Origin of the sequence: Alcaligenes sp. EGD-AK7 (assembly GCF_000465875.3) — a bacterium.
Lineage (GTDB): Bacteria > Pseudomonadota > Gammaproteobacteria > Burkholderiales > Burkholderiaceae_B > Alcaligenes > Alcaligenes phenolicus.
The window spans coordinates 57,672-115,004 of sequence record NZ_AVOG02000001.1; the positions used below are offsets into that span (position 1 = coordinate 57,672).

Genomic DNA, 57,333 nt, shown 5'->3' on the forward strand with positions numbered 1-57,333 from the left:
CCGGTGTTTCGCCATGAGCGCCCGCAGCGTGGCCGCTACCGTCAGTTCCATCAGATCGACGTGGAAGCGTTGGGTCTGCCAGGGCCGGACGTCGATGCCGAGCTGATCGTCATGCTGGCTCGTTTGTGGAAGAAGCTGGGTCTGACGGACATCCGTCTGGAACTGAACTCCCTGGGTCAGGCTGAAGAGCGTGCCGCCCACCGTGCGGCCTTGATCGAGCACCTGGAAGCGCACAAGGATGTGCTGGACGAAGAAGCCCAGCGTCGCATGTATACCAACCCCTTGCGCGTGCTGGATACCAAAAATCCGGCCATGCAGGAAATGGCCAATGCGGCCCCACGTTTGTTCGACTTCCTGGGTGAAGAGTCTCGTGCTCACTTCCAGGGCGTCTGCGATCGTCTGGATGATGCCGGTATTGCCTACACATTGAACCCGCGCTTGGTGCGTGGTCTGGATTATTACAATCTGACCGTGTTCGAGTGGGTAACGGATCGCCTGGGTGCTCAAGGGACGGTGTGCGGCGGTGGCCGTTACGACGGCCTGATCGAATTGATGGGTGGCAAGCCTTCGCCCGCCGTGGGTTTTGCTATTGGTGTGGAGCGCTTGCTGGACCTGTGCTCGCAAGATGGCGAGCAGCCAGCCATTCCCGAATGTCAGGTGTATATGATTCACCAGGGTGAGGCAGCCCAGCGCAAGGCCTCGCTGTTGGCCGAGCAATTGCGTGATGCCGGTTTGCAGGTGATAGTCCATGCAGGCTCCAGCGGCTTCAAGTCCCAGTTCAAACGGGCTGATGCCAGTGGTGCGCAGGCCGCCGTTATTTTGGGTGACGACGAACTCCAAAAAGAACAGGCCAGTGTGAAATGGTTGCGTGCTGCGGATGGCGCCGAGCAGCAACAGTCTGTTGAATTTTCTGAACTCGCCAGTGTTTTGTCAGCAAGGATTTGAGCATGGCCTACGATCTTGAAGAACAGGAAAAACTAGATGCCATGCGAGCATGGTGGGACCGCTGGGGCACCTTGTGCATCGTGCTGGCTTTTGCTGCCTTGGCGGCGGTGGCCGGCTGGCGCGGTTGGCAGTGGTACCAGGGGCATCAGGCCGGTCAGGCCATGGGTTACTTTGAGGCGCTGGAAAGTGCGGCTGCCCAGACCGGCGAAGAGGCCGATGCCCGCGTGCTGGCTGCCAGCACAACCTTGCGTAACGATTTCCCCAAGTCTGGCTACACCTCCCGCGGTGTCTTGCTGGCTGCCCAGGCTTTGCAGCAACGCGGCAATCTGACGCCTGCTCGTGAGCAATTGGAGTGGATGGTTAAAACCAATCACGACCCGGCGCTGACTCCGCTGGCGCGTTTGCGTCTGGCTGGTATCTTGCTGGAACAGAAGAATTACGATGATGCCCTGGCTCAGCTGACAAATCCTCCTGCCAGCTTTGCCGGTCTGTTTGCGGATCGCAAAGGCGATATTCTGGCCGCTCAAGGGCAGAACGATGCAGCACGCGAAGCCTGGACGCAGGCCGTGGAGTTGCTCAAGCAAGACCCTATTTCGCAGTTGGTACAGATCAAACTTGATGCCTTGGCAGGAGCTTAATTCATGTCTCTTCCTACTATTCGCAAATCCCCATCCTCTGCCATGCGTGTCCTGCGCTTGAGCGCGTTGGCCCTGAGCCTGACCGCTTTGGCCGGTTGCTCCATGTTCTCCAGCAAGGATCCTCGTTTCGAGCCTACGCCCCTGACGGAATACACCCCTGGTGTGGCCGCCAAGATCAGCTGGAGTACCTCGATTGGTAGCGGCGCAGACTCCGGCTTTGCACCGCAAGTCAGTGGCTCCTCGGTCTACGCCGCGACGGTCTCGGGTCAGGTCAGCAAGGTGGATCTGGATACGGGTCGCGTGCAGTGGTCGGCCAATACCGGCAAGAAGTTGACCGCCGGTGCAGGTTCGGACGGTGTGGTGACTGCGGTCGCTTCGGTGGACGGGAACGTCATTGCGTTTGACGACTCGGGCAAGGAGTTGTGGCGCAGTCGTAGCAGCAGCGCTGTGAATGTGCCGCCTGCTGTGGGTGCCGGTGTGGTTGTGGTGCGTACCAGCGACTACCGCTTGCAGGCATTTGATGCCAGCACAGGCGATCTGCGCTGGAGTCTGCAGCGTCCTGGCCCCGCCTTGTCGCTGAAAACCAGCATGCAAATGCGCATTATTGATGGTTTGTTGTTGGCAGGAATGCCCAACGGCCGTTTGATGGCCATTGACGCGGCTCAAGGTCATCTGGTGTGGGAAGGCAGTATTTCTGTCTCCCTTGGCGCGACGGACCTGGAGCGCATTAATGACGTCGTGGGTGCTCCCCAGGTCGTCGATCCCCTGCTGTGCGGTGCAACCTACCAAGGTCGTGTTGCCTGCTTTGACGTCTCCCAAGGTGGACGACTGGTGTGGGATAGGGAATTTTCGGCCGGTACCGGTATCGCAGCGGACAACCATATGTTGTATGCCGCCAATAGCCGCGACCAGATTGAAGCGTTTGCCATGACAGACGGGCAAACCATCTGGAAGCAGAATGCTTTGCGTAACCGTGGTCTGGCTCCTTTGGCCGTCATGCCCCAGGCGCTCGCCGCCGGTGACATGGAAGGCTATGTTCACTTTCTATCGCGACTGGACGGCACCTTGTTGGGCCGGGTCAGTGTCGGCGGTGGTGCCATTGTGTCGCCTTTGATCGGAACCCCGCGTGGGGTCCTGGTCCAGACCGGCAATGGTAATTTGGTCTTGGTTGGAATCAATTGAAAAGCGTTTCTTTTAAGCCCGTAGTGGCTTTGGTCGGTCGGGCCAACGTCGGCAAGTCCACTTTGTTCAACCGCCTGACGCGCTCGCGCGCGGCTCTGGTGGCGAACTTCCCTGGTCTGACCCGCGACCGTCATTACGGCGAAGGCCGGGTTGGCAGCCGCCCCTATATCGTGGTCGATACGGGTGGTTTCGAGCCTGTGGCCAAAACCGGCATGTTGCTGGAGATGGCTCGTCAGACCCAGCAGGCGATTGCCGAAGCTGACGTGGTCGTCTTTCTGGTCGATGCCCGTGAGGGCGTCAACGCACTGGATCTGGAAATTGCGCAGTTGCTGCGCAAGCTGGGGCAGAAAGTGCTGCTGGCCGTCAACAAGGCCGAAGGCATGCGTTACGAGGCCGGTGGCGTGGAATTCCACGAACTGGGCCTGGGTCAGCCTTACCTGATCTCCGCTTCCCACGGCGATGGCGTGGAAGAGCTGATCAACCTGGCACTGGAGCAAGTGCCCAATCCTGAGCCTGAAGAGGATGGCCAGGATGACGATGAATTTCAGCACCGTATCAAGCTGGCGATTGTGGGCCGCCCCAATGTGGGTAAATCCACCTTGATCAATACCCTGGTGGGTGAAGATCGCGTGATTGCGTTTGACCAGCCCGGTACGACGCGTGATGCCATTGAGATCGAGTTCGAGCGCAATGGGGTGGAATACACCCTGATCGACACGGCCGGTTTGCGCAAGCGCGGCAAGGTATTTGAAGCGGTTGAAAAGTTCTCCGTTATCAAGACCTTGCAGGCGATTGAAGCGTGTAACGTGGTCTTGCTGATGATTGACGCTCACACCGAAATTTCCGACCAGGACGCCAGCATTGCGGGCTTCGTGGTGGAAACCGGTCGTGCACTGGTGGTGGGCATCAACAAGTGGGATGGCCTGGACGAGTACCAGCGCGAGTGGATCAAGCGCGAGTTCGATCGCAAATTGCGCTTCCTGAACTTTGCCAAGATGCACACCTTGTCGGCCTTGAAAGGGCAGGGGATCAATCCCTTGCTCAAGTCGGTCAATGCCGCGCATGCGGCTGCCTTCTCCAAGCTGTCCACGCCCAAGCTCACTCGCGTCATGCAAGAAGCGGTGGAACAGCAACAGCCACCGCGCAAGGGCATTTTCCGTCCCAAGTTGCGGTATGCTCACCAAGGTGGCATGAACCCGCCGATCGTGGTGATTCACGGCAACGCCCTGGATGCCATTTCGGACAGTTACCGCCGTTATCTGGAGACGCGTTTTCGCGAGGCCTTCAAGCTGGAAGGCACGCCTTTGCGCATCGAATTCAAATCATCTAAAAACCCTTATCTGAAGGATGCGTAATGAGCCGTTTGTGGAGTGATCATGTAGCGGGGCTTTCACCCTATGTACCGGGTGAGCAGGTCAAGCTGGATAACCTCTTGAAGCTGAACACAAACGAACATCCTTTCGGTCCGTCGCCTAAAGCGCTGGAAGCGATCCGCCAGGCGGCGACCGATGATTTGCGTCTTTACCCTTCCTATAGCGCGCAGGAACTGCGTGATGCTGTGGCGCACAACCACGGTGTGAAAGCCAATAATGTCTTTTTGGGCAATGGCTCGGACGAAGTGCTGGCCCATGTGTTCAGCGCCTTGTTCCTGCGTGGCGTGCGCCCGGTCCTGCTGCCCGATATCACTTACAGCTTCTACACCACTTACTGTTCGTACTTCGGTGTGCCTGCTGATATCGTGCCGCTGCGCGAGGACTTCACGTTGAATGTGCAGGACTATGTGCGCAAGCGCAGTCTGCCACCTGCCGGCATCATTTTTGCCAACCCCAATGCGCCTACTGGCATTCCTTTGTCCTTGACGGATATTGAAGCCATTCTGGCTGCCAACCCGGACACCACGGTGGTGGTGGACGAGGCGTACGTCGATTTCGGCGGTACATCTTCGGTTGGTTTGCTGGAAAAATACGACAATCTGGTGGTCATCCAGACCATGTCCAAGTCGCGCGCTCTGGCTGGCTTGCGTGTGGGTTATGCCCTGGCCAGCGCCGATATCATCCAGGCTCTGGAGCGGGTGAAAGACAGTTTCAACTCCTACCCCATGGACACGATTGCCCAGGTGGGTGCCGTGGCTTCCTTGAAGGATACGGAGTATTTTGCCCGCCAATGCCAGGCTGTGATTGATGCACGCGAGCAGTTGCGCGCTGATCTGGAGCAGCTGGGTTTCGAGATTTTGCCTTCGAAAGCGAACTTTTTGATGGCAACTCACCCTAAGCATTCGGCAGCTGGTATTCAGCAGGCCTTGCGTGAACAGGGGATTTTGGTTCGCCATTTCCGTCAGCCACGCATTGAGCAGTATTTACGTATTACGGTAGGATCGCCCGAGCAATGTGCCCGACTGTGCAACAGTTTGCGGCAGATTTTAGGGCAAGGCGCCTGATATACACCTATTAGATAAAAATCTCCAGTTTGGAACGTGCGAATTCAGGGAAAACCCGGTAAAGTAGTGGGATTCGCTTCCATTTCTGGAAAAACAACATAACCGGAGCCTCACCAATGAGCAATAAAGGGCAAATTCTACAAGACCCGTTTTTGAACGCGCTGCGCAAGGAGCATATCCCTGTGTCGATCTACCTGGTAAACGGCATCAAGCTGCAAGGTCAGATCGAGTCCTTCGATCAGTATGTCGTACTGCTGCGCAATACAGTCACTCAAATGGTGTATAAGCACGCGATCTCTACCGTCGTTCCTGCACGCCCCGTTACTTTGGCTGCGGATGAGCAGGCTGAATAAATCCTCACCCAGTTCTTTGTACTCTGAAAGACCCGTCTCGCGGTGCCCGCGGGCGGGTCTTTGTTTCTGGAGCAAACGTTGAAGGCACTGGTAATTAGTGTGGATATGGGCGAGCTGGACTACAAGGCCCATGCTGAAGAATTCGTCATGCTGGCTGAAGGGGCGGGCGCCCAGATTATGGAATTGATGGTCGTGCGTCGGTCCCGTCCAGATTCTGCCTACTACATCGGTACGGGCAAGCTGGAAGAGGCGGTCGCCCTGGCCAAGGCAACTGGCGCCGAAGTCGTGCTGTTTGATCATGCCTTGAGCCCGGCCCAGCAGCGTAATCTGGAGCGCAAGCTGGAGCTGCGTGTGGTTGACCGGGTGGCCCTGATTCTGGATATTTTTGCCCTGCGTGCGCAAAGTCACGAAGGTAAATTGCAGGTGGAACTGGCCCAGCTGCAACACCTGACTTCCCGATTGACCCGGATGTGGACGCACTTGGAGCGCCAAAAGGGTGGTATCGGTATGCGTGGTCCAGGTGAATCGCAGCTGGAAATGGACCGCCGGATGATTGGCGACAAAGTCCGTACCTTGCGTGAGCGTCTGGCCAAGGTGCAACGCCAGCGCAGCACCCAACGTCGTGCCCGTTCTCGTAGCGGCACCTTGTCGGTGTCTCTGGTGGGCTACACCAACACGGGAAAATCCACGCTATTTAACGCCTTGACCCGTGCGGACGCCTACGCAGCTGACCAGTTATTTGCTACCTTGGATACCACCACGCGTCGTATCTGGATTGAAGGGGCAGGGCAGGTCGTAATTTCGGATACGGTGGGCTTCATTCGTGAATTGCCACCGACCTTGATTGCCGCTTTCCGGGCCACTTTGGAAGAGACCGTCCATGCAGACGTATTGCTGCATGTGGTCGATGCGGCCAACCCTCAACGCGATGAACAAATCGCTGAAGTTCATAAGGTTCTGGAGGACATCGGGGCCCATGAAATACCTCGCATTCTGGTCTATAACAAAATTGACCAAGCCGGCTATGAGCCACGGGTAGAGCGGGATGAACATGGTACTATTGCCCGAGTCTTTGTTAGCGCTTTAGAGCGCATCGGATTGGATGGCTTGCGTACAGCAATCGTCGAATCAGGTCATTTCGCGGAAAACAATGCGTCTGAACAATAAAATATTCAATCTCAATGATCCCGGTTGGGGACGAGACAGTGGCAAAAACGGTTCCGAGCCACCTCGCCGCCCCGAGAAACAAGATGGCCCGCCTGACCTCGACGAGGTATGGCGTGACTTCAACAGTCGCTTGGGATCTTTATTCGGCAAAAAGGGACGTCGCTCCCCTCCCGGTGGCATGCCTCCGGGTAGCGGTAATGGCCCATCCATCCCCAAAGGCTCGCCCAAGCTGCTGATCATCGGCAGTGTGGTCGCGGTCGGTCTGTGGATGGCCAGTGGCTTTACCATCGTGCAGGAAGGTCAGGTTGCCGTGGTTACCCGTTTTGGCGCGTACACGAAAACTCTGAATCCCGGTTTGCAGTGGCGTTGGCCCGCTCCCATCGAAGATCACCAGACTGTGAATATTTCGCAGTTGCGTACCTTTGAAGTGGGCTACCGCGGCAGTGCACGCAATAAAGTCCTGCCTGAATCGTTGATGCTGACAACCGACGAGAACATCGTCGACATGCAGTATGTGGTTCAGTACCGTTTGCTGCCTACAGGCGCACCGGACTACCTGTTCAACACCAATAATCCGGACGAGTCGGTACGTCAGGCGGCTGAAACCGCCATGCGTGAAGTCGTGGGCAAGCAGCCCATGGACTCCGTGCTGTACTCCGGCCGCACCCAGATTGCATCGGACGTGCAGCAGCTGGCCCAGTCCATTCTGGACCGCTACCGTACCGGCATTCAGATCAGCACCGTAGCTATCCAGAACGTGCAGCCGCCCGAGCAGGTTCAGGCCGCCTTTGACGATGCCGTCAAGGCCGGTCAGGACCGCGAGCGTCAGATCAACGAAGGTCAGGCCTATGCCAACAAGGTGTTGCCCGAAGCCGCTGGTCAAGTGGCTCGCATGATGCAGGAGTCTGAGGGTTACAAGGCTCGTGTGATCGGTGATGCCAAGGGTGATACTGCCCGTTTTGGTAGCGTCGAGGCCGAGTACGTGAAGGCTCCGGGTGTAACGCGGGATCGTCTGTACCTGTCCACAATTCAGGAAATCCTGGAGAGCACCAGCAAGGTACTGGTTGATACCCGTAGTGATAACAACATGATCTATCTGCCTTTGGACAAGATCGTGCGTCAGGTGGGTAGCCGTACGGATATGGAGCCGTCCGCTCCTGTCGCTTCGGCCGCTTCGCAAGGACAGGTCAGCCGTCCAGCTCCCGCTGCGGCACCCAAAGCGCCTGCGCCAGCCAATCCAGCCGGTCTGGATACCTCGCTGGGCTCTTTGGTCAGTCCTTATTCCCCATACGCACGCTAGGAGAGCTTGATGCAACGTTTATTTCCTGCTCTGGTGGCCCTGGCGGTAATTGTCGGTCTGCTGCTGTCTTCCGTTTTCATCGTGCGTGAGCGCGATGCGGCTCTGGTTTTTGCCCTGGGTGAGGTGCGCGGCACCATCACGACTCCCGGTCTGTATTTCAAGTTGCCGCCACCGTTTGAAAACGTGGTGTTTCTGGACAAGCGTCTGCAGACGATTGAAACCAAGGATCCTGAGCGTATTCAGACGGCTGAAAAGAAAAACCTGCTGATCGACTCGTACGTCAAATGGCGCATTTCCGATCCACGCCTGTTTTACGTGACCTTTGGCGCAACGGATCGTGGTGCTGTCGAGCGTTTGCAAGCCCAGATTCGTGACGCCCTGAACGCTTCGGTGAACGTGCGCACGGTGAAAGAAGTGGTTTCCACCGAGCGTGATGCCATCATGCGTGAAGTGCTGACGGCCGTTGAGGCCCGTGCCCGTCCTTTGGGTGTGGAAGTGATTGACGTGCGTTTGCGTCGTATTGACTTCGCTCCCGAGATTTCGGAATCGGTATACCGTCGTATGGAAGCCGAGCGTACACAAGAAGCCAACCGTTTGCGTGCAACTGGTGCGGCTGAAAGTGAGCGTATCCGTGCCGAGGCCGAACGTCAGCGTGAAGAGTTGCTGGCCGACGCGTATGCCCAAGCTCAGGCCATCCGTGGTCAGGGTGATGGTGAAGCCGCTGCCATTTACTCCGATAGTTATGGCAAGAACCCCGAGTTCTATCGTTTCTACCGCAGCCTGGAAGCCTACCGCAGTGCTTTCAGCAAACAGACCGACACACTGGTCATCAGCCCTGACTCTGATTTCTTCAAGTATTGGGGCAAGCAAGGATCACCCGCAGCACCTGCGAACTGATCCCCGCTAGAGAACTTAGGGCCGCTGGGTGTTCCACCCGCGGCCCTGATCGTTTATACTAGCGTGTAAGTTACTAACACCACTTCGCATGCGACTTGGGCGGCTTACAGGCCCCAAGTCGCTTTTTGTTTGGCTGGAACTTTCGTTTATAAGTAGTCCGAGGCACGAGTATGTCCAATTGGTTGTTGCCAGAGAGCCTGGCTGATATCTTGCCTGCAGAGGCGCGCCGCATCGAAGAACTGCGCCGCGATTTGCTAGACTTGTATCGTACTTACGGGTTCGAACTGGTAGCTCCACCTCTGGTGGAGTATCTGGAATCCCTGCAAGCGGTTTCTGGCACAGATCTGAATCTGCGTACCAGCAAAGTCGTCGATCAAATCTCGGGTCGCACCATGGGCGTACGCGCCGACATGACCCCCCAGGTGGCACGTATCGACGCTCACTTGCTTAACCGCGAAGGCGTCACTCGGCTTTGCTACTGTGGTTCGGTCTTGCATGCCCGTCCGGCTGGTTTGTTGTCGGACCGTGAATTGCTGCAGATTGGCGCGGAAATTTTCGGCCATGCCGGTATTGAGTCCGATCTGGAAGTGGTGCAACTGGCGCTGGAAAGCGTGGGTCGGGCAGGGGTGCATCATCCTCGCCTGGACTTGAACTACCCCGATCTGGGACGCTTCCTGATCGAGCGCGATCCTATTTTGAAAACCCGCGTGGCAGAAGTGTGTGAGCTTCTGAACGCCAAAGATGTGTCGGGCCTGCGCGCCCTGGGTCGTGAGTCGGGCTGTCTGCCTGAAACCACCCGCTATCTGCTGGCTTTGACCTCGCTGTATGGCGATGGCAGCGTACTGGAGCGTGCCCGCAGTGTTCTGCCGGACGAACCGGAAGTGCGCGAAGCTCTGGGTAGCCTGCGCAGCTTCATTGATGCTTTGCCTGGCCACGAAATTACGGTGGACCTGGCCGACATCGGCAGCGGTTATGCCTACCATTCGGGCCTGATCTTTTCGGTTTACGCCGAAGGCTGGCACGATGCCTTGGTCAAGGGCGGACGCTTTGACGGTATTGGCCGCATGTATGGTCGTGCTCGTCCTGCAACCGGCTTCAGCCTGGATTTGCGCAAGCTCTCGGCTGGCTTGGCACCGGCTCAGGCAGCCCGTGCAGTACGCGCTCCCTGGGGGAGTGATGCGGCCCTGACTGCAGCGGTCAAGCAGCTGCGTCAAAACGGTGAAATTGTGATTCAGATGCTGCCCGGTCAGGAGCTGAATCTGGATGAATTCGTGATCGATCGCGAGCTGGTCTCGCTGGACGGTCAGTGGCAAGTTAGGGCGCTGTAAGCCAGGCGGTTTGTAGCGTTGGTGATTGTTATTGGTCCGGCACCGTGCCGGCCTCCTTTATTCTGATACTAGACATGAGCAAAAACCTTGTGGTGATTGGCACCCAGTGGGGTGACGAAGGCAAAGGCAAGATCGTCGACTGGCTGGCCGAGTCCGCGCATGGCGTGGTTCGTTTCCAGGGTGGGCATAACGCTGGCCATACATTGTGGATTAATGGCAAGAAGACCATTCTGCGCTTGATTCCGTCGGGCATCATGCACGAGCACGTCACTTGCTACATTGGCAATGGCGTGGTGCTGTCGCCTGAGGCCCTCTTGACTGAAATCGCCGAGCTGGAAGCTGCCGGTCTGGACGTGCGTTCGCGCCTGCAGATCTCGCCCGCTTGCCCGCTGATTTTGCCCTACCACATCGCCGTGGACCAGGCTCGTGAAAAGCGTAAAGGCGACGGCAAGATCGGTACGACCGGTCGCGGTATCGGCCCTGCCTACGAAGACAAGGTGGCACGCCGTGCCCTGCGTGTTCAGGACCTGTACGATCCCGAAATCTTTGACGAAAAATTGTCCGAAGCGCTGGATTACCACAACTTCGTGCTGACCCAGTACCTGGGCGCTGAAGCTGTTTCCGCTGAACAGGTTCGCGACCTGGCCATGAAGCACGCTGAACAGCTGGCTCCTATGGTTGCTGATGTATCCAACAACCTGTACCAAGCCAAGAAAGCAGGGCAGAAACTCCTGTTTGAAGGTGCCCAGGGTGCATTGTTGGATATTGACCACGGTACATACCCCTTCGTGACCAGCAGCAACTGCTTGTCCGGTGCCGCTTCCGCAGGTTCGGGCGTGGGTCCTCAGGAATTGAGCTACGTGCTCGGTATCGCCAAGTCCTACACCACTCGCGTGGGTTCGGGTCCATTCCCGACCGAGTTGCTGGATGACACCGGCATGCGTCTGGCTACGGTTGGCAAGGAATTCGGTTCCGTTACCGGTCGTCCACGTCGTTGCGGCTGGTTTGATGCGGCGGCCATGAAGCGTTCGGTCATGATTAACGGTATTTCCGGTCTGTGCATTACCAAGCTGGACGTGCTGGACGGCGTTGAGCAAATCAAGATTGGTGTGGGTTACCGCTACAAGGGCGAATTCCTGGACGTCCTGCCCTACGGCGCACACGCGGTTGCCGAAGCCGAGCCCGTTCTGGAAGAAATGCCCGGCTGGACCGAGTCCACCGTGGGCGTGACTGACTACGACAAGTTGCCTATCAACGCTCGTCGTTATCTGGAGCGTATTGCTGAACTGTGCGATGTACCTATCGACATGGTTTCCACGGGGCCAGATCGCAACGAAACCATCGTATTGCGCGATCCGTTTACCAAATAAGCGATTTATCGCGGTATAATGCCTTGCACCGTTGTGCGGTGCGTACAGAGCGGCCTGAAGGGCCGCTTTGTCGTTCTGGACGCTGCGTTGGCCTACCAGACTCTTGTTTTGCAGGTACCAAAGCGCAGCTAGTGCATTTATATCTGGAATACATATGAGTCTGCCCCCAAATAGCGATACTGATGAATGGGTTTCCTGGGAACAATACAATCGCCTGATTGAACAATTGGCCCTGAGTATTCACGAATCAGGCTGGAAATTCGACAAAATTGTTTGCCTGGCCCGAGGCGGCATGAGAGTGGGAGACGTTATTTCGCGCATCTATGATGTACCCCTGGGTATTTTGGCCACCAGCAGCTATCGCGAAGCCGCCGGTACCGAACAGGGTGATCTGGATATTGCGCAATACATCACCATTACCCGTGGCACCCTGGATGGCAATGTGCTGCTGGTCGATGATATGGTCGATACGGGCAAGACTTTTATGCGTGTACGTGATCACCTGCGTGCACAGTTTCCCGCGATCACCGAGCTGAAAACCGCCGTTTTGTGGTGGAAAGGCCACGCCCAGGTCGACCCGGACTACTACGTGTCCAAGTTGCCCACAAATCCCTGGATTCATCAGCCTTTTGAGGACTACGATAGCATTCGCCCTCATCAGCTGGACGCCTGGATCCGTAAGGGTACCGGCCAGGCTTGATCGCTGGCATTCAGATAATTGGTGGATAGCCTAATTGCGCCTTGCTTGGTGTATGCCAGCAATCGTGCTACCATATTGGGCTATCTGTTACGCTAACTCTTTTTACAAAGGTCAGGGATTACATGTCCATTGTTCGCCTGAAAGAAAACGAACCCTTTGAAGTTGCTCTGCGCCGCTTCAAACGCACTATTGAAAAAACCGGTCTGTTGACCGAGCTGCGTTCGCGCGAATTCTACGAAAAGCCAACGGCTGAGCGCAAGCGCAAGCACGCTGCCGCCGTGAAGCGTCACTACAAACGCATCCGCAGCCAGCAACTGCCTCCACGCTTGTATTGATCCCTGAATCTTTTGTTCAGGAACTGCTCGCCCGTGTCGATGTCGTAGATGTCGTCGGGCGGTACGTGCAGTTGCGTAAAGGCGGGGCCAACTTGCTTGGCCTGTGCCCTTTTCACAACGAAAAATCCCCTTCATTTACAGTCAGTCCCACCAAGCAGTTTTACCATTGCTTCGGTTGTGGCGCTCACGGATCGGCTATCTCGTTCCTGATGGAACATACCGGGGCTTCATTCCCCGAGGCGGTACGCAGCTTAGCTGGTTCCGTCGGAATGACTGTGCCCGAAGCAGATCGCACCCCACGCCAACGTGCTGCCGATGCGCGTCGTAAAGACGAGTTGTCGCGTCAGCATCATATTCTTGAAACGGCACAGGGGCACTACCTACGTCAGCTAAAACAGTCACCCATTGCCATCGACTATCTAAAACGTCGTGGCCTGGATGGGGAGACGGCTGCCCGTTTCGGTTTGGGCTGGACAGGTACGGAGCGACGCGGCTTATCGGCTGTATTTCCGCAGTACGAAGACAAGCAGCTGGTTGAGTCCGGCCTGGTGATCGAGTCCGAAGATGGTCGTCGCTACGACCGTTTCCGTTCGCGCATCATGTTTCCGATCCGCAGTACCAAGGGCCATATCATTGGCTTTGGTGGCCGTCTGATCGAAAAAGGTGAACCCAAGTACCTGAATTCGCCGGAAACCACGCTGTTTTCCAAAGGACACGAGCTGTACGGCTTGTGGGAAGGACGTCAGGGCATACGCAAAGAAGGCTTTGTCCTGATTGTTGAAGGTTATATGGACGTGGTGGCGCTGTCGCAACATGGCTTGCACAATGCCGTAGCGACCTTGGGCACCGCGACAACCGAATACCACATCACCAAATTGATGCGCGCCAGCGACAGGCTGGTGTTTTGCTTTGATGGTGACGGGGCAGGGCGCAAGGCCGCCTGGCGTGCTTTGAATACCTGCTTGCCGCTGGTACGTGACGATGTGTCCATCCGCTTCATGTTCCTGGCGGATAACCACGACCCCGATTCTTTTGTTCGTGAGCACGGCGCTGCCGCGTTTCGCGAGCAGGCCCAGGAAGCAGCAGCTTTGTCGCGCTTCTTCCTGGACGAGCTGGCAGCCCGCCATCGCATGGACGAGGCCGAAGGCCGCGCGGCTTGCGTGCACGAGGCCTTGCCTTTGCTGCTGGAACTGGCTGACAGTACCTTGAAAGTGCAGATTCAGCACGAATTTGCCCGCATGGTGCTGCTGACGCCGGACGAGCTGGCGCAGCGCCTGAGTACCGTAGAGCCGGTTCGTCGGCCTGCTGTGGATACGCCGCCTGCTCAGGATGGTCTGGTAGCCAGACCACCGGTTCCGGCGCAGCCAGCACCATCTTCAGATGGCATGGAGCTGTTTGAGGACGGTTTTGATGGTTCGTTTGCTGACAGTCTGCCTATGGATGGCTGGCAGGACGACTCTGATTGGCAGCCTCAACCCCAGTATCAGGAGCGGCCAGTGACTGCTCGTGGCAAGGGCAAGAACAACCGTCAACGGACCGAGCGCGCTGTCGTGGGTGGCAGCCGTGCGGTGACGCCCATGGCCAAGCGATTGCTGCGCTTGCTTATTGGGCATCCGACTCTGGTGGGCGAGCTGGGCGATCAACAACTTGAAATTTTGGCGCAAAGTCCCCATTTACGTTTAGTGCAAGAGCTGATTGCCTTAAGCAATATCAGCTCGGCGCGTCACGCAGGTGCGTTGCTGGAGGCCGTGGACCCCGAGTCCGACCTGGCCCCTGTACTCGAAGCGCTGGCCACGGAGCTCTTGGGCGAAGAAGAATTGCCTGACCCGCAGGGTGAATGGCGTGATGCGCTGCATCGCATCGAACTGGATGCGATCAAGGCAGAGCAGTCGGCATTGGTGGCCACGGGTTTGCAAGAGCCCGAACAGCGTCAGCGTTATCAAGAATTGACACGCCGTATTGCTTTGTTGAATGCTGCTTATACTCGGCAAGTGAAGTAAAATATTGGGTTATGTGTTGTGTTTGTGGCCGGCCAGGGGGTTAAAACTGGTACGCGAGCAAATGCGGCGGGTTAGCGGATTGTGAACCACCTTATGCCTTGAGCCCATGAGCCAGGGATTAAATGACTTAGGGTTCGCTCGCGCAACACGCCCAGGAGCAAGCCGGTTGTGAACACGCTCATTATCAGGCTCTTGCCTGTACGACTCGGTGGCTACATATTTAGTGCCACAGGGGTAAATGGCGTCTATGGAAGAAAATATGACTCAAACGACTGGTAAAACCTCGACGACGGTCTCTCGGTCTGCTAAGAAAACTTTGGCCGCGACAGCAAAATCAGGGGCATCAAGCTCGGTAGAGCTCGATGAGCTTCACGAAAGTGGAGAGCCAGGCGCAGCGCCTGCCAAAAAGGCAGCTAAAAAGGCGGCTGCTAAAAAAACGGTAGCCAAAAAAGCGGCTGCCAAGAAAACAGCGGCTAAAGCCGCTACCGGCGGTCGCCGTGGACGTCCTGCAAAGAATGCCAATAACGACGGTATCGACTTTGTCGATGACGACGAAATGGGCGAAGAAGAGGTCATTCCTGATCTCAAGCCGGTGGCCAAGCGTGGTGCCAAGCGCGCCAAAGCCGAAAAAGATGTATTCGGTGTCCGTGGCCAACTGAGCCCTGAAGAACAGGAAGCCCGTCGCAATCGCCTCAAAGCCCTGATCAAGCTGGGTAAGGACCGCGGTTACCTGACCTACAGTGAAATCAACGATCACCTGCCCGATGATCTGGTGGATGTCGAAGCCATTGATGGCATTATCGGCACCTTCAGTGACATGGGTATCTCGGTTTACGACCAGGCTCCCGACGCTGACACCTTGCTCATGAGCGATAACGCGCCCATGGCATCCAGCGACGACGACGTCGAGGACGAAGCTGAAGCTGCTCTGACCACGGTGGACTCTGACTTCGGTCGCACGACTGACCCTGTGCGTATGTACATGCGCGAAATGGGTTCGGTGGAACTGCTGACCCGCGAAGGCGAAATTGAAATCGCCAAGCGCATCGAAGATGGCTTGAAGCACATGGTGATGGCTATCGCCGCCTGCCCAACCACGGTTAACGAGATCCTGGCCTACGTTCAGCGTGTACGCGAAGGCGTCATGCAGATCGACGAAGTGGTTGACGGTCTGGTGGACGATGATGGCGAAGAATACGCCGGTTCCGGTGTAACCGCTGACGACGAAGACGAAGGTCCAGCCGGCGGCATGAGCAGCAAGCAGATTGAATACCTGCGCAACAAGTCGCTCAAGAAATTCGACATCATTGGCGAATGGTTTGACAAGATGCGCGTGTCCTTCGAGTCCGAAGGTTACAAGAGCGCAGGCTATGTGCAAGCCCAGGAAACCATCCTGAACGAATTCATGGGCATCCGCTTTACCGCCAAGATGGTGGAAAAGCTGGCCGATACCATGCGCGAGCAGGTTGCCATCGTGCGTCAGCACGAGCGCGAAATCCTGAACATCTGTGTGGATCGTGCTGATATGCCACGTGCACACTTCATCAAGGCTTTCCCCGGCAACGAAACCAATCTGGATTGGGTGGTGCAGGAGGTGGCAGCAGGTCATCCTTACAGCTCCATTCTGGAGCGCCACATCCCTGCCATTCAGGAAGTTCAGCAAAAGCTGATCGACCTGCAAACCAGCGTTGTGCTGCCTTTGAAGGACCTGAAAGAAGTCAACAAACGCATGACCACGGGCGAAGCCAAGGCACGTAAAGCCAAGCGCGAAATGACCGAGGCCAACTTGCGTCTGGTGATCTCCATCGCCAAGAAGTACACCAACCGTGGCTTGCAGTTCCTGGACCTGATTCAGGAAGGCAATATCGGTTTGATGAAGGCAGTGGACAAGTTCGAATACCGTCGTGGCTACAAATTCTCCACGTACGCTACGTGGTGGATTCGTCAGGCCATTACGCGTTCGATCGCTGACCAGGCCCGCACGATTCGTATTCCGGTTCACATGATCGAGACGATCAACAAGATGAACCGTATCAATCGTCAGATCCTGCAGGAAACCGGCGTTGAGCCCGATCCCGCAACCCTGGCCCAGAAGATGGATATGCCCGAAGACAAGGTTCGCAAGATCTTGAAGATCGCCAAAGAGCCTATCTCCATGGAAACGCCTATCGGTGACGATGACGATTCCCACCTGGGCGATTTCATCGAGGACAACAACACCGTTTCGCCATCGGATTCCGCTTTGCACGGCTCCATGCGCGATGTGGTGAAAGATGTCCTGGATTCCTTGACGCCACGCGAAGCCAAAGTGCTGCGCATGCGTTTTGGTATCGAGATGAGCACTGACCAGACTCTGGAAGAGGTGGGCAAGCAGTTTGACGTCACGCGTGAGCGTATTCGTCAAATAGAAGCCAAGGCTTTGCGCAAGCTGCGTCATCCTAGCCGTGCCGACAAACTGAAGAGCTTCCTGGAAAGCCAGTAAGTCTTTAGCAGGTCTGCTTGAGCAAGATAAAAAACCCGGTCTGAATAAGACCGGGTTTTTTTTGTGCTCATTGCCCAGCCTTTTAAAATCTCTTTTCAAGGGTTAGGCGCTGCAGTTGAGAAAAGCTTACTAGGTCTTTGGTCTTGCCTGTCGCAATGAGTTTTTGATGCTCTTGGCGACACCGTTCGTGCAGATAAGTTTGCCGTTTCAGGATATCAGGACGGATCCAGATCCAGCTTGAATACACAGCCTTTGCCATTCGGCCCGCTTTGTACACTTAAACTCCAGCCTTGCGCCAACGCCAGTTGGCGTGCCAGTGCCAGGCCTATGCCTCTGTGGCCTTCTTCGCGCAGTCCTGTCGTCAGTTGTTTGCCCTGGCTGAAGTGGCGCTCAAAGATCAGGATTTGATCTTGTTTGGCAATGCCGGGGCCGTCGTCTTGCAAAGCCAGGACTGAGGGGGCAATCCAGCTCAGTTGCAGCTTGCAGGGGGCGGCGTGGTCGATGGCATTGCGCATCAGGATGCGCAGCAACATGGACAGGGCATAGGGGTCCAAGGTGTAGTGCAAGTGGTCAGGCACCAAATTGCTCCAACGTACTTGCTGGCTATCCGCATCCAGCAGGGCGACGGCCTGCCAGGTCTGTTGAGCCAGCTCGTGGACCTCGACTTCGCGCACATGGCGCTCTGCGGTGTAAGCCAGGCTTTCTGCGGCATCCAGGCTGGCGGTGACGGCATCGGCGTGGACCATCATGCGTTGCAGGCGCTGTTGTTGAGGGCCTTCGGGCAGTTGCAGCAGCAAAAGCTCGCAATCGCTGCGTATGGCAGTCAGCCCTGTACGCAGCTCGTGGCCCAGATTGGCGGCGAACTCGCGTTCATGCGTCAGTAGTTCCTCAACTTGCTCCTGCATGCGATTAAAGGCTCGGATCAGCCGGCCAGCTTCATCATCCTGGTGTTCGGGCAGGCCGGAGCGGCCGGGTGCCCAGTTTTCCAGATGGCGGGACAGGGTCAGCATGGGAGCCACAGCGTGGCGGGCTACTCGACGCCCGAGTAAAAACACCAGCAAAATCGTGGCCGAACCGATCAGGAGCAGAATCAGGCCAAACTCGCGTACTCGGTCTTCGTGAGGGGTGGCGCGATACACCAGATACAGCTGGCCTTGCTCTTTGTCCTGGCGCAGCACGTGCCAGGTGTCACTACCCAGATGAAATTCGTAAATGCCCGGTTCGGAAACACGGGCAAATTCGGGCAAATTGTCCAGAGTTTGGCCCGGCAAAAACCAATAGCTGTCCAGCTCTGCGCCCAGGGCTTCACTGCGGTCGTAGGCGCTGTCGGGTAAAAGAGTGGGGTTGCGAGCGTAAGAGACCAGCATGGCGTTGACCATCTCGTCTTCCATGCGCGCAAAGGCTACATAGGCCAGTCCCCCCATAATGATGACCAGCAAGGCGGCTATCAGGGTCAGGGCCCAGGATACACGCTGGGTAAGGGTGCTCATGAAGCGGCTGCGGCGCGGGGCTATGGCCATCCCTTAGCTCTCCTGTTGCAAACGCCAGCCCATGCCGGGCAAGGTTTCAATGGTGCCTGCGCCAGCCTCGGACAAGGCGCGGCGCAAGATATGGATTTGACTGCGCAAGGCTTCTGGGGACGGTGCACCCTGTGGCCACAGGGTTTTCTCCAGGGAGCGACGTGTCAGAATGGCTTGCGGGTCGCGTAACAGAGCTTCCAGCAACTGGCGGGCTTTGAAACTCAGGTGCAGTTCCTGACCGTTTACGCTGACCAGCGCCGTATCCAGGTTGTATTCCAGACTGCCCCAATGCAGTGAGCCGTGCTGTACTTGTGGTGGGCCACGACGCATCAGAGCGCGTAGCCGGGCCTCGACTTCAGCCAGGGCAAAAGGTTTGATCAGATAGTCGTCCGCCCCCAGATCAAAGGCCGTGAGCTTGCTCTCCAGCTGGCTGCGGGCTGTCAGTACCAAGGTCGGGATGGGTGTTTGACTGGACTGGCGCAGGGCCTGGAGTACACCAAAACCATCCAGACCGGGCAGGCCCAGATCCAGCACCAGCGCATCAAAGTCCTGTTCTTGCAGCAGTGTCAGTGCACCATTGCCGTCGTAGGCGGCATCCACAGCAAAGCCTTTCAGTTCCAGATAGGTATAAAGATTTTCGGCAATGGTCGTATCGTTTTCAACAATCAGGACACGCATGACAGCTTGTTCCACAGGGTTGGGACAGTTCTTGTGCAGCTTACTGCACTTGGGGACGATCAGGGTAGACGCAGAAGTACGGGTACCCAGCCATTGATTTGCAACCACTGTGCCAGGGCAAAGACGGGCCAGATCAGGAAGTAGGGCAAGGCATCGCGCAAGGTGCGGGCCAATCCTGTCAGGGACACTTGCAGTTCGTTCGGGCTGTTCCAGAGGCTCAGGCGTGGGATCAGGCGGGGCACGCGCTGGCAGTAGTCCTGATAATCCTGACCAAAGACTTTGTGCAGCAGAACCTGTTCTTCGTCGATCACATTGTTGAAGACGGCGTAGACAAACAAGGCGAGTATGGGGCCAAGCAGCAGGCTGCCGGACAGTGCACCCATGCCGGTGACGGCACACAGGGAAAACAGATACAGCGGGTTGCGGCTGATGGAGTAGGGGCCTTGGCTGATCAGGCTGGAGCCTTTATGACCACCCAGGTACAACATGCACCAGCAGCGGCCCAGGACGGCAATCAGGACCAGCCCCAGACCGGCCATTCGGGTGAATTGAAAGACCAGCGAGTCGACCGCCCATGTGGAGGCGAAGAAAGGCAGAATCACGACCATCAGGCCACCAAACATCCCCAGGCTGCGGCGACGTTGTACCTGAATGCTGGCCAGATGTTCCCAGGCCTCTGCAACCGTGGCGCGTTCGCCATGGGAGGCTGACCAGCGTTCGGGATTCACGATCAAGGGGTAGAAGGCGATGCTGCCCAGCAGCCAGACAAGCGCCAGTGAGGCAAACACTTGAGTCAGATTGATACGCTCTTGATCCGCTTCCAGCAAGCCCAACAAAAAGGCGCAGATCAAACCGGCCAGCAGGCCCCCCCAGCGCAGGCGGGCCTGGTTCAAGGCCCAACCGGCAAAGTACAGGTGTAGCAAGCCAGCGCCCACGGCGACGATGGCACCCACTTCCAGCAAGGGTTTGATCTCGGGTATCTGGTGATACAGCGATTCCAGGCTTGGGGAGGCGGCGGAGTACTGCAGAAGCAGCATCAGCAAAGGCACGGCCAGGAACAGGCTGGTGCCCAGCAACAGGATGCGTTTGCCTGGCAAGGCCTCTTGTCCGCGCAGCTGGCGCAGCTTCCAGGCAGCCAGGAACAAACCAGCGGCGGCAATCAGGCCGGTCAGCAGACCTTGAGCCTCTTTCATTTCATGGGCCATATGGCCAGGTTGCTGGCTGGATGCCAGCAAGGGATTGAGCGGGGACCAGTCCTGGGTCAGGCTGGCCAGCCAGAGAAACAAAAAGGTCACTCCCACAACCTGCGTCAGCAGGTAGAACAGGGAGTTGCGTTGCACCAGTGTTGATGTGCCGGACATAATCAAATCTCGCCAAGAAGAGGGGGGAGCCGGGGCTGGCTCCCTACTGACGGGATCAATGTATCGTTGGCACCGTAAAATCCGCGTTAAATCGAAAAACGCGTGCAGATATTTTTTGGGTAGACGGAAAAGAGTCCCTGGCGGCGGTTGTAATGATTGGAGTTGCCCGCCAGGACCCGGCTTCAGTTGTGTTTAGTGATCGCGCTGATGCACGCAGCGGCCTGCGCTGTAGCTGGCTTGAATGCAGCGATCGTCACCCAGCAGGGCCAGCATGAACAATTGCTCTTCCAGCGAGTTCAGCATGGTGCTGCGGCGGGCCATCAAGGGAGTGGCCTTGGGGTCCATCACAATAAAGTCCGCCTCGGCACCAGGAGCCAGCGTGCCGATTTGACCCTGCATGTCCAGTGCCCGCGCGGCCCCTTCGGTGGCCATGTAGAACATGGATGCGGCGGTCAGATGGTAGTTGTTCAGACGGGCCACTTTGTGGGCTTCGTTCATGGTGCGCAGCATGGAGAACGACGTCCCGCCGCCCACATCGGTGGCCAGGGTGTGCAGCACCTTGCTTTGGCGAATGGACTGGAAATCGAACAAACCAGAGGCCAGGAACAGGTTGGATGTGGGGCAGTGCGCCGCAATACTGCCGGTATCGTGCATGCGGGCGCGATCCTGCTCGTCCAGCCAGATACTGTGGCCGTAGATGGCGCGGGGGCGCAGCAGACCAAAGCTGTCGTACACGTCCAGATAGCTGCGGTTCTTGGGGAACAGCTCGCTTACCCATTTGATTTCGTCCTTGTTTTCTGCCACATGGGTTTGCAGAAACACATCGGGGTAGGCGCGGGCCAGTTCACCACAGGCGGCCAATTGCTCCGGGGTGGAGGTGGGCGCAAAACGGGGTGTCAGAGCGTACAGTTGGCGGCCCTTGCCGTGCCAGCGCTTGATGAGGTCTTCCGAATCGCGTGCGCCTGACTCGGCGGTATCTTGCAGATAGTCCGGGCAGTTGCGATCCATCATCACCTTGCCTGCAATCATGCGCAGATTGCGCTCGTGGCTTTCTTCAAAGAAGGCATCCACGGATTGGCGGTGCACACTGCCATAGACCAGGGCGGTGGTCGTGCCGTTGCGCAGCAGTTCGTCCAGAAACACACCAGCCACTTCGCGGGCATGTTCACTATCGCCAAAACGGCCTTCAGTTGGGAAGGTATAGGTTTCCAGCCAGGGCAGCAGGCCGCTGGAGGGAGAGGCAATAATGTCGGTTTGCGGAAAGTGCAGGTGGGTGTCGATCATGCCTGGCATGATGATTTTCCCGCTCAAATCCACGGTCTTTGTATCGGCAGGCAGGCTGCGCGACAGTTCGGCCCAGTCGCCACAGGCCTGAATCTGGCCCTGTTCGTTGACCAGCAGCAGGCCGTCACTGTGATAGCGCACGGCTTCGGAAGGATCTTCCAATGTGGCAGGGTCCGCGACAAAGTACAGCAGTTGGGCACGGTAGGCGCAGGCGGAGTGTAAAGAGGTAGTCATAGTGTCCTTGAAGTCGAGGTCGCATCAGCGACTGAGCTGGCCCATTTCATAGGCGTGGGTCAGCAATTCGGCGGCGACAGCCACGGCAATAATCGAGGGGGCCTTGCCCTTGATACCTGGCACGCCAATGGGGCAGACCAGTTCCTGAATACGGGATTCGGGCATGCCGCGTTGCTGCAAGCGGCGCTCGAATTGACGACGTTTGGTCATGGAGCCGATCAGGCCCACATAGGCCGTATCGGGGCGGCGCAAGATCTTTTGGCACAGAGCCAGATCGAGGCCGTGATTATGCGTCATCACCAGAAAATAGCTATTGGTCGGGGCTTGTTCGATCAGCGCATCGGGGATGTCGGTAATTTCCAGGCTGACATTGCTGGGTACCTGAGCGGGAAACAGTTCAGGGCGTTCGTCAATCCACAGAACCCGGCATGGCAGGGTGCCCAGAATCTGCACCAGTGCCTCGCCCACATGACCGGCCCCAAACAGCAAAATAGTCAGGGGCGGGGGCGGCAGGTCCTCCATCCAGACGCCTTGCGAGCCGTCGTACTCCAGTCGGGACTCGTCCACAATTGAAGGGCTTTGGATATCAACCTGCTTATTGCCGTCTGAGAGCAATTGTGAACGGCGGCTGGTCGCCTGACCGGCCCGCACGGCGCTATCCAGCTCTTCCAGCCAGCCCAGATCCTCGGCACCCAGGGTTTCGTACAGCAAGGTAACGACCCCGCCGCAACATTGGCCCAGACTGGGGCCCAGCGGCAGGCGGCTCATGCTCCAGCCGGGTCCGGAGGACTGACTGAGCATGACACGTGCCTGTTCTGCCGCTACCCATTCCAGGTGCCCGCCACCAATGGTTAACCACTGCTCAGTTTGGCTGAACAGCATGGCCGTGCCCGTGGTGCGCGGGGTGGAGCCTTTGGCCAGCGCCACCGAGCACAAAACCAGCCGCTCGCCCGCTTTCACACGGGCGAGGGCAAGAGAGGGCCAGCTACTCATTTCGCTTTGCGAATAGCCGCAACAGCCCGCATGACGGCTTCCGCAGTCGCAGGTGCGTTCAGCACGGGCTCAATCTGGTAGTTGCCTACACTGGCAACCGCATCACGGATCGCGTTAAAGACGCAGAACGGTAGCAGCAAAGGCGGTTCGCCCACGGCTTTGGAGCGGTGAATCGAATCCATGGCGTTGCGGCCATCGAACAGATTGACGCGGAAGTCCATGGGGCAGTCGCTGATGGCCGGGATCTTGTAGGTCGACGGTGCATGCGTGGTGAGCTTGCCTTGAGCGTTCCAAACCAGCTCTTCTGTTGTCAGCCAGCCCATACCTTGAATAAAGGCGCCTTCAACCTGGCCAATATCCAGGGCCGGATTGATGGATTTGCCCACATCGTGCAGCACGTCAGCACGCAGAAGACGAGATTCCCCGGTCAGCGTGTCGATCAGCACTTCAGCGACGGCAGCCCCATAAGAGAAGTAGTAGAAGGGGTTGCCCTTCATGACTTTGGAGTCCCAGTGCAGGCCGGGGGTGGCGTAAAAGCCGTCGGACCACAGCTGGACGCGGGCCTGGTAGGCGTGCTCAACCAGTTGAAAGAAGGGCATGGTCTGGCCGCCGATCTGGACCTGACCCCGCTCGAATTTCACGCTGGACTCTTCCTCCGAGAAGAGCTGGGCAGCTACCGTCGTCAGACGCTGGCGAATCTGGTAGGCCGCATCCTGGGCGGCTTTACCGTTCAAGTCCGTACCTGTGGATGCCGCCGTGGCCGAGGTATTGGCCACTTTGGTGGTATCGGTGGCCGTGACCCGGATGTGCTCCAGATTCAGGCCCAGTTCATGGGCTACCACCTGGGCCACCTTGGTGTTCAGGCCCTGACCCATTTCCGTGCCACCGTGGTTCACCAAAACCGTGCCGTCACGGTAGACGTGGACCAGAGCACCAGCCTGGTTGAAGGCGGGTACGTTAAAGGAAATACCAAATTTCACCGGGGTCAGTGCCAGACCCTTTTTCAGTACCGGGCTGCTGGCATTGAATTCACGGATTTGTTCACGGCGCTGACGGTATTCGCTGGTTTCCTCCAGCTCGGCCACCAGTTCGTGAATGACGTTATCGACCACGGTCTGGTCGTAAGGCGTCACATTACGGTCTTTTTTACCGTAGAAGTTGATGCGGCGTACATCCAGCGGATCTTTGCCCAGGCGGCGGGCAATGGTGTCCAGGGCCACTTCCATCACCAAGGCCCCTTGCGGGCCACCAAAGCCTCGGAAGGCTGTGTTGGATTGGGTATTGGTGCGACCGCACAGCGCGCTCATGTCTACATCAGACAGGTAGTAGGCATTGTCAAAGTGGCAGATGGCGCGGGTTGCCACGGGGCCGGACAAGTCGGCGGAAAAGCCCGAGTTGGCGGTCATGTCCAGACGGGCACCCAGCAGGCGGCCTTCGTCGTCGTAACCAATATCGTATTCATAGTAGAAACCGTGACGCTTGCCGGTAATCATGAAGTCGTCGTCGCGGTCCAGGCGCAGCTTGATCGGGCGCTGCAGCTTGACGGCAGCCACACTGGCCACGCAGGCGTACAGAGCCGATTGAGATTCCTTGCCACCGAAACCACCGCCCATGCGACGGCATTCCACGTGTACCTTGTGCGCGCCAACGCCCAGACAGTGGGCAACCAGCTGCTGCATTTCCGAAGGATGCTGGGTGGAGCACCAGATATGCACGGCGCCGTATTCCTTGGGCACGGCGTAGGAAATCTGGCCTTCCAGGTAAAACTGTTCCTGACCATTGCACTGGAAGGTGCCTTGCAGGCGGTGTGGAGCCGATTCCAATGCTTTTTTGGCGTCGCCTTGTTTCAGGCTCATCAGGGGCAGAACACCGGCGTTCGCGGCCTTGGCTTCTTGTGGAGTCAAGATGGCAGGCAGCTCTTCGTAGGTGATCTTGCCCAGGCGCGCGGCACGGCGTGCCTGGTCGTGGGATTTCGCAATAACCGCAAAAATGGGCTGGCCAAAGTAATGCACCACGCCATCGGCCAGAATGGGGTCGTCATGCAGAATAGGGCCACAATTATTTGCGGCGGGAATGTCGGCAACCGTCAGGACGGCAATGACACCGGGCGCTTGACGCACAGCTTCCAGATCCACGTCCAGCAAACGGGCATGGGCTTTTTCCGACAGGCCCAGCGCAATATGGGCCGTGCCCTGCAATTCAGGCAAATCATCGGTATATGTGGCCGTGCCGCTCACGTGCAGGTCTGCCGACTCGTGCAGAAAGGACACGCCGACTCGTTGAGCCGTGGCGGTGTTCAGGTGGTCGATATTGTCAATTTTCATCACAAAGTCTCCAGGCTGGCTTGAGCTCGGTGAAAGACATTCAGCTGGGCGGGACTCAAAGCGTTTTCAGGGTGGGTTTCCAGGAAGAAGCGGTACAGCAAATTGGCCGCACTTTGATTGCGGTATTCGCTGCTAGCACGCATATCGCTCAGGGCCTGGTAGTCCTGTTGCAGCGCTTGCATGGCAGCTTGTACGTTTTCCTCGTTCCATTCCTGACCTTGCAGCACTTGCTCGGCGTGGCTGGCACGTTTAGGGGTGGCAGCCATACCGCCAAAGGCGATGCGAGCCTGTTTGACGATCTTGCCATCCAGTTCCACCGCAAAGGCGGCGCACACGGCAGAAATGTCCTGGTCGAAACGCTTGGACAGCTTGTAGGTACGGAATTGCCATTGTCCCTTGTTGCGTGGGACCAGCAGGCCTTGCACGAACTCGCCCGGTTCCATGGCGGTTTTCTGGTAGGCCAGATACAGATCTTCCAAAGGCAGCACGCGCTCGACTGCGCCTTTGCGCAGCACCACACGGGTACGCATGGCAATCAGGGCGGGCATGGAGTCGCCAATGGGCGAGCCGTTGGCCACGTTGCCGCCCAGGGTACCGGCGTTGCGGATAGGGAAGGAGGCAAAGCGTTGGCGCAGTTCTGTCAATTCGGGGTGGTCTTTGATCAGGGCGTCAAAAGCGTCGTTCAACAGCACGCCTGCACCGATATACAGATCGTCCTCGGTGGTTTTCAGTTCGCGCAGCTCGGCCACCTGACCGATATAGATCAGATGCGGCAAATCGCGGAATTGCTTGGTCACCCATAGGCCGATATCGGTGCTGCCAGCCAGAATGCGGGCTTGCGGATATTGCTCGCGCAGCTGGGCCAACTGGTCCAGCGTGCGGGGGGCGTGGAAGGTCTGGCCCTGGTATTCATAGGCCAGCATGCCGTCCTGACGAATGGCACGCAGCTTGTCTTCAATGGATTGGCGATCCATGCTGACAGCCGGATAGCTGTGCATGGCCTTGGCCGCATCAATAATGGGGCGGTAGCCGGTACAGCGGCACAGATTGCCCGAGAGCACATCGTCGATCTGTTCCCGGGAAACCGGGCCGTCTTCGGGCGAGTGCGTCATGTACAGGCCCCACAGCGACATGATGAAGCCGGGCGTACAAAAGCCGCACTGGGCACCGTGCCAGTCCACCATGGCCTGTTGCACGGGGTGCAGGGTGCCATCGTCCTGGCGCAGATCCTCAATAGTGTAGAGCACCTTGCCGTCCAGCGTAGGCAGCAGCTGGATACAGGCGTTTACGGCACGCAATTGCAGTTGATTGTTCTGGTCCAGTTCGCCAATCATGACCGTGCAGGCGCCGCAATCACCCTCGGCACAGCCTTCTTTGGTGCCGGTGCAGTGCAGATCCTCACGGATATACTGTAAAACGGTTCGCGTGGTCGGGGCCTGAGCCACTTCCTGTACTTCGCCGCGATAAATAAAACGAATTGGTCTTGTCTCCATGATCTCACTCGACTGGTTTTTTACGGATCGAAGATAGCATTTGCTTAGGATGCGAACATTTGCTTGGAATGATGTTCACTATATAGGCGTATGAGTGTCTACACCGATCAACGAGGCGGGCCAGCGCTTGTATTATTTAAACCATGCCAAAATTACGAGAACAACTAGACCTGCATTTGCTGCGGGTATTGCAGTCGCTGCTCAAAGAGCACAGCGTCTCGCGTACGGCTATCCGCTTGGGTATGTCCCAGCCAGCCGTTAGCAATGCCTTGCGGCGCTTGCGCGAAATCACGGGCGATCCGATTTTGTTGCGCGGTAAAAAGGGAATGGTGCCTACCGAGCGCGGCCCCTTTTTGCTGGCACATGCCACGGAAGCTCTGCAAGCTATCGAGCGAATTTCTGCCGCGGCAGAGCCTATGGATCCCAGTCAGTCTACCCGCGTTTTCAATCTGGGCGCGCCGGATTATCTGGACGGCGCTTTTATCCCGGATATTGCGGAGCGGGTGCGTCGTCAGGCGCCGCAGGCCCGGCTGGTGGTCCATACCATCAACCCGGATCTGGATTACGTGCAGGCCCTGGAAGAGGGCGAGCTGGACGTGGTGATCGGCAACTGGCTCGAGCCCCCTGAAAAGCTGCACCTGGCGCGTCTGTTTGATGACGAGGTGGTCTGTATGCTGGGCCGCCATCATCCCTTGGCGCAGCGTGGTCTGTCCTTGCAGCACTATCTGGACATGCCGCATCTGGCCCCTTCGGCCCACGTGACGGACAAGCGCGGCTTTATTGACGGTTGCCTGGCCGAGCAGGGCATCAGCCGTCACGTACAGATGGTCGTGCCGTATTTCGGCCTGGTTCCGGGGATTTTGAGTCGCACAGATATGGTGTTCACCACGAACCGCCAGTTTGCCGAGTACTATGCCCGCATTCTGCCAATTACCGTGTTGCCTTGTCCGGTTCATTTTCCGCTGATGCGTTTTTACCAGCTGTGGCATCCGCGCACGCATAATGCGGCAGAACTGCTGTGGTTCAGGCGTTGCATTGCCCAGGCCGCAGGCAGATTGGATGGATTATCAGAGGGAACTCCATGAGCTTGAGTATTGATTTGAATTGCGACATGGGCGAGAGCTTTGGCCCCTGGGTCATGGGCCATGACGAGCAGGTGATTCCGTGGGTGACGTCGGTAAATATTGCCTGTGGCTTTCATGCCGGAGATCCGGGCACCATGCGTCAGACGGTGGCCCTGGCCCTAAAGCATGGTGTGAAGCTGGGCGCACATCCCGGCCTGCCGGATCTGGCTGGTTTTGGTCGCCGGGTGATGGCGGTTACCCCCGAGCAGGTGTATGACATGGTGGTGGTGCAGGTGGGAGCCCTGGCTGCCGTTGCACGCACCCAAGGTGCTGCTTTGCATCACGTCAAGGCACATGGTGCTCTTTACAATATGGCCGCCCGTGATGGGGCCTTGGCAAAAGCCATTGCCCAAGCTGTGGCCGATATTGATCGCAGCCTGATTCTGTATGCGCTGGCAGGCAGTGTGCAAGTGCAGGCCGGTCGTGATGCGGGTTTGACGGTGGCTCAAGAGGTGTTTGCCGATCGCAGCTATCAGGACGATGGCAGCCTGACCCCTCGTCAGCAAGCTGGCGCCATGATTACCAATGCCGATCAGTCCGTACAGCAAGTGATGCAGATGATAGAGCAAGGCACCGTTACCAGTCTGTCGGGTAAAACGGTGCCTTTGTCTGCTGATACCTTGTGCCTGCATGGGGATCAGGCGGGGGCGGCCGAATTTGCGCAGCGTTTGCATCAAGCCTTCGAGCAAAGCGGCGTGCGCGTTCAGGCTGTCTGATTACTCCTTGTGTTCAGGCAGGTTGCGGCGCGCGGTATCGGTGCTGGCCAGTTCTTCCAGCTCCTTGGTACTCATGGTGTTGTACATTTCCAGCGATGCCCCTTTCAGACTGGCTACCGGAGTTTCTCCGCGTTTGGCGGACAAGGCTGCACCGGCAGCTTTTTGTTGGGCTTGAGATAAAGCAGGCATGAAGCACCTCCGTTAAAGAAAAGTGGTCACGCCTTTAGTGTGCCAAATGAAAAAGACGGCAAAGCAAGCAAATGTGAGGCTTGTTTGCCGTCTTGAACAGACGCCGGGGGGATGACCGGATCAGGATACTTTTCGTTTCTGAATCAGATACATAGCCATACCAAAAACCAGACCCCAGAAGGCGCTGCCGATATTGAGCAGACTCATGCCTGACGCAGTGGTCAGAAAGGTGACCAGGGCGGCGTCACGGGTGTCTGGGGCTTCCAGCGCCATGTGGATGCTATTGCCTATGGTACCCAGCAAGGCCAGACCGGCAATGGCCGCAATCAGTTCGGTTGGGAAGGCGGCAAACAGGCTGACCACGGTGGCACCAAAGATACCGGCGGCAAAATAGAAAATCCCGGCCCAGACACTGGCGCGATAACGCTGACGCGGGTCCGCATCCACTTCGGGAGTCATGCACAGGGCGGCGCTAATGGCGGCCAGATTGTAGGCGTAGCCACCGAAGGGGCCAAAGATCAGGCCCACAATCCCGGTCCAGCTAATGACGGTGGAGTTGGGCGCATCGTAGTTATGCGCCTTCAATACAGCCACGCCCGGAATGTTCTGCGAGCTCATGGTGACGATGAAAAAGGGAATGCCCACACCAATGAGTGCCGTCCAGGAAAACTCGGGCCAGACCAGCACCGGCGTGGCGGGAGTCCAGCTCAGAATTTCCATTTTCAGCAAACCTTGCAGGGCAGCAATCGTGACACCGGCCACCAATGCCAGCGGCACGGCGTAGCGAGGCGACCATTGGCGCACCACCAGAAACACAATGAACATGCTCAGGCACAGCAGCCATTGGGTTTGCATGGCACCAAACAGGTCCAGGCCAAAGCGCAGCAAGATGCCGCCCAGCATGGCACCGGCAATGCTGCGCGGCATGTACTGCATCAACTTCTGAAAGCTGCCGCTAAGACCGCAAATGGTGGTCAGCAGGGACGAAAACAGGAAAATGCCCACGGCCTGGGACATGGGCAGGCCCACCAGACCCGTGGCCAGCAGCGCTGCGCCAGGTGTGGACCAGGCAGTCAGAATTGGAATCTTGTAGCGCAGCGACAGACCTGCCGACAGCAGGCCCAGACCAATACCCAAAGACCACATCCAGGAGCCCAGCTCGGCGGTGTTGGCACCGGCCGCTTGAGCGGCCTGAAAAACAATGGCAGCAGAACTTGTGTAGCCCACCAGCACGGCAATCAGCCCCGCCGACATGTGAGAAATCTGGAACCAACTCAACAAGCGCTGCAGATATCCGGGGCGGGACAGGTGTGTGGAAGACATGGATGCGTGTGGTGAGGGTAGTAGGGACTTAAGAAGAATGGGTTTGGCTCAAGTAACGGCTGGGGGTTTCGCCCAAAATAGATTTGAAAACGGTAATAAAGGCACTGATCGAGGTGTAACCCAATTCCCTGGCCGTGCTCTTTACGGACATTCCCGAACCCAGTTTTTGCAGGGCCAGCATAATCATGAATTGTTGCCGCCAGCGCCCGAAGCTCATCCCTGTGTGTTTTAGCATATGTCGGGCCAGGGTGCGCTCACTCATGGCCAGTTCTTTTGCCCAGTCGGCCATCGTAGGGCGCGAGTCGGGCTGTTGCAGCATATGTTGCGCAATCGTCTGCAAAACTTTGTCCTCGGGCACCGGTACATGCAGCTGCCGGGTGGGCATTTGATTCAAGGTTTCCAGCAGCACCAGTGCCAGACGGTGCGTCTGGCTGCCCGGCTCGTAATGGGGATTCAGATCACTTAAATGAATGATCATCTCGCGCACCATGGGGCTCAGGTCCAGGGTGCTGCAGTGATCGGGCAGTTCATCCAGGCCGGGCTGTATGTACAGGAAATGAATCAGGGCCTGATCGTCGGCGCGGGCACGGTGACGGATACCCACCGGCACCCAGACGGCGCACAGCGGCGGCACCATCCAGTAGCCCTGGTCGGTTTGCAGGGTGACGGAGCCATATTGCGTCATGATCAGCTGTCCATTGGGATGGGTATGCAATGGATTTTCAGTATTGCTGCCCATCGCCATCTTGATGCTGAAAATAGGCCCGCCCTGCGGATTGGAGCTAAAACTCATGCTTTGTCTGGTTTGAGGTATAAGTTGTCATAATATCCTGTTTGCGTCGGCATCGAAACAGGATAGAGTAGGGTTTTCACCTACTGGCTACATTCCATGTCCCTCTCTCGACTCTCCTGGCTCTCTCACCCCTTACTGGTGTTGATTGGCGTCTTGCTGATTGCCGGCAATCTGCGAGCCCCGATCACGGGTATCGCCCCCTTGCTGGAGCTGATCCAGGCAGATCTGTCTCTGTCGTCCACGCAGGCTGGCTTGCTGACCGCCATGCCCTTGTTCATTTTTGCGGTGATCTCCCTGCTGGCCGCCTCCATGGCGCGGGTGGTGGGCTTGTCCCGTTCCTTGTTTATTGCTTCCGTACTGATTGCGGTAGGTGTGGTGGTACGTATCCTGGGCGGCACGATAGAGCTGTTTGCCGGTATCGGTTTGCTGGCTATCGGGATTGCCTTGGGTAATGTACTGTTGCCTTCTCTGGTGAAACGCCATTTCCCCATGCGTATCAGTTTTGTGACGTCGCTGTACGTTTTGTTCATGGGTCTGGTCGCGGCGTTCAACTCCGCGATGGCGGTCCCGATGGCGGAGTGGACAGGCCAAAGCTGGCGCTGGTCGTCCCTGATGGTGGTCGGTGTGATGGCATTGGCTAGCGTAGTTGTATGGGCTACCCAGTTGGGAGCGGATCGACGTGCGGCACAAAATACGCCCACTGGCGCGGCAACCAGTTCTTCGGTGTGGCGTTTACCCCTGGCCTGGCATATCACCCTGTACATGGGTTTGAACTCGGTGGCTTACTACATGATTGCCAGCTGGTTGCCTGTGATGCTGGTGAACTATGGCTTTGAGCCGGATCATGCGGGCCAGATTCATGGTTTGATGCAGTTAGCTACCGCCGTACCGGCCTTGCTGCTGATGCCCGTGTTGAGCCGTGTGCACGACCAGCGTGGGGTGGCCTTGGCGGGTGCCTTGTTGCAGACCCTGACCTTTGTGGGCTTTCTGGTCTTGCCGTCCTGGTCCTTGCTGTGGGCGGTGCTGTTTGGCTTTGGTAGTGGCAGTGTTTTCCTGATTGCCTTGGCCTTGATTGGGGTACGTTCTACGTCTACTTCGCAGGCGGCGTCCCTGTCGGGTATGGCGCAGTGCATGGGCTATTTGCTGGCCGCGTTTGGGCCTCCCGCCATGGGCGGTTTGCATGACCTTTTCAATAGCTGGGGCTGGGCCTTGGGCTTGTGCATTCTGGTCAGCTTTGGAATGGGCTACGCCGGTTGGTTGGCGGCTCGCCCCGCAGCTGCAAGCAAAGCCTGAGCTGAATTGCTGAAAGCCAGGTAGTCGGACCTCCGAGAGAGGGCCAAACAAAAGCGGCCTGTAATTGAAATACCCTTAGGGGCATCCAATTACAGGCCGTTTTGTTTTTTTGGTTACTGGCAGAGTTCAGTTTTGCAAAGGCTATTCCTGTGTTCAGCTTCTGTCGCCTACGACAAAATTGCCTGCTCCGAGTCACCCGCTCTGAGGTCTGACTATTCTTTAATGCGCAGCGAAATAGTGTGCAAGGCCAGGCCACCCAAGGCCAGCAAGGCACCTACCCAGGCGGTCGAAGTCCAGCCCCAGCCAGCGGCAATCGTCAAACCACCCAACCATGCACCTAGCGCATTGGCCATATTGAAAGCCGAGTGATTCAGCGCAGCCGCCAGTGTTTGGGCATCACCTGCCACGTCCATCAGGCGAATCTGCAAAGCGGGGCCCAAGGCCACCAGGGTGCCAATCAGCATGATGTTCAAGGGGCCAAGGATTGGATGGTGGGCCGTGATCATGAACAGCAAGAGCACGCCGGTAGCCCAGATCAGAACCAGGCGAATGCTGCGATCCAGGTAGCGGTCCGCATAGCGGGCGCCCAGTAAATTGCCCAGCACCATGCCAACGCCAAACAAGGCCAGCACGACAGGGATGGCGCTGACCGACAGGCCCGCCAGTTCCATCAAGGTGGATTTTACGTAGCTGAACACCGAGAACATGCCACCAAAACCAATTGCGCCTATGCCCAGCGTCAACCAGACTTGCTTGCGCTTCAGGGCCCCCAGTTCGCGCAAGGGGCTGGCCAGCGTGTTGGCGGGAATGAAAGGCACAAAGCGTAGTACCAGTCCCATGGTCAGCAAGGCGATCAGGCTGACGAAGGTAAAGGCCGCCTGCCAGCTCAGCCATTGTCCCAAGGTGGTGGCAATGGGCACACCCAATAAGGTAGCGACTGTCAGACCCAGCATGACGTAGGCCACGGCCTGTGCGCGGCGATGCGGCGGCACCAGGCGAGCGGCTACCAGGGCGGCAACACCAAAGTAGGTGCCATGCGGAAAGCCGGCCAGAAAGCGGGTGATCAACACGGTTTCATAGCTGGGGGCGATCACGGTCAGGAAATTGCCCACGGCATAAGCGCCCATCAAGGCTATTAACAGACGGCGCCAGGGCCAGCGTGCGCCCAGTACGGCCAGTACCGGAGCGCCAATCACCACGCCTAAAGCGTAAGCGCTGATCAAGTGGCCCGCGGTGGGAATATCGATACCCAGATCCTGGGCCACATCGGGTAGCAAACCCATGATGACAAATTCGCCGGTGCCGATGGAAAAACCACCCACAGCCAAGGCCAGAATGGCCAGTAAAACCTGGCGGGGGGATAAGGAAGAGTGCGAAGAAGACAAGATAAACGCCTGAGAATCAAGAAGGGCAGTGTGTCCAACCCGTAAGAGGCCTTATTGTCGCGCAGTCATGGGGCAAGGCTCAAGATTTCTAAGGACGGAATAGGGTCATGTAACTGTAGGGAATTGAAGATCTTTTTAAGTTTTTAATTCTTATTACGTCCTAGCACAAATTAATTTATCAAGCTATAGCGTCAGCCCTAAACAACGTATGCAGATTTTTTTTAGTTTTTTATATAGAATCACGGTATTGGGTGTTTTGTATCCAATTATTTTCCTGTGGTAGCTTTCCCCTGATTTTGCAAGAAATCGGGGGTTTTTTTTATTCTGATTATTTTGGATTTCAATCATTAGTGCATTGAAAGTCCAATGCCAAAGCTGCTTGTCAGCTTGACAGGCGGGCATGTCGGACGAAGTGGCGTCGCAAGGATAATTCATGAATGGGCCAGTGCTGGTTTGCACTTGGCCCATTATTTTTAGCTCGATTTTATCCGGATTTGATTCATTTTTATTTAATCGCGTTTTATCGATTCTAATTATGTCCGGTCATATTTGGGTTGGAGATTTTCCCTCGAAAATTCTGGATGGGTGCAGAGATGCTTGCCAGAGTTAAGAACGTCTTTTTGTGCCGTCTATGAGATTTTGTCCGGCTTAATAAAAGAATCAATTTTGCCGATTTGCATAATGTTTATGGTATTGCAAATATAAGAGTTATTTATATCTCATTATCATATATCTGCTGATTAAAGCCGAGCTTGAGAACTGAGCTCAATTGAGTTTCACGCTTATGAAGATAAATGGAATTGAACTGTACGGACGAAATAGAGCGTTCAAATTGATCGTGTTGATGTTTGGGTTTGTCACTATGCGCACGACACTTTGTTTCAGGGCCTGATCGCTTAATTGACCTGCTAGCTGAGTAGAAATATTCTTTGATATGACCCGAATGTTTAGTGTGGTTAAACGCATTCAGGGTATTGACCTGATAAAAATTTATTTTTAATTGCAGTTTGTGTCCGAATTTTTACATGACGGGAAGTGGAAAAATATGACGCTGATCTGTTGGGGCTGAACGACGGGGATGGTTTGACATTTGACCATCTGGTGTTCAGTTTTTCTCCCTTGTTCGTTGGCTGGTCTGGGCGGGCGGCTGCGTTAGAATCACTTAGGCAGCACCGTAAAGGAGGTGGTCATGAAAGTTGCATTGGGCCAGATGGCCGTATCCAAAGATTCGCAGGAAAACCTGAGCGCTTGCCTGGGTTTGATCGAACAAGCCTTGCGCTCCGGCGCGCAGTTACTGGTTTTGCCTGAAGGTGTGCTGGCCAGAAATGTGGCCGACCCTGAAGTGGTCCTGAAATCCGCACAAGCCCTGGATGGGGAGTTTGTCAGCCAACTGAGCGCTGCCACCCGTGATACTGATTTAACCGTGGTGTTCTGCATTCATACCCCGGCCGGAGAAGGCAAGGTTTGGAACACCTTGGTGGTGCTGCGCGATGGCCAGGTTCTGGCGCATTACAACAAGCTTCATTTGTACGATGCCTTCTCGGTACAAGAATCACGCTATGTACAGCCAGGTACAGAAATCCCCGCCTTGATTGATGTGGCCGGTTTCAAAGTAGGTTTGATGACTTGCTACGACCTGCGCTTTCCTGAGCTGGCCCGACGCTTGTGCGTGGACGGGGCACAAGTCTTGCTGGCGCCGTCGGCCTGGCTGAAAGGTCCCTTGAAGGAACACCACTGGCGTGTGCTGACGACGGCTCGCGCTTTGGAAAATACGGCCTATATGGTGGCCGTCGGTGAGTGTGGTGAACGCAATATTGGCCAAAGTCTGGTGGTGGATCCCTTGGGTGTGATCGTGGCCCAGGCGGCAGAAACTCCCACACTGCTTTTGGTTGATCTGGATCGGGAGCGTTTGGCTTATGCCCGTCGCATTTTGCCCGTACTGGAAAACCGTCGCTTTGCTCCGCCCGAACTGGGCTGAACTAGCGGGGTTCAGCCTGCTTTTCTGAATGTCAGATTGACCCGGCCTGTGCCCCATACCGGATGGGCCGGGCCCTCCAGTCTGCGTACCCCATGGAAATTCAATCTGGATGGCCCCCACCAGACCAGCACATCACCATCGCGCAGTCGCAGGGTACGCACCGGGTCGCTGCGTTTTGCGCCGCCCCATAAAAACAAGGCCTCACGTCCCAGGGAGACCGAGACAATCGGGTGCTGCAAGTTGCGCTCGTTTCTATCCTGATGCAAGGACATATGCGCCTGCTCGTCGTAGTAATTGATCAGACAGGTATCGGGTTGAAAAGGGCCCTGGCCCGACTCCTGGGCAATGCGCGTTAATAGTTCCTTGAATACGGCAGGCATGGCGGGCCAGGCCAAACCGCTTTGCGGGTCCGTGGGACTGTAACGGTAGCCGTGTTCGTCCGATATCCATCCCAGGTCGCCACAACTGCTTTGTGCGGCCGACATACGATGCCCTGAGGGAACCTGCATATGCCGCCAAGGAGCGCTGTGCACCAGTTCTTGAACCGCCTGTGCCAAGCTGGCGGCATAGGGCAGGGCCAGCCCCGGAAGGGCGATCAGGCCGGTATCCAGAGTCAGGACGTTGCCGGGAACGGGATCAAACAGGGAGAGCGTGGACATGCGCGATAGGGCGAATAAAGCAGTGACCAGAGTATAGTAATCGGGATTGTATTTTTGCGACTTCCCAGTAGAGGTGTCTATGGTCGAGCTGCTGATTCCACAACGTCAACACAGCATTGGTGCATTTGAAGTGGGGCGCGTTCTGCCCTTTCGCCAACGGCGTATGGTGGGGCCTTTTATCTTCTTTGATCGTATGGGGCCACAAGAGCTGACGGCACCTGTAGGAACAGAGAACGATGTGCTGCCACACCCGCATATTGGCCTGTCTACCGTCACCTATTTATTTGAAGGTGCCATGACACACCGTGACAGCCTGGGCGTGGAACAAGAGATTACGCCCGGCGCCTTGAACTGGATGACCGCTGGTTCAGGCATCAGCCATTCCGAGCGCTTTGAGCCCATGCGTACCCAAGGTGGCCGTATGGATGGCATTCAGGCCTGGGTGGCTTTGCCGGAACATAAAGAAGAGCAAAACCCGGATTTTGTGCATTACGAGGCCGAACAACTGCCTTTGATTCAGGACACGGGCCTGGAAGGTCGCCTGATAGCCGGATCGGCGTTGGGCCTGTGCAGCCCTGCCAGTGTGGCCTCACCCTTGTTCTATATGGAACTACGCGTACAAGCGGGCCAGTCTGTCCCCTTGCCAACCGGCCATGAAGAGCGCGCCATTTATATCTGTACGGGCGCGCTGGAGGTAGACGCTCAACGCTATCGCGCCGGTCAGATGCTGGTCTTTGCCAAAGGCGACAGCCCTCGCATCCTTGCCGAGCAAAACAGCCATTTGATGCTGCTGGGCGGCGAGCCCCTGGGACCACGCCATATCTGGTGGAACTTTGTGTCCTCGCGCAAGGACCGTATCGAGCAGGCCAAGGATGATTGGCTCAATGGTCGCATCAGTCTGCCACCACTGGACGATGAGCAGTTCATCCCTTTACCTGCGGTGTAATGCTCTTTACGTCGATGGTGGAGGTGTTTGACCTTGCACGTGGACCGTGACCTCATGGTGAATCGGAGTGTTGATGGAGCGGGCAATAAAGCAGTATTCACTTACGCGATCGTGAAGCGATTTGGACAAGGCAAGGTCACTGTCCGGTGTGATCGTGACGAAGGGGCGCAAGGTAACACTCTCGAATTGCCCAGCCCCGTTGGCCTCTTCAATCATGATGCCGGTAGGGTGGTCTTCATAGGCCGTGACCACAATGCCGGCTTCTGCCGCTATTCCCAGGTACCAAAGCATATGACACTGAGCAATCGATGCCAGGAAAAGCTGCTCTGGGTTCCAGCGGGCTGGGTCGCCTCGAAAGGCAGGGTCTGAGGAGGCAGCAATGGTCTCCAGGCCAACTGCCATCACGTCGTGGTTACGTGAGTAGGAGCGAAGGGTGCGGGTGCCGCTTCCGGTGTTGCCGGTCCAACTGATCAACAGTTCATAGTGGTGCGTTTTCATAGCTCTGCTCAGGCAAAGTGGCAAGGAGCCACAAGAGTAGCAGCGGGGGGCAATCGTACATACAAAAAAAAGCCCTGGAAAGAATCCAGGGCTTTGAAGGCTTGCTCATCAGGCTGGTGGATTTGCCTGTATCCGCTCTATGAGCAGACTGGTTTTTTGATTGATGAGCAAGCCGGGCAAACGGAATAGTACCGCTTGCGCAGAATGTTTAGGAGGCCAATTGTACGGACTGGCGTCAAGCGAAACAAAAAAGACCAGTTTGATAGCAGGGCTATTTCAAATTGGCTTATAAGCATTGATTGGCGCTGCTTATCCATCAATCACGGGCAGGAATGTTCAAGCCGCGTTGTACTGCCGGGCGGGCCTGAAACTGGGCCAGAACACGGGCCACATTCTTGAACTGCTCGTACTCCACAAGCTCGCCTGCGCCGTAAAAACCGATCAGGTTGGCAATCCAGGGGAACAGGGCAATATCGGCGATGGAGTAGCTGTTGCCCACCATCCAGTCCTTGCCATCCAGATGCTTGTCGATCACGCCCAGCAGGCGCTTGGATTCGTTGACATAGCGGTCGCGGGGGCGCTTGTCTTCAAAGTCCTTGCCAGCAAATTTGTGGAAGAAGCCCAGCTGACCAAACATGGGGCCTACGCCACCCATCTGGAACATCAGCCATTGCAGGGTTTCATAGCGTTGGGCCGGGTCTGCAGAGAGCAACTGGCCGGTTTTTTCTGCCAGGTAGATCAGGATGGCACCGGACTCGAACAAGGCCAGCGGCTTATTGCCGGGGCCATTGGGGTCCAGAATTGCCGGGATCTTGTTGTTGCTGCTGAGCGAAATAAATTCCGGGCTGAGCTGATCGTTGCGCTCAAAGCTGACCAGATGTGGCTCGTAAGGCAGGCCAATTTCTTCCAGCATGATGGATACCTTGACCCCATTTGGAGTGGGCAAGGAATACAGTTGCAGGCGTTCGGGGTGCTGGGCCGGCCATTTGCCGGTGATGGGGAATGCGGAGAGATCGATTGTCATGACGTCCTTCACAATGGGGTGTAGAGGAATTCTTGATAGTAGCAAGCTGTACGGTGACGTACCGTCGCAGCCCGCTCCCCAGTAAGGTATTTGTTCCTCTTAGCGGCTGCGCGGGCGCAAGGGGTCCAGCAAGGATTTCAGGCCATTGTGATCCAGCTCGTGCATCAGGGCCAGTAGCTGCCCTAGCCGCCCGGAAGGAAAGCCTTCACGGGCAAACCAGTTCAGATAATGTCCCGGCAGGTCGGCCAGCAAGCGACCTTTGTATTTGCCGTAAGGCATGGTGGTATTTAACAGGGCAAGCAGGTCGTCGCTGGATTCAAGCATGGGGGCTTAACGCAGATGGTCGGCAAAGAAAGCTAGTGTACGTTCCTGAGCCAGTTTGTAGGACGCTTCGTGAAAATCGGGGCGATGATCGCAGCCAAAACCATGCCCGGCAGGTTCGTACACGTAAATGGCCACATCCTTTTGCGCGTCTTTAATGGTCTGAATGGCGCTGGCAGGGATGGAGTGATCCTGGGCACCAAAATGCATTTGAACTGGAATCCCGGGCTGTTCCTGGGCGTTCTGGGCAATTTGCGAACCATACCAGCAACTGGCGGCTTTCAGGCCTTGCAAGCGGCAGGCGGCCAGCCAGCTCAAGGAGCCACCCCAGCAATAGCCGACAATACCAATCTTGCGCGAACCCAAGGCGTCCACGCAGGCCTGAATATCCAGCAGGGTCTTATCAAGCGCAATGCCGTTGCGCAGTGCCAGACCTGCTTGCACGTCCTCGGCGGTATAGCCCAGCTCTACATTTTTCTCTTGCCGGTCGAACAGGGCGGGAGACAGGACACGGTAGCCTTGCTCGGCAAAGCGTTCGCAGGTGTTGCGTATGTGTTGATTGACACCAAAAATTTCCTGCAACACGATCAAGCCGCGTTCGGCCTGTTCATCGCCTGCGACATAGGCTTCGAAACGGTGCTGGTCTGCGCTGGTCAAGCTAAGCGTACTCATGGCGTGTCCTTTAGCTGTAAAACAATAATTCTCTCTTATAACAGTCGCCCGTACTGGGAGGCCAGCCTCAGGACGTTTACAATCCACCCAGAACGGCGGGGGTGTCTGGCTCTCGCCCAAGCCCCTCCTACTTCAATGGAATAATGATGCGTGACGTGCTAATGGACAGTCTGTTCTGGACGATTGTGATGCCCTGGTTCTTGTTTTTAGGGCTATTTCTTGTTCCCAAGAAACCTTCCTGGTTGCGAAACTACGCCTTTCCCGGCGTGTTTGTTGCCGTAGGTTTGGGTCTGGTGGCTGGGGTGGCAGTCGGTGTGGGCATTTTCAGCATCGTGCTGGGCCTGATCGCCTTTGCCGTGTGCTACGAAAAGCCGAAAGCCAGCGCCTGAGTCAGGAGCAAACGGTTTGATGAAAAACCATCGCGGCGTGCTGCCTGCGATGGTTTTTTTTGTCGCCGGGCCGCCCCAAGGCGTAGCGTGGAGGGGGGCTTCAGCCGTCGACTGGCTCGGCAGGCGTATCCAGCGTCAGCAAGTAAAAGGCGACATTCAGCCAGCGGCCAAATTTGAACCCCACTTCCTTGAAGGTGCCCGCATGGGTGAAGCCCAGGCTTTGATGCAGATGGATACTGCCCGCATTGCTGGCATCAATACAGCCTACCAGGGTATGCACATTGGCCAGACGGGCACGCGTGATCAGCTCTTGCATCAGAATCTTGCCCAGCCCTTTGCCGCGGTGCTCCGGGTGCACATAGACACTGTGTTCCATGGTGTATTTGTAGGCGGGAAAGGCGCGGAAGGTGCCCCAACTGGCAAAGCCCATCAAGGTTCCTGCATCGTCAATGACGCCGACCACGGGAAAGCCGTTGGCGCGTTTGGTGGCAAACCAGCTCACCATGGCTTCGGGCGGGCGTGGCACATAGTCGTATAGCGCGGTGGAGTTCACGATGGCGTCGTTCAGGATCGCCAAAATAGCGGCTGCATGCTGCTCTTCATTGCAGTCTATAAAACGCAAGCCGCTTTCGCTGTCTTTCATTGATCCTTTCCTGTCAGGGGGAAGACCAGGGCTTCGTCGCCAATCGCGACGAGGTACTTGGCGGTCCGGGTGTATGGATGGCTACAGCTCAAGAGCGCTCGCTCTGGCCTATCGTGTGGCGTATTTTATTCCACTCTATTGGGTTTCTCATGGGAAATTCCCATTAAGAAAATGCCGTGATTTCCCCTGGTTTGAAGCCCTGGATTCTGGCATCCAGACCTACGCCTCAGGAAAAGAAAAACGCGCAGCCTGGGCTGCGCGTTTTTTGCACTCTTGCTGCCTAGGTCAAGGCTGATCTGCTTGCCTACGCACCCATGTCCAGCAATCAATCGTAGCGAGCGGCGATATTGCGTTCACCAATGGCCAGACCCGTGGTCATCCCCAAGCCCGTGTGCATGACCGTCACTTGCGTACTGCCATCGGCCTGCAAGACAGAAAATGGAGCCGGGCCCTTTGCACCGTATACCCCTTGCCAGCGTTGCAGCACCTGCACCGGGCAACCCAGCACGGTTTCTGCCAGAGCCAGCAAGTACTGGTCTGTTTCTTCCTGGTTGAAGGGGCTGGCTTGCTGGCCGTAGTCGTGCGAGTCACCAATAATCAGATCCCCGTCCGGGGTGGGGCTAATCAGCAAATGAATGCCTTGATCCAGCAGGACGCCATGACGTTGCTGTACTTGCTCGCGCAGTGTGTCTGCCAAAGGCAGATCGCTAAAGGCACCATAGTGCAGGCAGGACAAACCTGTCAGCAAAGGTCGGTCCAATGCCCAGCCTGCGTCCTGTGCACGCACTTTCAGCATTTGCAGACGTGTCACCGACGGTTTGACGGTATCGAGCAGTTCGCGATGCAGACTGCTGTAGTCGTGACCGGGGCACACAAAAATGCTGTTGGCGGTGAAGTTGCCCACGCTGCTGTGTACCTGCCCCTCTTGGGCATAGTGCACATGCGCTTGGGTATACACATCCACGCCCATGGCTTGCAGGCTGCTGGTAATGGCGGGCAGGGCGTCGCGCGAGTAGATCTGCAAATCATCCAGACCTTGCAGCGCGCCGTGGTGATGCCCCAGACGGCCTTCAAAGAGTGTCGCCAGTTCCTTGCCGCTGAGCATCTGGCAGGCCACGCCTTCGTCCTTGGCACGGCCTTGGGCAAAGTCTTCCAGCAGTTCCAGTTCCAGGTGATTGCGTGCCAGGACCAGCGAGCCATTGCTGCGCACATGAAAGCCCGCTTGTGCCGCCAGATCCAGCCACAGACCTCGGCTTTGGCGTGCCAGTTCCATCATGATGCCCGGCGCCTGACCGGTCACCAGTACCTGACCAAAATTACGTATGGTGGCGCCTTGGGCTTGGTGGCTGCGCTCGAGCACAGCCACGCTAAGCTTGCGGCGGGCAGCCGCCCAGGCATGTGCCATGCCCAGGATGCCGCCCCCCACCACGATGACATCGTAGTGTTGTGTGCTCATTACTTCTTGGCTTCCGATTTACCGTCGTAACGTTTGGTCCACTCTTCGATGATGCGCTCGCGGTTTTCAGCGGCCCAGACGAAGTTGTTGTCAATCAGACGCTGGTTCAGGTCTGCTGGCAGGTGCGGATTGGCCGTGGCGATAGAAGGGATGGCCAGCACGGCAAAGTTGGTCTTGTACAAGTGGTTGGCTTCTTCGCTGGCGGAAAAGTCAGCCAGTTTCTGCGCGGCTTCCAGGTTCTTGGTGCCTTTCATGATGGCAGCGGCTTCAATTTCCCAGCCCAGGCCTTCTTTGGGGAACACCAGTTCCAGCGGAGCGCCTTCTTCTTTCAGGCGAGCGCCACGGTAGTCAAAGGACACGCCAATCGTGTATTCGCCAGCGGCAGCCATATTGCAAGGCTTGGAGCCGGAGTGGGTGTAGGCGCCGATGTTCTTGTGCAGGCCGTCCATGAAGGCCCAGCCTTTTTCTTCACCAAACAGTTGCAGCCAGGCGCTCACGTCCAGAAAGCCGGTGCCCGAAGAAGCGGGGTTGGGCATGACGATCTTGCCAGCGTACTCGGGCTTGGTCAGATCTTCCCAGGATGTGGGCATGGGCAGCTTGTTCTTTTCCAGCTCAACGGTGTTCACGCACAGGGCGGCGGCAAAACCGTCCATGCCAACCCAGCTGGGTGGGTTGTTTTGATCGCGCATTTTGGCGTCGATCTTGTCCAGACCCTGCGGGGCGTAAGGCTGCAGCATGTTCTGGCTGGCCATCAAGCCCAGCGAGGAGCCGGCCAGACCCCAGACAGCGTCAGCCTTGGGGTTGTTCTTTTCAGCCAGCAGTTTGGCGGTAATGATGCCAGTGGAGTCACGCACCCACTGGATCTTGATATCGGGGTTCTTTTTCTCGAAAGCAGCCTGGTAAGCCTTGAGCTGATCGGCTTCCAGCGCGGTGTAGACGGTCAGGGTCGTAGCGGCTTGAGCCAGGGAAGCGGCGCCCATCAAAGCGGCAGCCAAGGAGCTCAGAACAATGGTTTTCATGGAGAAGTGTCCTTGTGACAGCAAAAGGGGGGTGGGGTTAGAGAGAGTCGCCAGGGCATTCGCCCTGGGCCATCCGCTCGGTGATTTGTTCAACCACGGCAGGCAGTTGGGCAACGGTGTCGATCAGGTAATGCGGTTGGGCATTGGCGAAGGTGGCCGCGGCGCGATCACGCAGGGTTTGGCGGCTTTCTTCGTCCAGAGCCAGAAATTCCAGTTCGGTCAGTCCGGCGGCATTGCCTGACAGCAGCAAACCTACCGTCCACATACCGGCATTGCGGCCTTCTTCAATGCCGACTGGGGTGTCGTCAATCTTCACGCAGGCACCGACATTCTTGATTTCCAGACGAATGACGTTTTCCAGGGCCATGGCAGGCCAGGGGCGTGCTTGCGGGACTTCGTCAAAGGCGACGTGGTAGTCCACCAGTACTTGTTGGCGGTGGGCGTGTTGCAGCAGGTTGTCCAGAACCAGACGCGGGTAGCCGGAGCAGGAGCCGATTTTCAGACCTTGGCGGCGTGCCCAGGACAAGGTTTCGCGGGCACCGGGAATGGCGGCGGAGAACTCGCCCACGCGTTCGTTCTGCATGGGCAGGAAGGTGTTGTAGATACGGTCTACATCGCTGTCATCGGGTTCGCGCTCATGCAGGGCCACAAACTGGGCGCGCACTTCAGGCAACTCCAGCATGGCCTTGATGTGATCCCATTTACCGATGCCCATCGCGCTGCGGGCCTGGTCCAGGTTCAAATTCAGATCAAAGCACTTGAAGGCTTCAACCAGAATCTGGGTGGGAGCAAAGGATCCAAAATCCACCAGTGTGCCGGCCCAGTCAAAAATCAGGGCTTCAAGGCGTGGAGTCTGGTGACTTGGCATATCAAGCGATGTATTCGCGCAAGTTGGGGATGACATTGCGGTCCTATCAGGTTGAGGAAAGAGAAGTAGGAGAGCGCCAGGCCTGGCTGCGGCGCAAGGAAGCGCGGCTCAGAACATGAACCAGGACGCAGACAAAGCCGGAGCTGAGCATGATGACCGTGCACATGGCGGCGGCCGGGCCGATAAAGCCGGCGTCGTCCATATTCATGACCGCTACCGAGGCCAGCACGGTTTGCGGGCTGTACAGAAACACGACGGCAGACACGGTGGTCATGGCCGAGACGAACAGGTAGCGCGCCACCGACAGCAAGGCAGGCAGGCACAGCGGCACGGTGACACCCATCAAGGTGGACAAACGCGGAGCCTTCAGGGAGGCGGCAGCGGCTTCCAGCTCGCCAGGAATGGCTTTCAGGGCCGTCACAAAGTTCAGATGGGCACTGGTGTACAGGTGAATCACCGTACATAGGACCAGCAAGCTCATGGAGCCGTACAGACCGGACAAGGGATTGTTGGGGTGGTTGAAAAAGAAGATGTAGCCCAGGCCCAGCACCAGACCGGGAATGGCCATGGGGGCCAGCGCCAGCATTTGCAGCACGCCGTACAAGCCTTTTTCGGACTGACCACGGGCAGGCAGTTTCTCCAGCACCCAGGCGCCCAGAAAGATCAGGGCCGAACCCAGAATGGCGGTAAACAAGGCCATGGTCAGGCTGTTGCGCCAGGCCAGCCAGCCGCCACCGTCCATATTGTTGAAGTCGTAGGACTTCAGGGACAGGCTCAGGTTGTAAGGCCAGAACTTGATCAGGGAAGCCCAGACCGCCATGCCCACAATGCTCAGAATGGCCAGGGATACCAGTACCAGAACGAGAGTGAAGTAACGGTCGCGCTGACGGTGTGGCAGAGGCGAGTAGGCACTGAGCGAGCCTTGAGCCTGACCGCTGGCACGAGCACGCAGATGACGGTCCAGAAAGAAGGTCAGCACAGCGGGAATCAGCAACAGCACGCCAATGGCCGCGCCTTTGGAAAACTGCAACTGACCGACCACGGCTTTATAGGCTTCCATGGCCAGCACGTTGTAGGAACCGCCCACCACTTTGGGCACACCAAAGTCGGTGACGGTCAGAGTAAAGACCAGGCATGCGGCGGAAAAAACGGCATAGCGGCTGGCGGGCAGGGTTACCGTCAGGAAGCGACGCCAGGAGTTGGCACCCATGGCGCGGGCAGCGTCATACAGACGAGCATCGGCCAGGGCCAGACCGGTACTGAGAATCATCAGGGCGTGGGGGAAGGTGTAGAAGGCTTCGCCCAGCACAATGCCCCAGAAACCATAAATCGTTTCACCGCCCAACCAGTGACGCAGCAAACCTTGATTGCCAAACAGGTAGATCAGGGACAGGCCTGGCATCAGCGATGGGGCCAGCAAGGGCAAAAGGCCCAGCGCACGAAATAGCCCGGCACCGCGTATGCAGCAGCGTTGCAGGGCAAAGGCGAACGCGTAGGCAACGGGGATCACGATCAGCAAGGTGGTCACGCCCACCAGAATGCTGCGGCCCACCATGGGCATGAAGCCCGGGGCGCTGATCACCGACCAGAACTGACCCAAACCCACCAGTTGCCCGTCGCCGTCTTGAATGGCGCGCAGCAAGATGAACAGCATGGGCAGGGCCAGGAACAGGACCAGCAGGGCAAACAGGGCAATCAATAAGGCGCGTCGTGCCGCCGAGCCTATCCAGACAGGCAAAACGGGACGGGTCAGGGGATGGTTCTTCACGCTAGTTTCAGCAACGGGCAGGCCATACAGGCTGGTGGAGCGCAGGGACGCCGCGCCAGGCTGTGGTGTGGAATCAATGGTGGGCATGCAGCGCCTCGCTGGGAAGCTGAATGCGGCAGCGACGTGCGGCCAAGGGGTCGAGCAAGCGATCCCCTTGTTCGGGGTTGACGATGGCCTGGACAGTCAGCCCGTCCATGCCTTCGGGGCGCAGAATCAGCTTGTAGTGACGGCCCAAAAACACGCCGTCCACGATGTCGGCCAAAAAGGTATTGGTCGTGGTGGCCGGGCTGTTGTTATCCAGTACCCGAATGTTTTCAGGGCGGATGAAAAGACGTCCTGCTGCAGTAGGCGCTTCCTGGCCCAAGTCCAGACGAACGCGCTCGACCAGCACCGAGCAATCGTGCAAGGGCGTAAAGGGCAGCCAGTTGGCTTCACCGATAAAGCCCGCCACAAAGGGATCAGAAGGTGCTCGGTACAAAGCCTGGGGACGATCAAATTGCACCAGTCGGCCCTTTTCCATCACGGCGATACGGTCCGCCATGACCATGGCTTCTTCCTGATCGTGCGTCACCATCAAGGTGGTGATGGAGAGTTGCTTTTGCAGCGCACGCAGCTCGATACGCAGCCGCTCGCGCACCTGGGCATCCAGCGCCGACATGGGTTCGTCCAGCAAGAGCAAGGAGGGTGAGGGGGCCAGTGCACGAGCCAGGGCCACACGCTGCTGCTGACCGCCCGACAGTTGTGCCGGGTACTTGTTTTCCGAACCGGACAGGCCGACCAGATCCAGCATCTCGGAGACGCGTTGACGCACTTGGGTGGCCAGGTTCTTGCGGGGCGACAGGCCGTAGGCAATATTCTGGGCCACGGTCAGGTTGGGGAACAGGGCGTAGGACTGAAACAGGATGCCGTAATCACGCTGTTGAGGGGGCAGGTGAGTAATGTCACGGCCCGCCATCACGATGATGCCTTGATCGGCTTGTTGCAGCCCGGCAATGCATCGCAGCAAGGTGGTTTTGCCACAGCCCGAGGGGCCCAGCAAACACACCAGTTCACCGGCTTGTATATCCAGGCTGACCTGGTCCAGGGCAGTAAAGGAGCCGAACTGCTTGTGCAGTCCTTGTATGGTTAAAAATGCGGGCTTGGCGCTCATCCTGGGTTCCGACTTGTCATGAATGTCATGAACGTCAGTATGGGAGTCGGATATGGCGGCACTATGACAGTACAACTAATTTCTGTAATACGAGCATTGGATAATTTGGGCTTTGATTCTTCCCCGAGGAGAGCGGCAGCATGCTGGCTCTGGAACTGAAGTCCTTTCACGCCACGGCTCATTGTGGCTCCATTACCAAGGCTGCCCAGCAATTGGGGATCAGCCAGCCCACCGTGACCTCGCATCTGCGACAGCTGGAAGCCCGCTATGGCGTGGAGCTGTTCTATAGGCAAGGCAAGGGGGTGTACTTAAGCCAGCAAGGGGAACGCCTCTTGCCCCAAGTCGAGCAACTGATGCAGCAAGCTGCCCAGATCGATTTCAGTTTGCGTGATCTGCGCGATCTGAAAAGTGGCATGTTGCGAGTGGGCGCGACCGGGCCGTATTACATCATGGCTGTATTACGGAATTTCCATCAGGCTTATCCCGGCGTGAAGATGCGTTTGAGCATTGATAATTCGCAACGGGTCTTGAGTGCCTTGCATGACTATCAACTTGATGTGATCGCGTCCTCGGCGCTGGTTGATGATCCGCGTCTGGTGCGTCTGCTGCTGGCTTCTGATCCCTTGGTGGCCGTGCTGCGAGTGGATCATCCTTTGGCTAACCGGCAGCGTGTGCGTATTGTGGACCTGTGCCGCCATCCCATTCTGATGCGTGAGCCCGGGTCCATGACACGGGAGCTATGCTATCAAGTGTTCCGGCAGGCGGGGCAGGAGCCGACGCAGTTGCTGGAGATAGGGAGCCGGGAGGCGATAGGGTGGGGAGTGGTGTGCGGCATGGGGGCCAGTTTGCTGCCCTTGCGTGAAGTGCCTGCGCATCCGGACATTATCAGTGTGCCACTCAGTGATGTCTCGGCTCATTTGAGCGAGTTTGTGTATTGCTTGAAAGAACGCGCGCAGGGCCATGCCATACGCGCGTTTCTGGAGCAGGTGCAGGCCGAGCTGCCTGCACCTGCATAAGGCCAGGATCAAGCCAGTTCGGCCAGACCTTTCTCAAAAGCCTGACGGGCCTTCTGTACAGCGTCGCGCTGTTCCTTAACGGCTTTGCGCTGGCTGGCAATCTGGTCTTCCTGCTGGGCCAGTTGCTCGCTGAAACGCTGACCCAAGGTGCTTTGTGCACTGACGGCAGCCAGGTTGGCGCGGATGCGTTCCTGTTCAGCCACGGTTTCGTTCAGGGCCTCAACGGCCTGATTCTGCGCTTGCTGGGCCTGACTCAGCTGACGACGCAGCTCGATCAGCTTGTCCATCCTGGCTTGTTGCGCGCTGTCCTGGCCGTTTCCACGCCACTGCAGCAGCATGTTCTCGTCGATTTCTTCCAGGCGCAATTCCATATGGTCTTGCAGGCTCAGCTGGGCCGTGACGGTGACCGTCTTGCCCTTGGCAACTTTCACTTTCAGGCGGTGCTCCTGGGCGGTATCGCTATCATGGGCGTCGGACTTGAAGGACCAGCCATCCTGACGAGGCAACTGGATCAGCACCGTGCGATCTTCATCGGCCGGAGCCTTGATCTCGTAGCGGAAGTTCTGCAAGCGCGTCCATTCCGAACGGGCAACGCCATCAGTCACACGGGTTTTGCTCAGGCGGTATTCATCCGTTTGCTCTTCGCGGATTTGAACTTTGCTGTCTTGGGCAAAGTAGATCAAACGCTGCTCGCCAGCAGGCAGACCGGCCAGCTCTGCATCACCCACGTGACCGTCCTGTTCATTAAAGACGGTAATAATGCCGGGCGGCAGGCTATTGGCCTGTTCGTTCTTCACCCAAATGGCGGCTGTGGGATAGTCGCCAGCTTGGCCGCTGCGGTAAACCGAGAGGGACTCGGCCTGCAGCGATGTGTCGATAAAGGGCACCGAAACCGTCTGGCCGGTGGGTACGCTTAGCGTTTGTGGCAGGCTAAAGCGCACTTGAGTCTGACCTTCCTGTGCCTGGGTGCTGGCGCCAGCGCCGCCCGAAGCCCACTGTTTGGCCATGTTGCCATCGGCCGCATAGGCGGCGCTTTCCATCATGATGGGAGCGGGTGCGGCTGGAGCCATGCGAGCACGCATGGCCTCACCTGCTGCTTTGCGGGCGTGATTTGCGCTGACAGTAGCCTGGGTGTCAGCTTGTGGCGCGATGGAGCTGCCTACCGCCACCGGCAGTTCAGGGCGCTCGTTCCAGTAACGCTCCAGCAGACGCTGGCGCAGCATCACAGGCGAGCCCGAGCTTAGCGTGACCTTCACATCTTTCCAGTCCTCACCGCTGGTGTTCTCAAAAATGGCCCAGGCCTGCAGGCGGGCTTTGCCGTCCTGCATCATCAGGCGATAGGAGCTTTTCCATACCGGTGCAGGAATCAGGTAGGACAGGCGGGCTGTCTTGGCGTCGGTCTTGTTCAAGACCAGTTGAATATCACGCGACTGCTGATTGCTTTGACCGGCCAGCACTTCGGTGGCCTGCTGCAATTGCTGTTGCAAGGTCTTGTCCAGTACTTCCAGGCTGGTGTCCGGGCCCAATTCCAGGGTCTGGATCTGGCCCTGTTCTGTCAGCACGCTCAAAATGGCCTGGGCGGGATGTTCCTTGGTGGCCGCAGTAGCTTGCACCCCCAGGACGGCACCCCGTACCAGGCGGCCTTGCGAGCTGGCGCTGACTTGCTGGCCGCGCAGCGCTTGTGCCAGGGTGGCGGGCGAGCGCAGGTCTTTGGCCGAGAAGGGCAGGCTGTCAAAGCTTTCTTTCAGTGGGGCCAGACCCGACAAGGTCAGGGAGTCGATGCGGTTCTTGCCATCGACGGCCATCAGGGTTTTCAGAATGTCATCGACCTGGGTCAGGGGCACACGCAACTGAGCGGTACCGGTGTCAGAGACGGGGATTTGTCGCTCGATCTCGGCCATACCGGCACTGGATAAGGTAATGGACTCGATCTGCTGGGCCCAGGCGGTGCTGGCTGCCGAGCCCATCCAGACCAGGAGCAAGGCGCCGGTCAAAAAGCGCAGGCGAGGCGTACGCGCAGCGTGGGGCACAAAGTGGTTCATAGCGCTTCCTTATTCATCCGTAAGCGAAACAAAGGGTTGAAGCGCATTATGCCTAGCCTTGTGGGGCTCTGTCTGTCATTCGGGTAACAAAAAAATGCCACCGTCCGGCTTTCTCTACCTGGGGCAAAAAATACTTACGTCATCAAAAGCGCGCAAGGCTCTGCTAGGATTTGGGCAGCGTAGCTTGTGCCAGCGCGCGTTTATCAATCTGGTGAAGGATCAATATGATGTGGACGTCGTGGGGCAATGCCTGGGCGGGGATGGGAGTTGCTCTGATCTTGGCGGTCTGTTTTTTCTGGCCAGCCCGACACCTGTCCTGGAGCCTGCCTGTAGAGCTGGAGCCTGAGTTGGACGGGCGTTCGCCGCGTGCTCATCGTCAATGGGGATGGGTATGCCAGAGTCTGGCCCTGGTCCTGATGTTGTGGGCCGGTTGGCGCTGGCAGTTGACGCCTGCAGCAGTGGCGGCCTGTGTGTTTATCGCCGGTACTGCTCTCTTGGCCTGGATTGACGCGGAAACCGGCTATCTACCTGATCGTCTCACCTTGCCCTTGCTGTGGCTGGGCTTGCTGGTCAATCTGGATCACACCTTTAGCAGCTTGCCCTTGGCGGTGATTGGCGCGGCATTGGGCTACAGCCTGCTGTGGCTGTTAAACCATGTGTTCTTGTTGCTGACCGGGCGTGCAGGCATGGGCTATGGCGACTTCAAATTACTGGCCGCGTTGGGAGCGTGGCTGGGAGCCACCGCCTTGCCGGGAATTCTTCTGGCGGCATCCGTATTGGGCTTGCTGGCGGCTCTGGTCTTGCGCCTTGGTGGGCGTTTGCAAGCCGGGCAGGCCATTCACTTTGGTCCGTATCTGGTCCTGGGAGGCTGGGTCATGCTGTTTTCCCTGCCGCGCATTTTGTAAAACATGATTCGTTTTTTCCACAATTAAACAGGCTGTGCAGGCCTTGTCCGCGCTACCACAGCAAAAGTTTGGACCCGTATGGGAGTCGTGGTAAAACGTCCGGGGCCAGTCGGGCTGGCGGGAGTTCCGCCCGAGCTGTATGTGGAAGTACAACGCGGTTCCATGGACATTGTCCCGCTGACAAAGCAGACGGGAACCTGAGGATGAAGGCATGATTATTGTTGTTGGCGCCGGTGTGGCGGGCTTAGCGGCGGCGCGTCGCCTGAGTATGCAAGGTCAGGAAGTAACGCTGGTGGCTCCTCAGGAGCCCCAGCCCTCGTTTGGTGAGACCTTGTCCGAACGCGGGGCCGTGGTCTTGACCAGCCTGGGCTGGGCAGGCTGTCTGGATGAGACGGTAGCCTTGCGTTCACAAGGGCGTTTTTCGGTATGGGGTAGCGTAGGACTGCGCACCGTGCAGGATGAAGACGGGCAGGGCTACCTGCTGGACAAGGCCCGTCTGGAGCAGGCGTTGTTTGAGCGCGTGCAAAAAGAAGCGAAGGTCAGTATTCGCCAGACACGAGTTCTGGGCCTGGAGCACCAGCCTGAAGGTGTGGTTGCCAGGCTGGCAGACGGTACCAGCCTGGAAGCTGCTGCCTTGATCGACTGTACTGGTCGTGCAGCCTTGTCCGCCGGAGCGGCCGCCCAGCGTCATCGTCTGGATAGACTGGTCGCTGCCTGGCACGTCTTTGACCTGCCTGAAGGGGCAGAACCCTTGGCTGCTTCCCTGGTAGAAGCCGTCGAGTTGGGGTGGTGGTACTTGTCCCCCATGCCAGGTCATCGCCTGATGGTGGCCTTGTTTTCGGACTCGGATCTTTTGCCCGATGGTTTGAGTCGAGATGGTTCGGTCTGGGCCGGTTTGCTGGGCTGTGCCGACGCGGCACGAGTGCGTATGGAAAGCCTGGGCTTGGATAATCAGATGGCTGCTCACACTCCTAAAGTCAGCGCTGCCGCTAGCTGCACCGTGTCTTACTTCGTGGAAGGCCGCATCTTGCGTGCCGGTGATGCAGGCGCGGCCATGGACCCCCTGGCCGCCAATGGCCTGGCAACGGCCTTGTGGAGCGGATCACAATCGGCACAGGCTGCTGTAGCTCTGACAAAAGGCAATCCCGAGCCGGCGCGTGCTTACGAAAAGGACTATTTGTTAGGTTTGGTGCGCCACCTGAATTCGCAGCATGCTTTGTATGGCATGGAGCAACGCTACGCGGCGCAGCCTTTCTGGCAGCGTCGTCATCGCGCCTTGGAGTGATGGTAAAGAGGGCGGGACAACGAAATAGCTTGCTGTAAGACCGCCAGAATCAAAAAAGCCGAGACAGTGCTCATGCTGTTTCGGCTTTTTTTATGGCTGATTGTTCTTCGGTAAGTCAGGGAGGTGTTTTGAATACGTCTGCCTTCAGTCCAAAAGGAGTTTGATTTTTCGGAAGGTCGTACCGCTGGAAGAGAGCCCCGGTCATATCAACACTGATTGGATCTACGTATCTGACTTCCTCGTCTTCAAACAGGGGTTCAAGCTGCTTGCTTTCAGAGACGGAAAAAACAAAAAGCCGACCATCTTGCGATGATCGGCTTTTTGAGGAATTTGTGGTGCCCAGGAGAGGACTCGAACCTCCACACCCGAAGGCACATGGACCTGAACCATGCGCGTCTACCAATTCCGCCACCTGGGCTTTTGATCAAGGCTGCTGCCCGTCTCAAGCATTCAATTATAGAGTGAGTTTCCTTGGGAAAGCAAGCATTTTTCACTCAATAAATTTAATTTCTATTTCTAGTTGATTGGCATTCTCATTATCATTATAGTGTGTCATGTGATATAGCATAAGAGTATGGACATGAAATTCAACACAATGGATGTCGAGCGGATGCTGCTGGATATGGGCCAAGGCCGAAAATACTCTGCTCGGGCCATGCAGCTCATGCTGATGGCCCTGCTCAAAGAGGGCAGTACTCACGGTTATCAGTTGATACGCCGTTTCGCGCAGCTTAGCCAGAACAGCTATGTACCCAGCGCTGGTGCGGTCTATCCCGCCCTGGCGTATTGCGCCACGCAAGGCTGGGTGCTGATTGAAGAAGAAGGCCGTCGCAAGATGTACAGCCTGACCAAGGAAGGGCACACGTATCTGGAAGAGCAAAAAGAAAAGTGCGATTACCTGATGCAGTCCCTGACCTATCGCGGGCGCAAGCTGGTGTGGATACGGCAGATGCTGGCCGAACACAATAGCGACGAGGATTTGAAGGCCGCGCAGGAACAAACAGGTTGGTTGCCGGAGTTCGTCCAGGTACGCCACAGCCTGAAGCAGGCCATGTTTGAACAATCGACAGCCAGTCTGGAACGACAGGCAGAGGTGGTGGCCATTTTGGAAAAAGCCATCGCTGACATACGGAACTTGCCCAAGGAGTCTTAAGAATGCAGTCTGAACAATTAACGCAGAAAGTTGCTCATACCTTGAAGTTGCGTTTGCTGACCGTAAAAAAGCGGCGCGAACTGGGGCCTGATATGGTGCGCATCACCCTGGAAGGCTCGGATCTGGAAGGTTTTTATACCCCTGGCTTTGATGACCACGTCAAACTGATTTTCCCGGACCCTGTCACTAAAGAATTGCGACTGCCTCAAATGGGCGAGCGTGGCATGGTCTTTGCCGCCGGTCAGGAAAAGCCACCTATCCGCGACTACACTCCTCGCGAGTTCCGCGAGCAGGAAAAGGAGATGGATATTGATTTTGTGGTCCACGGTGAAGGCCCGGCATGCCAATGGGCCATGCAAGCTAAAGAGGGCGACAAGCTGGGTGTGGCCGGGCCGCGTGGCTCCTTCCTGGTCAGCAAGGACCTGGATTGGCAAGTTCTGATTGGCGACGAAACCGCTGTGCCTGCCATGGCGCGACGAGTGAAAGAACTGCCTTCCAATGTGAAGGTGCAGGTTTACGTATTGGCACGTAATCTGCTGACAGTCGGTGCGATGGAGGCACCGGACCATGTCACGGTGAACTGGATTCCTTCGCTGGCCGGTTTGAATGGCATTCTGGACGCATTGCGTGCCGCACCCGAGTTGAGCGGCACCGGCTATGTGTGGGTCGCAGCAGAATATTCCATCGCTCAAAGCTTGCGTGAGTACTGGGTGCAAGATCGCGGCCTGGATAAAGGCGCGATTCGGGCCAGCAGCTACTGGCGTCAAGGCGATCAGGGCGACGACGCCCCACGCTTGGACTAAGCGGCTTTTTGCTGAGGGTAGGGCTGGGCGCGCAAGCGTCCGCCCACGTTCAACACGGGTTGTAAATCTGTATCCAGCACCGTATCGGGATGAGCCAGACGGTGTTCGTCAATCAGGCGGGCAATGGCATCCATGTTCAGCAACAAGGTGCTGTCAATATCGTGCTGGAAGCGGGCCCAATAGCCACCGCGACAACTGGAACCCAGCCAGCGCGGCTCGTAATCTCCGACCTTGTCAGCATGTACTTCGCACACTACACCCAGCCGGGAACAACCGGGGTGCAGGACAATGCGGTAGTGGTGCTGCTCTAAAGTCAGGTGGTAGCAAAACGGTGCAGACATGAAACACTCCTGTTTAGCTCTTGGAAGGGGCTTCCGGGTGAGCAAGTTGGATTAAAGGACCCTTTGCCTGGAAACGACCAAGCATAAAAAAAACCCGCTGGCAGCGGGTTCGTTTCTTGATGATCCCATTGATTGCCAGATGGCCATATCTTGAATCCACCTTGTGCGGGTACACAGGTTGGCATGGGTTGTCCCAACTCTTGATATAGCAATAAGCATAAAAGCGATTCTTATGAAGTGCAAGGGCTGCGCTTATTTCTGTCAGGCATGAAAAAAAGCAGAAATAGTTTGCATTCTTTCAAAACCATGTTATAGTTCTCTTCTGTCTTGCAGAGACGAGTTGAAAAACAAATCCAGCAGTCAGAGCCCAGGTGGCGGAATTGGTAGACGCGCATGGTTCAGGTCCATGTGCCTTCGGGTGTGGAGGTTCGAGTCCTCTCCTGGGCACCAAAATTCCTCAAAAAGCCGATCATCGCAAGATGGTCGGCTTTTTGTTTTGTGTGTTCACAAAAAGAGGCGTGAGCAACTAGCTGCAGAGCATTGTTACAGCCAACCTAAAGGAAAGCTCAGTCATCGAGTTATTCAAACTTCCTTCAGTTCCCGGATCAAGGCTTGCAGAAAAGTGTTGACGCTTTGAGGTAGTGCCCGCTTTGCCATACTTAAAACCTGTAGATCCCTGTCCAGGCGGGGGTCCAGTATGGGAACGATTTTCAGACCGTGGTCCATGCTGCTGCGATGGCTGATCGACGCCCCCAAGGCAATCGCGTTGGTACGACGGACGAACTCGTGCAGTACTCCCGAATAATTGCAGGTAAATACCTCGTTGAAGACCAGCTTCTCCATCTGGCAGACATGATTAAACAACTGCTTTTGAGTTAGCTCCTCTCCGGGCATCACAATGGGGTAGGGCTGCAGTTGGGTCAAGGATAAACTGCGTGCCGCATTCAGGGGGTGCTCAGGTTGCATGATGGCAAAAATAGGTGAAAGGCAGGAGTAGTTCACTTCAATGTCGGGTACCGGGGCCGTGCTGAAAATGACCCCGAGATCGACCTCTCCGCTTCTGACCATTTCCACACAGTCATCGGGCGAGCTGACCTTCAAGACGAACCGCGCCAAAGGGGTTCGGTTGGAAAACTCAGCCATGACCATGGGTAGAAAATAGCGGGACAGGCCCTCTGTGGCCGCCACTCGTATCAAGTGTGCCTGGGCATAGTCGTTCTGCCGCAGGCTTTGCAAGATTGCTTCTTCCTCCAATCGCACACGCAGGGCATGTTCGGCTAGGGCCTGACCTGCTGCCGTCAGTACCATTCCCCGCCGTCTGCGTTCGAACAGCGTAACGCCTATGGATTCCTCCAACAGGGTGATTTGCCGGCTGATTGCGCTGGAGGCAATGTGCAGTCGTGCACTGGCTGCTGCCAGTGATCCTGTTTCCATCACCGCCAGAAAGTACTTGTAGTCCATGATTTTGCTCAGCTAATCCCGTCTGTACCGATAGTTTAGGACTTAACTTAAGAATTCTAAAAATTAGTTCATTCTATTCTAAAGATAGAAATATACAGAAGGTAAAACGAATTCTATAGTCCTCTTTCCTATCAATAAGACAACGAGACAAAAATGGGAAAAAGTAAAGCCTTGTCCAGGGTGCGCGCCTATTTTGAGGAGGGCGGTTTCGAGCAGGACTTGCGCCGTCGTGTGGCGATTCAAAGTGACAGCCAGACTGCGGAGAAAGTGGATCAATTGCAGCTCTACCTGGATCAGGAGCTGGGCCCTTCCTTGGTGAAACTGGGGTTTGAGGTCCGTATCCTGGCCAATCCCAAAGGGGCAGGCCCCATCCTTCTGGCTCACCGACATGAATCCGATGAGCTACCCACGATTCTGACCTATGGGCATGGCGACGTGGTGCCCGGACATGACCATCAATGGCGTGAAGGCTTGGCGCCTTGGGAATTGAAGATCGAAGGGGAGCGTTGGTACGGCCGTGGGACGGCGGACAATAAAGGCCAACACAGCATCAATCTGGCCGCGCTGGAACAGGTCATTCAAGCTCGCGATGGGCGTTTGGGTTTCAACCTCAAAGCCATCTTTGAGACGGGTGAAGAGCGAGGCTCGATCGGTTTGCGCGAGTTTTGCGAACAACATGCACAGAGCTTGTCGGCTGATCTGTTTCTGGCCTCGGACGGCCCGCGCTTGAACGCTAATCAGCCGACCTTGTTCTTGGGCTCGCGTGGCACTGCGTTGTTCTCGCTGGAGGTGATTTCGCGTGAAGGGGGGCTGCACTCGGGCAATTGGGGCGGGGTGATGGAAAACCCCGCGGTGGTGCTGGCCAATGCTCTGGCCTGCCTGGTGGGGCCTCAAGGACAGCTGTTGTGTCGCGAACTGACGCCAGGCCCCATACCGGAGGACGTGCTGGCTGCCATTGCAGATTTGGAGATTGGTCAGCATACCTTGGGGCTGGCCTTAAATGAGCATTGGGGCGAACCGGGCCTTAGCTACGGCGAACGTCTGTTCGGCTGGAACACTTTGGAAGTGCTGGCACTGGATGCCGGGAATCCG

52 protein-coding genes, 2 tRNA genes and 1 riboswitch (2 of these 55 running past the window's edge) are annotated in these 57,333 nt (G+C 56.9%); of the genes, 28 read left to right on the forward strand and 26 right to left on the reverse strand.

The features are described 5' to 3' along the window. From hisS to rpoD, 15 genes are all read left to right on the forward strand, one after another. On the forward strand, positions 1–945 hold the 3' portion of the coding sequence (gene hisS, locus N879_RS00245) for a histidine--tRNA ligase (RefSeq protein WP_021446477.1). Its footprint begins 339 nt before the window's first position; 945 of the gene's 1,284 nt are visible here — the last part of the coding sequence; its start codon lies beyond the left edge, outside the window; its stop codon occupies positions 943–945. Positions 946–947: 2 nt separating this feature from the next. Next, on the forward strand, positions 948–1,583 hold the full coding sequence (locus N879_RS00250; RefSeq protein ID WP_009455880.1) for a YfgM family protein: 636 nt from the start codon (positions 948–950) through the stop codon (positions 1,581–1,583). A gap of 3 nt (positions 1,584–1,586) precedes the next feature. Beyond that, entirely contained in the window at positions 1,587–2,765 is a 1,179-nt protein-coding gene (bamB, locus tag N879_RS00255; protein WP_009455879.1) for an outer membrane protein assembly factor BamB, read from the forward strand. Then, a complete protein-coding gene (der, locus tag N879_RS00260; protein ID WP_009455876.1) occupies positions 2,762–4,120 on the forward strand; it encodes a ribosome biogenesis GTPase Der in 1,359 nt (452 codons plus the stop codon). Before bamB ends, der begins: the two co-directional genes overlap by 4 nt. Continuing rightward, positions 4,120–5,202 carry a histidinol-phosphate transaminase gene (gene hisC / locus N879_RS00265; protein WP_009455874.1) on the forward strand — a complete coding sequence of 361 codons (1,083 nt, stop codon included), beginning with the start codon at positions 4,120–4,122 and terminating at the stop codon, positions 5,200–5,202. The genes der and hisC overlap by 1 nt, the downstream gene beginning before the upstream one ends. 116 nt (positions 5,203–5,318) lie before the next feature. Continuing rightward, on the forward strand, positions 5,319–5,555 hold the full coding sequence (gene hfq, locus N879_RS00270) for an RNA chaperone Hfq (RefSeq protein WP_003799329.1): 237 nt from the start codon (positions 5,319–5,321) through the stop codon (positions 5,553–5,555). A 78-nt stretch (positions 5,556–5,633) separates the two neighbouring features. Then, positions 5,634–6,722 carry a GTPase HflX gene (gene hflX, locus N879_RS00275; RefSeq protein WP_009455872.1) on the forward strand — a complete coding sequence of 363 codons (1,089 nt, stop codon included), beginning with the start codon at positions 5,634–5,636 and terminating at the stop codon, positions 6,720–6,722. Beyond that, positions 6,706–8,022: an FtsH protease activity modulator HflK gene (hflK, locus tag N879_RS00280; RefSeq protein ID WP_009455871.1), complete on the forward strand. Its 1,317-nt coding sequence runs from the start codon at positions 6,706–6,708 to the stop codon at positions 8,020–8,022. Before hflX ends, hflK begins: the two co-directional genes overlap by 17 nt. Before the next feature lie 9 nt (positions 8,023–8,031). Beyond that, positions 8,032–8,919, forward strand: a complete 888-nt coding sequence (gene hflC, locus N879_RS00285; protein WP_021446479.1) for a protease modulator HflC — start codon at positions 8,032–8,034, stop codon at positions 8,917–8,919. Positions 8,920–9,089: 170 nt separating this feature from the next. Continuing rightward, complete coding sequence (locus tag N879_RS00290) at positions 9,090–10,247, forward strand: ATP phosphoribosyltransferase regulatory subunit (RefSeq protein WP_009455869.1); 1,158 nt, start codon at positions 9,090–9,092, stop codon at positions 10,245–10,247. 74 nt (positions 10,248–10,321) lie between these two features. Beyond that, complete coding sequence (locus N879_RS00295) at positions 10,322–11,617, forward strand: adenylosuccinate synthase (RefSeq protein WP_009455867.1); 1,296 nt, start codon at positions 10,322–10,324, stop codon at positions 11,615–11,617. 154 nt (positions 11,618–11,771) lie between these two features. Beyond that, positions 11,772–12,317, forward strand: a complete 546-nt coding sequence (locus tag N879_RS00300) for a phosphoribosyltransferase (protein WP_021446480.1) — start codon at positions 11,772–11,774, stop codon at positions 12,315–12,317. A gap of 122 nt (positions 12,318–12,439) precedes the next feature. After that, a complete protein-coding gene (gene rpsU / locus N879_RS00305) occupies positions 12,440–12,652 on the forward strand; it encodes a 30S ribosomal protein S21 (RefSeq protein ID WP_003799344.1) in 213 nt (70 codons plus the stop codon). Next, complete coding sequence (dnaG, locus tag N879_RS00310) at positions 12,649–14,652, forward strand: DNA primase (protein ID WP_009455860.1); 2,004 nt, start codon at positions 12,649–12,651, stop codon at positions 14,650–14,652. Before rpsU ends, dnaG begins: the two co-directional genes overlap by 4 nt. A gap of 259 nt (positions 14,653–14,911) precedes the next feature. Further along, on the forward strand, positions 14,912–17,134 hold the full coding sequence (rpoD, locus tag N879_RS00315) for an RNA polymerase sigma factor RpoD (RefSeq protein WP_021446482.1): 2,223 nt from the start codon (positions 14,912–14,914) through the stop codon (positions 17,132–17,134). 215 nt (positions 17,135–17,349) lie between these two features. Here rpoD and N879_RS00320 read toward each other — a convergent pair whose 3' ends face one another. The 7 genes from N879_RS00320 to xdhA form a co-directional block, all read right to left on the reverse strand. Further along, positions 17,350–18,624 carry a sensor histidine kinase gene (locus N879_RS00320; protein ID WP_031231909.1) on the reverse strand — a complete coding sequence of 425 codons (1,275 nt, stop codon included), beginning with the start codon at positions 18,622–18,624 and terminating at the stop codon, positions 17,350–17,352. Positions 18,625–18,657: 33 nt separating this feature from the next. Beyond that, a complete protein-coding gene (locus N879_RS00325) occupies positions 18,658–19,332 on the reverse strand; it encodes a response regulator transcription factor (RefSeq protein WP_009455854.1) in 675 nt (224 codons plus the stop codon). A gap of 59 nt (positions 19,333–19,391) precedes the next feature. After that, the gene (locus N879_RS00330; protein WP_009455852.1) at positions 19,392–20,693 is read right to left on the reverse strand and encodes a methyltransferase family protein; all 1,302 of its coding nucleotides are present in this window, start codon (positions 20,691–20,693) and stop codon (positions 19,392–19,394) included. Between the two features lie 192 nt (positions 20,694–20,885). Then, positions 20,886–22,211, reverse strand: coding sequence for a guanine deaminase (gene guaD / locus N879_RS00335; protein ID WP_009455850.1), 1,326 nt, complete (start codon positions 22,209–22,211; stop codon positions 20,886–20,888). A 24-nt stretch (positions 22,212–22,235) separates the two neighbouring features. Further along, on the reverse strand, positions 22,236–23,204 hold the full coding sequence (xdhC, locus tag N879_RS00340) for a xanthine dehydrogenase accessory protein XdhC (protein WP_021446484.1): 969 nt from the start codon (positions 23,202–23,204) through the stop codon (positions 22,236–22,238). Beyond that, complete coding sequence (xdhB, locus tag N879_RS00345; protein WP_021446485.1) at positions 23,201–25,528, reverse strand: xanthine dehydrogenase molybdopterin binding subunit; 2,328 nt, start codon at positions 25,526–25,528, stop codon at positions 23,201–23,203. The genes xdhC and xdhB overlap by 4 nt, the downstream gene beginning before the upstream one ends. After that, positions 25,528–27,021 carry a xanthine dehydrogenase small subunit gene (xdhA, locus tag N879_RS00350; protein ID WP_009458864.1) on the reverse strand — a complete coding sequence of 498 codons (1,494 nt, stop codon included), beginning with the start codon at positions 27,019–27,021 and terminating at the stop codon, positions 25,528–25,530. Before xdhA ends, xdhB begins: the two co-directional genes overlap by 1 nt. Positions 27,022–27,164: 143 nt before the next feature. Here xdhA and N879_RS00355 point away from each other — a divergent pair, with 143 nt between their 5' ends. After that, a complete protein-coding gene (locus N879_RS00355) occupies positions 27,165–28,106 on the forward strand; it encodes a LysR family transcriptional regulator (protein ID WP_021446486.1) in 942 nt (313 codons plus the stop codon). Then, entirely contained in the window at positions 28,103–28,861 is a 759-nt protein-coding gene (locus N879_RS00360; protein WP_009458868.1) for a LamB/YcsF family protein, read from the forward strand. Before N879_RS00355 ends, N879_RS00360 begins: the two co-directional genes overlap by 4 nt. Here N879_RS00360 and N879_RS00365 read toward each other — a convergent pair whose 3' ends face one another. From N879_RS00365 to N879_RS00375, 3 genes are all read right to left on the reverse strand, one after another. Beyond that, a complete protein-coding gene (locus N879_RS00365) occupies positions 28,862–29,050 on the reverse strand; it encodes a DUF3008 family protein (RefSeq protein ID WP_009458869.1) in 189 nt (62 codons plus the stop codon). It lies immediately after the preceding gene. Between the two features lie 120 nt (positions 29,051–29,170). Continuing rightward, complete coding sequence (locus tag N879_RS00370) at positions 29,171–30,373, reverse strand: benzoate/H(+) symporter BenE family transporter (RefSeq protein WP_051359096.1); 1,203 nt, start codon at positions 30,371–30,373, stop codon at positions 29,171–29,173. 28 nt (positions 30,374–30,401) lie between these two features. Further along, entirely contained in the window at positions 30,402–31,166 is a 765-nt protein-coding gene (locus tag N879_RS00375) for an AraC family transcriptional regulator (RefSeq protein WP_009458871.1), read from the reverse strand. 96 nt (positions 31,167–31,262) lie between these two features. Between N879_RS00375 and N879_RS00380 the strand changes: the two genes are divergently transcribed. Then, positions 31,263–32,459, forward strand: a complete 1,197-nt coding sequence (locus N879_RS00380; protein ID WP_031231938.1) for an MFS transporter — start codon at positions 31,263–31,265, stop codon at positions 32,457–32,459. A 212-nt stretch (positions 32,460–32,671) separates the two neighbouring features. Here the strand turns inward: N879_RS00380 and N879_RS00385 are convergent, their stop codons facing one another. Beyond that, positions 32,672–33,844, reverse strand: a complete 1,173-nt coding sequence (locus tag N879_RS00385) for an MFS transporter (protein WP_009458878.1) — start codon at positions 33,842–33,844, stop codon at positions 32,672–32,674. Positions 33,845–35,033: 1,189 nt separating this feature from the next. Here N879_RS00385 and N879_RS00390 point away from each other — a divergent pair. Further along, positions 35,034–35,822, forward strand: coding sequence for a deaminated glutathione amidase (locus tag N879_RS00390; RefSeq protein WP_021446487.1), 789 nt, complete (start codon positions 35,034–35,036; stop codon positions 35,820–35,822). Positions 35,823–35,833: 11 nt separating this feature from the next. Here N879_RS00390 and alkB read toward each other — a convergent pair whose 3' ends face one another. Next, positions 35,834–36,481 carry a DNA oxidative demethylase AlkB gene (gene alkB / locus N879_RS00395; protein ID WP_009458884.1) on the reverse strand — a complete coding sequence of 216 codons (648 nt, stop codon included), beginning with the start codon at positions 36,479–36,481 and terminating at the stop codon, positions 35,834–35,836. A 79-nt stretch (positions 36,482–36,560) separates the two neighbouring features. Between alkB and N879_RS00400 the strand changes: the two genes are divergently transcribed. Beyond that, positions 36,561–37,427, forward strand: a complete 867-nt coding sequence (locus N879_RS00400) for a pirin family protein (RefSeq protein ID WP_009458886.1) — start codon at positions 36,561–36,563, stop codon at positions 37,425–37,427. A gap of 6 nt (positions 37,428–37,433) precedes the next feature. Here the strand turns inward: N879_RS00400 and N879_RS00405 are convergent, their stop codons facing one another. The 4 genes from N879_RS00405 to N879_RS00420 form a co-directional block, all read right to left on the reverse strand. Then, positions 37,434–37,925 (reverse strand): OsmC family protein, encoded by a 492-nt coding sequence (locus tag N879_RS00405; RefSeq protein ID WP_009458887.1) that lies wholly within the window; start codon positions 37,923–37,925, stop codon positions 37,434–37,436. Positions 37,926–38,241: 316 nt separating this feature from the next. Next, positions 38,242–38,949, reverse strand: a complete 708-nt coding sequence (locus N879_RS00410; RefSeq protein ID WP_009458889.1) for a glutathione binding-like protein — start codon at positions 38,947–38,949, stop codon at positions 38,242–38,244. A 99-nt stretch (positions 38,950–39,048) separates the two neighbouring features. Further along, the gene (locus tag N879_RS00415) at positions 39,049–39,273 is read right to left on the reverse strand and encodes a DUF3820 family protein (RefSeq protein WP_003799391.1); all 225 of its coding nucleotides are present in this window, start codon (positions 39,271–39,273) and stop codon (positions 39,049–39,051) included. A 6-nt stretch (positions 39,274–39,279) separates the two neighbouring features. Continuing rightward, positions 39,280–39,942: a dienelactone hydrolase family protein gene (locus N879_RS00420; RefSeq protein WP_009458892.1), complete on the reverse strand. Its 663-nt coding sequence runs from the start codon at positions 39,940–39,942 to the stop codon at positions 39,280–39,282. 146 nt (positions 39,943–40,088) lie between these two features. Between N879_RS00420 and N879_RS00425 the strand changes: the two genes are divergently transcribed. Next, a complete protein-coding gene (locus N879_RS00425; protein WP_021446488.1) occupies positions 40,089–40,331 on the forward strand; it encodes a hypothetical protein in 243 nt (80 codons plus the stop codon). 100 nt (positions 40,332–40,431) lie between these two features. Here the strand turns inward: N879_RS00425 and N879_RS00430 are convergent, their stop codons facing one another. The 6 genes from N879_RS00430 to N879_RS00455 form a co-directional block, all read right to left on the reverse strand. Then, entirely contained in the window at positions 40,432–40,974 is a 543-nt protein-coding gene (locus tag N879_RS00430) for a GNAT family N-acetyltransferase (RefSeq protein WP_021446489.1), read from the reverse strand. Positions 40,975–41,299: 325 nt separating this feature from the next. Further along, complete coding sequence (locus N879_RS00435; protein ID WP_021446490.1) at positions 41,300–42,430, reverse strand: TIGR03364 family FAD-dependent oxidoreductase; 1,131 nt, start codon at positions 42,428–42,430, stop codon at positions 41,300–41,302. Next, positions 42,430–43,449: a putative 2-aminoethylphosphonate ABC transporter substrate-binding protein gene (locus N879_RS00440; RefSeq protein WP_009458898.1), complete on the reverse strand. Its 1,020-nt coding sequence runs from the start codon at positions 43,447–43,449 to the stop codon at positions 42,430–42,432. The genes N879_RS00435 and N879_RS00440 overlap by 1 nt, the downstream gene beginning before the upstream one ends. A gap of 37 nt (positions 43,450–43,486) precedes the next feature. Beyond that, entirely contained in the window at positions 43,487–44,317 is an 831-nt protein-coding gene (phnX, locus tag N879_RS00445) for a phosphonoacetaldehyde hydrolase (protein ID WP_009458900.1), read from the reverse strand. A 46-nt stretch (positions 44,318–44,363) separates the two neighbouring features. Then, a complete protein-coding gene (locus N879_RS00450; protein WP_021446491.1) occupies positions 44,364–46,172 on the reverse strand; it encodes a putative 2-aminoethylphosphonate ABC transporter permease subunit in 1,809 nt (602 codons plus the stop codon). Continuing rightward, positions 46,159–47,235: a putative 2-aminoethylphosphonate ABC transporter ATP-binding protein gene (locus tag N879_RS00455; RefSeq protein WP_009458905.1), complete on the reverse strand. Its 1,077-nt coding sequence runs from the start codon at positions 47,233–47,235 to the stop codon at positions 46,159–46,161. Before N879_RS00455 ends, N879_RS00450 begins: the two co-directional genes overlap by 14 nt. Before the next feature lie 140 nt (positions 47,236–47,375). Between N879_RS00455 and N879_RS00460 the strand changes: the two genes are divergently transcribed. After that, positions 47,376–48,251, forward strand: a complete 876-nt coding sequence (locus N879_RS00460; protein ID WP_009458907.1) for a LysR substrate-binding domain-containing protein — start codon at positions 47,376–47,378, stop codon at positions 48,249–48,251. 8 nt (positions 48,252–48,259) lie between these two features. Here the strand turns inward: N879_RS00460 and N879_RS00465 are convergent, their stop codons facing one another. After that, positions 48,260–50,293, reverse strand: coding sequence for a DUF4139 domain-containing protein (locus N879_RS00465; protein ID WP_009458909.1), 2,034 nt, complete (start codon positions 50,291–50,293; stop codon positions 48,260–48,262). A 224-nt stretch (positions 50,294–50,517) separates the two neighbouring features. Between N879_RS00465 and N879_RS00470 the strand changes: the two genes are divergently transcribed. After that, a complete protein-coding gene (locus N879_RS00470) occupies positions 50,518–51,198 on the forward strand; it encodes a prepilin peptidase (protein WP_321387000.1) in 681 nt (226 codons plus the stop codon). 211 nt (positions 51,199–51,409) lie between these two features. Continuing rightward, on the forward strand, positions 51,410–52,483 hold the full coding sequence (locus tag N879_RS00475) for an NAD(P)/FAD-dependent oxidoreductase (protein WP_009458913.1): 1,074 nt from the start codon (positions 51,410–51,412) through the stop codon (positions 52,481–52,483). A gap of 333 nt (positions 52,484–52,816) precedes the next feature. Here N879_RS00475 and N879_RS00480 read toward each other — a convergent pair. Further along, positions 52,817–52,901 (reverse strand) — tRNA-Leu (locus N879_RS00480). 162 nt (positions 52,902–53,063) lie between these two features. Between N879_RS00480 and N879_RS00485 the strand changes: the two genes are divergently transcribed. Then, the gene (locus N879_RS00485) at positions 53,064–53,636 is read left to right on the forward strand and encodes a PadR family transcriptional regulator (RefSeq protein ID WP_022983141.1); all 573 of its coding nucleotides are present in this window, start codon (positions 53,064–53,066) and stop codon (positions 53,634–53,636) included. Positions 53,637–53,638: 2 nt separating this feature from the next. Next, positions 53,639–54,439 carry a siderophore-interacting protein gene (locus tag N879_RS00490; RefSeq protein WP_009458920.1) on the forward strand — a complete coding sequence of 267 codons (801 nt, stop codon included), beginning with the start codon at positions 53,639–53,641 and terminating at the stop codon, positions 54,437–54,439. Here the strand turns inward: N879_RS00490 and N879_RS00495 are convergent. Continuing rightward, on the reverse strand, positions 54,436–54,780 hold the full coding sequence (locus N879_RS00495) for a hypothetical protein (RefSeq protein WP_009458921.1): 345 nt from the start codon (positions 54,778–54,780) through the stop codon (positions 54,436–54,438). The two genes, N879_RS00490 and N879_RS00495, sit on opposite strands and share 4 nt — an antisense overlap. Before the next feature lie 118 nt (positions 54,781–54,898). After that, positions 54,899–54,992: riboswitch (SAM-I-IV-variant riboswitch) on the reverse strand. 153 nt (positions 54,993–55,145) lie between these two features. Between N879_RS00495 and N879_RS00500 the strand changes: the two genes are divergently transcribed. Next, positions 55,146–55,230: transfer RNA gene (locus N879_RS00500), tRNA-Leu, on the forward strand. Between the two features lie 132 nt (positions 55,231–55,362). On the opposite strand, the gene N879_RS00505 is transcribed toward N879_RS00500, so the two are convergent. Beyond that, positions 55,363–56,241, reverse strand: coding sequence for a LysR family transcriptional regulator (locus N879_RS00505; RefSeq protein WP_009458923.1), 879 nt, complete (start codon positions 56,239–56,241; stop codon positions 55,363–55,365). Positions 56,242–56,394: 153 nt separating this feature from the next. Between N879_RS00505 and N879_RS00510 the strand changes: the two genes are divergently transcribed. Further along, positions 56,395–57,333: the 5' portion of a M20 family metallopeptidase gene (locus N879_RS00510; RefSeq protein ID WP_021446493.1), read on the forward strand. It continues 444 nt past the right edge of the window; 939 of the gene's 1,383 nt are visible here — the first part of the coding sequence; it begins with the start codon at positions 56,395–56,397; the stop codon falls past the right edge of the window.

Coding starts and splice junctions, on each gene's coding strand:
- N879_RS00250 (WP_009455880.1), top strand. CDS start 948: ATGGCCTACGATCTTGAAGAACAGGAAAAACTAGATGCCATGCGAGCA.
- N879_RS00470 (WP_321387000.1), top strand. CDS start 50,518: ATGATGTGGACGTCGTGGGGCAATGCCTGGGCGGGGATGGGAGTTGCT.
- hflK (WP_009455871.1), top strand. CDS start 6,706: ATGCGTCTGAACAATAAAATATTCAATCTCAATGATCCCGGTTGGGGA.
- N879_RS00300 (WP_021446480.1), top strand. CDS start 11,772: ATGAGTCTGCCCCCAAATAGCGATACTGATGAATGGGTTTCCTGGGAA.
- N879_RS00460 (WP_009458907.1), top strand. CDS start 47,376: ATGCTGGCTCTGGAACTGAAGTCCTTTCACGCCACGGCTCATTGTGGC.
- N879_RS00330 (WP_009455852.1), bottom strand. CDS start 20,693: ATGTCCGGCACATCAACACTGGTGCAACGCAACTCCCTGTTCTACCTG.
- N879_RS00475 (WP_009458913.1), top strand. CDS start 51,410: ATGATTATTGTTGTTGGCGCCGGTGTGGCGGGCTTAGCGGCGGCGCGT.
- N879_RS00295 (WP_009455867.1), top strand. CDS start 10,322: ATGAGCAAAAACCTTGTGGTGATTGGCACCCAGTGGGGTGACGAAGGC.
- N879_RS00365 (WP_009458869.1), bottom strand. CDS start 29,050: ATGCCTGCTTTATCTCAAGCCCAACAAAAAGCTGCCGGTGCAGCCTTG.
- guaD (WP_009455850.1), bottom strand. CDS start 22,211: ATGACTACCTCTTTACACTCCGCCTGCGCCTACCGTGCCCAACTGCTG.
- N879_RS00390 (WP_021446487.1), top strand. CDS start 35,034: ATGAAAGTTGCATTGGGCCAGATGGCCGTATCCAAAGATTCGCAGGAA.
- hflC (WP_021446479.1), top strand. CDS start 8,032: ATGCAACGTTTATTTCCTGCTCTGGTGGCCCTGGCGGTAATTGTCGGT.
- hfq (WP_003799329.1), top strand. CDS start 5,319: ATGAGCAATAAAGGGCAAATTCTACAAGACCCGTTTTTGAACGCGCTG.
- rpoD (WP_021446482.1), top strand. CDS start 14,912: ATGACTCAAACGACTGGTAAAACCTCGACGACGGTCTCTCGGTCTGCT.
- N879_RS00320 (WP_031231909.1), bottom strand. CDS start 18,624: ATGAGCACCCTTACCCAGCGTGTATCCTGGGCCCTGACCCTGATAGCC.
- bamB (WP_009455879.1), top strand. CDS start 1,587: ATGTCTCTTCCTACTATTCGCAAATCCCCATCCTCTGCCATGCGTGTC.
- N879_RS00325 (WP_009455854.1), bottom strand. CDS start 19,332: ATGCGTGTCCTGATTGTTGAAAACGATACGACCATTGCCGAAAATCTT.
- N879_RS00360 (WP_009458868.1), top strand. CDS start 28,103: ATGAGCTTGAGTATTGATTTGAATTGCGACATGGGCGAGAGCTTTGGC.
- N879_RS00505 (WP_009458923.1), bottom strand. CDS start 56,241: ATGGACTACAAGTACTTTCTGGCGGTGATGGAAACAGGATCACTGGCA.
- N879_RS00455 (WP_009458905.1), bottom strand. CDS start 47,235: ATGAGCGCCAAGCCCGCATTTTTAACCATACAAGGACTGCACAAGCAG.
- N879_RS00485 (WP_022983141.1), top strand. CDS start 53,064: ATGAAATTCAACACAATGGATGTCGAGCGGATGCTGCTGGATATGGGC.
- phnX (WP_009458900.1), bottom strand. CDS start 44,317: ATGCCAAGTCACCAGACTCCACGCCTTGAAGCCCTGATTTTTGACTGG.
- xdhC (WP_021446484.1), bottom strand. CDS start 23,204: ATGAGTAGCTGGCCCTCTCTTGCCCTCGCCCGTGTGAAAGCGGGCGAG.
- hisC (WP_009455874.1), top strand. CDS start 4,120: ATGAGCCGTTTGTGGAGTGATCATGTAGCGGGGCTTTCACCCTATGTA.
- xdhB (WP_021446485.1), bottom strand. CDS start 25,528: ATGAAAATTGACAATATCGACCACCTGAACACCGCCACGGCTCAACGA.
- N879_RS00355 (WP_021446486.1), top strand. CDS start 27,165: ATGCCAAAATTACGAGAACAACTAGACCTGCATTTGCTGCGGGTATTG.
- N879_RS00400 (WP_009458886.1), top strand. CDS start 36,561: ATGGTCGAGCTGCTGATTCCACAACGTCAACACAGCATTGGTGCATTT.
- N879_RS00405 (WP_009458887.1), bottom strand. CDS start 37,925: ATGAAAACGCACCACTATGAACTGTTGATCAGTTGGACCGGCAACACC.
- N879_RS00375 (WP_009458871.1), bottom strand. CDS start 31,166: ATGAGTTTTAGCTCCAATCCGCAGGGCGGGCCTATTTTCAGCATCAAG.
- N879_RS00415 (WP_003799391.1), bottom strand. CDS start 39,273: ATGCTTGAATCCAGCGACGACCTGCTTGCCCTGTTAAATACCACCATG.
- xdhA (WP_009458864.1), bottom strand. CDS start 27,021: ATGGAGACAAGACCAATTCGTTTTATTTATCGCGGCGAAGTACAGGAA.
- N879_RS00425 (WP_021446488.1), top strand. CDS start 40,089: ATGCGTGACGTGCTAATGGACAGTCTGTTCTGGACGATTGTGATGCCC.
- N879_RS00410 (WP_009458889.1), bottom strand. CDS start 38,949: ATGACAATCGATCTCTCCGCATTCCCCATCACCGGCAAATGGCCGGCC.
- rpsU (WP_003799344.1), top strand. CDS start 12,440: ATGTCCATTGTTCGCCTGAAAGAAAACGAACCCTTTGAAGTTGCTCTG.
- N879_RS00380 (WP_031231938.1), top strand. CDS start 31,263: ATGTCCCTCTCTCGACTCTCCTGGCTCTCTCACCCCTTACTGGTGTTG.
- alkB (WP_009458884.1), bottom strand. CDS start 36,481: ATGTCCACGCTCTCCCTGTTTGATCCCGTTCCCGGCAACGTCCTGACT.
- N879_RS00430 (WP_021446489.1), bottom strand. CDS start 40,974: ATGAAAGACAGCGAAAGCGGCTTGCGTTTTATAGACTGCAATGAAGAG.
- N879_RS00290 (WP_009455869.1), top strand. CDS start 9,090: ATGTCCAATTGGTTGTTGCCAGAGAGCCTGGCTGATATCTTGCCTGCA.
- N879_RS00450 (WP_021446491.1), bottom strand. CDS start 46,172: ATGCCCACCATTGATTCCACACCACAGCCTGGCGCGGCGTCCCTGCGC.
- N879_RS00420 (WP_009458892.1), bottom strand. CDS start 39,942: ATGAGTACGCTTAGCTTGACCAGCGCAGACCAGCACCGTTTCGAAGCC.
- N879_RS00495 (WP_009458921.1), bottom strand. CDS start 54,780: ATGTCTGCACCGTTTTGCTACCACCTGACTTTAGAGCAGCACCACTAC.
- N879_RS00435 (WP_021446490.1), bottom strand. CDS start 42,430: ATGAGCACACAACACTACGATGTCATCGTGGTGGGGGGCGGCATCCTG.
- N879_RS00370 (WP_051359096.1), bottom strand. CDS start 30,373: ATGTCTTCCACACACCTGTCCCGCCCCGGATATCTGCAGCGCTTGTTG.
- N879_RS00490 (WP_009458920.1), top strand. CDS start 53,639: ATGCAGTCTGAACAATTAACGCAGAAAGTTGCTCATACCTTGAAGTTG.
- N879_RS00465 (WP_009458909.1), bottom strand. CDS start 50,293: ATGAACCACTTTGTGCCCCACGCTGCGCGTACGCCTCGCCTGCGCTTT.
- N879_RS00440 (WP_009458898.1), bottom strand. CDS start 43,449: ATGAAAACCATTGTTCTGAGCTCCTTGGCTGCCGCTTTGATGGGCGCC.